General features: G+C 60.8%; 52 protein-coding genes and 1 pseudogene (1 of these 53 running past the window's edge). 26 read left to right on the top strand and 27 right to left on the bottom strand.

Annotation, left to right across the window (positions count from 1 at the left end):
• Positions 1–841 carry the 3' portion of a 4Fe-4S binding protein gene (locus JFN91_RS16515; RefSeq protein ID WP_199390287.1) on the top strand. Its footprint begins 731 nt before the window's first position, so 841 of the gene's 1572 nt are visible here — the last part of the coding sequence; its start codon lies beyond the left edge, outside the window; the stop codon is at positions 839–841.
• A gap of 17 nt (positions 842–858) precedes the next feature.
• Here JFN91_RS16515 and JFN91_RS16520 read toward each other — a convergent pair whose 3' ends face one another.
• Genes JFN91_RS16520 through JFN91_RS16530 form a run of 3 tightly spaced genes read right to left on the bottom strand, consistent with a single transcriptional unit; the run spans position 859 to position 5115 of the window.
• Positions 859–3495, bottom strand: coding sequence for a hybrid sensor histidine kinase/response regulator (locus JFN91_RS16520; protein WP_199390288.1), 2637 nt, complete (start codon positions 3493–3495; stop codon positions 859–861).
• A gap of 13 nt (positions 3496–3508) precedes the next feature.
• Positions 3509–4294 (bottom strand): substrate-binding periplasmic protein, encoded by a 786-nt coding sequence (locus JFN91_RS16525; protein ID WP_199390289.1) that lies wholly within the window; start codon positions 4292–4294, stop codon positions 3509–3511.
• 23 nt (positions 4295–4317) lie between these two features.
• Positions 4318–5115: a substrate-binding periplasmic protein gene (locus tag JFN91_RS16530; protein ID WP_199390290.1), complete on the bottom strand. Its 798-nt coding sequence runs from the start codon at positions 5113–5115 to the stop codon at positions 4318–4320.
• Positions 5116–5385: 270 nt separating this feature from the next.
• Between JFN91_RS16530 and JFN91_RS16535 the strand changes: the two genes are divergently transcribed.
• Both JFN91_RS16535 and cowN read left to right on the top strand, forming a co-directional pair.
• Positions 5386–5814 carry an FKBP-type peptidyl-prolyl cis-trans isomerase gene (locus tag JFN91_RS16535; protein ID WP_199390291.1) on the top strand — a complete coding sequence of 143 codons (429 nt, stop codon included), beginning with the start codon at positions 5386–5388 and terminating at the stop codon, positions 5812–5814.
• Positions 5815–5834: 20 nt separating this feature from the next.
• Positions 5835–6140 carry a N(2)-fixation sustaining protein CowN gene (cowN, locus tag JFN91_RS16540; RefSeq protein WP_199390292.1) on the top strand — a complete coding sequence of 102 codons (306 nt, stop codon included), beginning with the start codon at positions 5835–5837 and terminating at the stop codon, positions 6138–6140.
• A 55-nt stretch (positions 6141–6195) separates the two neighbouring features.
• On the opposite strand, the gene JFN91_RS16545 is transcribed toward cowN, so the two are convergent.
• Positions 6196–7803, bottom strand: a complete 1608-nt coding sequence (locus JFN91_RS16545; RefSeq protein ID WP_199390293.1) for a methyl-accepting chemotaxis protein — start codon at positions 7801–7803, stop codon at positions 6196–6198.
• A 345-nt stretch (positions 7804–8148) separates the two neighbouring features.
• Here JFN91_RS16545 and ercA point away from each other — a divergent pair, with 345 nt between their 5' ends.
• Together ercA and JFN91_RS16555 are read left to right on the top strand one after the other, a co-directional pair.
• Entirely contained in the window at positions 8149–9309 is a 1161-nt protein-coding gene (gene ercA / locus JFN91_RS16550; RefSeq protein ID WP_199390294.1) for an alcohol dehydrogenase-like regulatory protein ErcA, read from the top strand.
• The gene (locus tag JFN91_RS16555) at positions 9293–11362 is read left to right on the top strand and encodes a hybrid sensor histidine kinase/response regulator (RefSeq protein WP_199390295.1); all 2070 of its coding nucleotides are present in this window, start codon (positions 9293–9295) and stop codon (positions 11360–11362) included. The genes ercA and JFN91_RS16555 overlap by 17 nt, the downstream gene beginning before the upstream one ends.
• Positions 11363–11365: 3 nt before the next feature.
• Here the strand turns inward: JFN91_RS16555 and JFN91_RS16560 are convergent, their stop codons facing one another.
• The 3 genes from JFN91_RS16560 to JFN91_RS16570 form a co-directional block, all read right to left on the bottom strand.
• Complete coding sequence (locus tag JFN91_RS16560; protein WP_199390296.1) at positions 11366–12445, bottom strand: class I SAM-dependent methyltransferase; 1080 nt, start codon at positions 12443–12445, stop codon at positions 11366–11368.
• A 284-nt stretch (positions 12446–12729) separates the two neighbouring features.
• Positions 12730–13500, bottom strand: coding sequence for an outer membrane protein OmpK (locus tag JFN91_RS16565; protein ID WP_199390297.1), 771 nt, complete (start codon positions 13498–13500; stop codon positions 12730–12732).
• Positions 13501–13837: 337 nt separating this feature from the next.
• A complete protein-coding gene (locus tag JFN91_RS16570) occupies positions 13838–14197 on the bottom strand; it encodes a CZB domain-containing protein (RefSeq protein WP_199390298.1) in 360 nt (119 codons plus the stop codon).
• A gap of 360 nt (positions 14198–14557) precedes the next feature.
• Here JFN91_RS16570 and JFN91_RS16575 point away from each other — a divergent pair, with 360 nt between their 5' ends.
• Together JFN91_RS16575 and JFN91_RS16580 are read left to right on the top strand one after the other, a co-directional pair.
• Entirely contained in the window at positions 14558–16105 is a 1548-nt protein-coding gene (locus JFN91_RS16575) for a SulP family inorganic anion transporter (protein ID WP_199390299.1), read from the top strand.
• Positions 16106–16425: 320 nt separating this feature from the next.
• Entirely contained in the window at positions 16426–17328 is a 903-nt protein-coding gene (locus JFN91_RS16580; RefSeq protein WP_199390300.1) for a protoglobin domain-containing protein, read from the top strand.
• Positions 17329–17471: 143 nt separating this feature from the next.
• On the opposite strand, the gene JFN91_RS16585 is transcribed toward JFN91_RS16580, so the two are convergent.
• A complete protein-coding gene (locus JFN91_RS16585; protein ID WP_199390301.1) occupies positions 17472–18695 on the bottom strand; it encodes an ISL3 family transposase in 1224 nt (407 codons plus the stop codon).
• Positions 18696–18908: 213 nt separating this feature from the next.
• Between JFN91_RS16585 and JFN91_RS16590 the strand changes: the two genes are divergently transcribed.
• Positions 18909–19151 (top strand): hypothetical protein, encoded by a 243-nt coding sequence (locus JFN91_RS16590; RefSeq protein WP_199390302.1) that lies wholly within the window; start codon positions 18909–18911, stop codon positions 19149–19151.
• Positions 19152–19232: 81 nt separating this feature from the next.
• Positions 19233–20639, top strand: a complete 1407-nt coding sequence (locus JFN91_RS16595; protein ID WP_199390303.1) for a hypothetical protein — start codon at positions 19233–19235, stop codon at positions 20637–20639.
• A 61-nt stretch (positions 20640–20700) separates the two neighbouring features.
• On the opposite strand, the gene JFN91_RS16600 is transcribed toward JFN91_RS16595, so the two are convergent.
• The 5 genes and pseudogenes from JFN91_RS16600 to JFN91_RS16620 form a co-directional block, all read right to left on the bottom strand.
• Positions 20701–21933 carry a multidrug effflux MFS transporter gene (locus tag JFN91_RS16600; RefSeq protein WP_199390304.1) on the bottom strand — a complete coding sequence of 411 codons (1233 nt, stop codon included), beginning with the start codon at positions 21931–21933 and terminating at the stop codon, positions 20701–20703.
• Positions 21934–21985: 52 nt separating this feature from the next.
• Positions 21986–22429 carry a MarR family winged helix-turn-helix transcriptional regulator gene (locus JFN91_RS16605; protein WP_199390305.1) on the bottom strand — a complete coding sequence of 148 codons (444 nt, stop codon included), beginning with the start codon at positions 22427–22429 and terminating at the stop codon, positions 21986–21988.
• A 232-nt stretch (positions 22430–22661) separates the two neighbouring features.
• Positions 22662–22856 (bottom strand): annotated as a pseudogene (locus tag JFN91_RS16610) (S8 family serine peptidase); the annotation flags it as partial.
• Positions 22857–22891: 35 nt separating this feature from the next.
• Positions 22892–26941, bottom strand: coding sequence for a PAS domain S-box protein (locus JFN91_RS16615; RefSeq protein WP_199390307.1), 4050 nt, complete (start codon positions 26939–26941; stop codon positions 22892–22894).
• Positions 26942–27185: 244 nt separating this feature from the next.
• On the bottom strand, positions 27186–28010 hold the full coding sequence (locus JFN91_RS16620) for an HhH-GPD family protein (protein ID WP_199390308.1): 825 nt from the start codon (positions 28008–28010) through the stop codon (positions 27186–27188).
• Positions 28011–28217: 207 nt separating this feature from the next.
• Between JFN91_RS16620 and JFN91_RS16625 the strand changes: the two genes are divergently transcribed.
• The 6 genes from JFN91_RS16625 to mazF all read left to right on the top strand — a co-directional run bounded on the left by JFN91_RS16625 (position 28218) and on the right by mazF (position 31927).
• Positions 28218–28574 carry a TRL domain-containing protein gene (locus JFN91_RS16625; RefSeq protein WP_199390309.1) on the top strand — a complete coding sequence of 119 codons (357 nt, stop codon included), beginning with the start codon at positions 28218–28220 and terminating at the stop codon, positions 28572–28574.
• 415 nt (positions 28575–28989) lie between these two features.
• Complete coding sequence (locus JFN91_RS16630; protein ID WP_199390310.1) at positions 28990–29850, top strand: DMT family transporter; 861 nt, start codon at positions 28990–28992, stop codon at positions 29848–29850.
• A 139-nt stretch (positions 29851–29989) separates the two neighbouring features.
• Positions 29990–30208, top strand: a complete 219-nt coding sequence (locus tag JFN91_RS16635; protein ID WP_199390311.1) for a hypothetical protein — start codon at positions 29990–29992, stop codon at positions 30206–30208.
• Positions 30209–30333: 125 nt separating this feature from the next.
• Complete coding sequence (locus JFN91_RS16640) at positions 30334–31263, top strand: cation diffusion facilitator family transporter (RefSeq protein WP_199390312.1); 930 nt, start codon at positions 30334–30336, stop codon at positions 31261–31263.
• Positions 31264–31343: 80 nt separating this feature from the next.
• Positions 31344–31586: an AbrB/MazE/SpoVT family DNA-binding domain-containing protein gene (locus tag JFN91_RS16645; RefSeq protein WP_199390313.1), complete on the top strand. Its 243-nt coding sequence runs from the start codon at positions 31344–31346 to the stop codon at positions 31584–31586.
• Positions 31583–31927, top strand: a complete 345-nt coding sequence (gene mazF / locus JFN91_RS16650; RefSeq protein ID WP_199390314.1) for an endoribonuclease MazF — start codon at positions 31583–31585, stop codon at positions 31925–31927. The genes JFN91_RS16645 and mazF overlap by 4 nt, the downstream gene beginning before the upstream one ends.
• A gap of 12 nt (positions 31928–31939) precedes the next feature.
• On the opposite strand, the gene JFN91_RS16655 is transcribed toward mazF, so the two are convergent.
• Positions 31940–32533 (bottom strand): TetR/AcrR family transcriptional regulator, encoded by a 594-nt coding sequence (locus tag JFN91_RS16655; protein WP_199390315.1) that lies wholly within the window; start codon positions 32531–32533, stop codon positions 31940–31942.
• Positions 32534–32741: 208 nt separating this feature from the next.
• Between JFN91_RS16655 and JFN91_RS16660 the strand changes: the two genes are divergently transcribed.
• The 9 genes from JFN91_RS16660 (at position 32742) to JFN91_RS16700 (ending at position 39963) form a co-directional block, all read left to right on the top strand.
• Positions 32742–34304, top strand: a complete 1563-nt coding sequence (locus tag JFN91_RS16660; protein WP_199390316.1) for an acetyl-CoA hydrolase/transferase C-terminal domain-containing protein — start codon at positions 32742–32744, stop codon at positions 34302–34304.
• A 276-nt stretch (positions 34305–34580) separates the two neighbouring features.
• Complete coding sequence (locus JFN91_RS16665) at positions 34581–34763, top strand: hypothetical protein (RefSeq protein WP_199390317.1); 183 nt, start codon at positions 34581–34583, stop codon at positions 34761–34763.
• 44 nt (positions 34764–34807) lie between these two features.
• Positions 34808–35518, top strand: coding sequence for a DUF3108 domain-containing protein (locus JFN91_RS16670; protein ID WP_199390318.1), 711 nt, complete (start codon positions 34808–34810; stop codon positions 35516–35518).
• Between the two features lie 245 nt (positions 35519–35763).
• Positions 35764–36366 carry a nitroreductase family protein gene (locus JFN91_RS16675; RefSeq protein WP_199390319.1) on the top strand — a complete coding sequence of 201 codons (603 nt, stop codon included), beginning with the start codon at positions 35764–35766 and terminating at the stop codon, positions 36364–36366.
• Positions 36367–36414: 48 nt separating this feature from the next.
• Positions 36415–37191, top strand: coding sequence for a DODA-type extradiol aromatic ring-opening family dioxygenase (locus tag JFN91_RS16680; RefSeq protein WP_199390320.1), 777 nt, complete (start codon positions 36415–36417; stop codon positions 37189–37191).
• A gap of 129 nt (positions 37192–37320) precedes the next feature.
• Positions 37321–37908: a hypothetical protein gene (locus JFN91_RS16685; RefSeq protein WP_199390321.1), complete on the top strand. Its 588-nt coding sequence runs from the start codon at positions 37321–37323 to the stop codon at positions 37906–37908.
• A 139-nt stretch (positions 37909–38047) separates the two neighbouring features.
• Positions 38048–38944 (top strand): YMGG-like glycine zipper-containing protein, encoded by an 897-nt coding sequence (locus JFN91_RS16690; RefSeq protein ID WP_199390322.1) that lies wholly within the window; start codon positions 38048–38050, stop codon positions 38942–38944.
• 256 nt (positions 38945–39200) lie between these two features.
• Entirely contained in the window at positions 39201–39557 is a 357-nt protein-coding gene (locus JFN91_RS16695; RefSeq protein WP_199390323.1) for a hypothetical protein, read from the top strand.
• A gap of 28 nt (positions 39558–39585) precedes the next feature.
• Positions 39586–39963 (top strand): hypothetical protein, encoded by a 378-nt coding sequence (locus tag JFN91_RS16700; RefSeq protein WP_199390324.1) that lies wholly within the window; start codon positions 39586–39588, stop codon positions 39961–39963.
• A 49-nt stretch (positions 39964–40012) separates the two neighbouring features.
• Here JFN91_RS16700 and JFN91_RS16705 read toward each other — a convergent pair whose 3' ends face one another.
• The 9 genes from JFN91_RS16705 to JFN91_RS16745 form a co-directional block, all read right to left on the bottom strand.
• Positions 40013–41056, bottom strand: coding sequence for a rhodanese-like domain-containing protein (locus JFN91_RS16705; RefSeq protein WP_199390325.1), 1044 nt, complete (start codon positions 41054–41056; stop codon positions 40013–40015).
• 148 nt (positions 41057–41204) lie between these two features.
• Positions 41205–41936, bottom strand: a complete 732-nt coding sequence (locus JFN91_RS16710) for a LytTR family DNA-binding domain-containing protein (protein ID WP_199390326.1) — start codon at positions 41934–41936, stop codon at positions 41205–41207.
• Between the two features lie 3 nt (positions 41937–41939).
• The gene (locus JFN91_RS22515) at positions 41940–42140 is read right to left on the bottom strand and encodes a PIN domain-containing protein (RefSeq protein ID WP_199390327.1); all 201 of its coding nucleotides are present in this window, start codon (positions 42138–42140) and stop codon (positions 41940–41942) included.
• Entirely contained in the window at positions 42098–42316 is a 219-nt protein-coding gene (locus JFN91_RS22520; protein ID WP_199390328.1) for a type II toxin-antitoxin system Phd/YefM family antitoxin, read from the bottom strand. Before JFN91_RS22520 ends, JFN91_RS22515 begins: the two co-directional genes overlap by 43 nt.
• A gap of 126 nt (positions 42317–42442) precedes the next feature.
• Positions 42443–42928: a VOC family protein gene (locus JFN91_RS16725; RefSeq protein WP_199390329.1), complete on the bottom strand. Its 486-nt coding sequence runs from the start codon at positions 42926–42928 to the stop codon at positions 42443–42445.
• A 37-nt stretch (positions 42929–42965) separates the two neighbouring features.
• Positions 42966–43280, bottom strand: a complete 315-nt coding sequence (locus tag JFN91_RS16730; RefSeq protein WP_199390330.1) for a HigA family addiction module antitoxin — start codon at positions 43278–43280, stop codon at positions 42966–42968.
• 8 nt (positions 43281–43288) lie between these two features.
• Complete coding sequence (locus JFN91_RS16735) at positions 43289–43570, bottom strand: type II toxin-antitoxin system RelE/ParE family toxin (protein WP_199390331.1); 282 nt, start codon at positions 43568–43570, stop codon at positions 43289–43291.
• A gap of 145 nt (positions 43571–43715) precedes the next feature.
• Positions 43716–44978 (bottom strand): hypothetical protein, encoded by a 1263-nt coding sequence (locus JFN91_RS16740; protein ID WP_199390332.1) that lies wholly within the window; start codon positions 44976–44978, stop codon positions 43716–43718.
• Between the two features lie 508 nt (positions 44979–45486).
• Positions 45487–47475 carry a TIGR03118 family protein gene (locus JFN91_RS16745; protein ID WP_199390333.1) on the bottom strand — a complete coding sequence of 663 codons (1989 nt, stop codon included), beginning with the start codon at positions 47473–47475 and terminating at the stop codon, positions 45487–45489.
• Positions 47476–48122: 647 nt separating this feature from the next.
• Here JFN91_RS16745 and JFN91_RS16750 point away from each other — a divergent pair.
• On the top strand, positions 48123–49826 hold the full coding sequence (locus JFN91_RS16750; RefSeq protein ID WP_268898717.1) for a PAS domain-containing sensor histidine kinase: 1704 nt from the start codon (positions 48123–48125) through the stop codon (positions 49824–49826).
• 87 nt (positions 49827–49913) lie between these two features.
• On the opposite strand, the gene JFN91_RS16755 is transcribed toward JFN91_RS16750, so the two are convergent.
• The 3 genes from JFN91_RS16755 to JFN91_RS16765 form a co-directional block, all read right to left on the bottom strand.
• Positions 49914–50630, bottom strand: coding sequence for an MBL fold metallo-hydrolase (locus JFN91_RS16755; RefSeq protein WP_199390335.1), 717 nt, complete (start codon positions 50628–50630; stop codon positions 49914–49916).
• 21 nt (positions 50631–50651) lie between these two features.
• Entirely contained in the window at positions 50652–54836 is a 4185-nt protein-coding gene (locus tag JFN91_RS16760; RefSeq protein WP_199390336.1) for a beta strand repeat-containing protein, read from the bottom strand.
• A gap of 186 nt (positions 54837–55022) precedes the next feature.
• A complete protein-coding gene (locus JFN91_RS16765; RefSeq protein ID WP_199390337.1) occupies positions 55023–55574 on the bottom strand; it encodes a chalcone isomerase family protein in 552 nt (183 codons plus the stop codon).
• 441 nt (positions 55575–56015) lie between these two features.
• Here JFN91_RS16765 and JFN91_RS16770 point away from each other — a divergent pair, with 441 nt between their 5' ends.
• Positions 56016–56414, top strand: coding sequence for a hypothetical protein (locus JFN91_RS16770; RefSeq protein ID WP_199390338.1), 399 nt, complete (start codon positions 56016–56018; stop codon positions 56412–56414).
• A gap of 219 nt (positions 56415–56633) precedes the next feature.
• On the opposite strand, the gene JFN91_RS16775 is transcribed toward JFN91_RS16770, so the two are convergent.
• Positions 56634–56978 (bottom strand): hypothetical protein, encoded by a 345-nt coding sequence (locus JFN91_RS16775; RefSeq protein ID WP_199390339.1) that lies wholly within the window; start codon positions 56976–56978, stop codon positions 56634–56636.
• Between the last annotated feature and the right edge of the window lie 287 nt (positions 56979–57265).

The raw sequence follows: 57265 nt of genomic DNA on the forward strand, positions 1-57265 counted from the left end.
CGACTGCCAGGCCTGCCGCGAGCACTGCCCCACCTCGTTCGATCAGGATCTCCTGCAGACGGAGGAATGCATCCTCTGCATGGAGTGTGCCCTGCGCTGCCCGTCGCGGCGGGTCCGCTTCCGGTTTACCGGAGCTCGCCCTCAGGTCGGCACGGTCATGGAACGGCGCGTGTTTCTCGGGGGACTGTTGGGCGGGGTGGTCCTGGCCAGGGGATTCCGGTTCCGCGAACCGACCGCCGAGGCGAAGCTGCTACGCCCGCCGGGGGTGCGCGACGAGGACGAATTCCTGAAGAAATGCGTGCGCTGCGGCGAGTGCATGAAGGTCTGCCTGAGAAGCGCGCTCTACCCCGCCTTCTTCCAGGCCGGCGCCGAAGGGATCTACACCCCGTTGGTGGTGCCGCGCCTGGGCTACTGCGAGTACAACTGCACCCTGTGCGGCCAGGTCTGTCCCACCGGCGCCATTCCCGATCTGCCCAAGGAGGAGAAGCAGCGCCAGGTGATCGGCAAGGCCGTCTTCGACAAGAACCACTGCCTCCCCTTCGCCAAGCGGATCGACTGCATCGTCTGTGAGGAGCACTGCCCCATCCCGGGGAAGGCGATCCGCTCCGAGCGGGTAGAGGTCACCGGCTTCGACGGGATAAAGAGAATTGTGCAGCAGCCCTATGTGGTGGATGAGCTATGCAACGGCTGCGGCATCTGCGAAAACGTCTGTCCGCTGGAAGGAAAGGCCGCTATCGAGGTGTTTCGGGTGAAGGACCGGACGCCGCTCAAGGCTCCCGCCGGGGGGGCGCCCCCGCCCAGCGATCCCTATGCCGACCCGTACGCCGGTGGAGGCTCCTAGCCCGTTAATGCGGCCGATCAGCTGCCGGGGCCGTCGAGCACCTCGCGCACCTTGCCGGCCAGGTCCGCAAGGGAGAACGGCTTCTGCAGGAAGTTGATGCCGGGGTCCAGGACGCCCCGCTCCGCGATCACCTCGGCGGTGTACCCGGAGACGAAGATCACCTTCAGGGCCGGGCAGCGGGACTTCATCTTCTCGGCCAGGTCGCGCCCGTTCATCTCCGGCATGACCAGGTCGGTAATCAGCAGTTGCAGGCGGCCGCAATGCTCTTCGGCCAGGGCAAGGGCAACCGGAGCGCTGCCGGCGTCCAGTACCTGGTATCCCAGCCCCTTCAGCATGGAAGTGCCTAAGGCTAGAATTGCCGGTTCGTCCTCCACCAGCAGGATCGTCTCGTCCCCGCCCCGCACCTCCTGCCGCACCGCCTCCTGGCAGGGTTCATCCAACTCCAGGTGGCGCGGCAGCCAGATCGAGAAGGTACTCCCCTTACCCGGCTCGCTGTAGACGTTGATGAACCCGTTGTTCTGCCGGACGATACCGTAGACCGTGGAAAGGCCGAGCCCCGTCCCCTCGCCCACCGCCTTGGTGGTGAAGAAGGGCTCGAAGATGTGGCTGACGGTCTCCTTGTCCATGCCGCTGCCGTCGTCGCTCACCGAGAGCACCACGTACTCGCCGGGGACGGCATCGACGTGGGTGCCCGCGTATCCGGCGGCGACGGTCCGGTTCGCGGTTTCAATGGTGATGGTCCCGACCCCGCCAATGGCATCGCGGGCATTAACGCAGAGGTTGGCCAGCACCTGGTCCAACTGGCTCGGGTCCATCTTTATGTGCCAAAGCTGGGGCGCCGGATGCCAGGCCAGGTGCACCTCTTCGCTGATCAGGCGTTGCAGCATCTTCAGGGTCCCGGCAATGGCGTCGTTGAGGTCGATAGCCTTCGGAGCAATGGTCTGCCTCCTGGCGAAGCCGAGCAGTTGCTTGGTGAGGTTGGCGGAGCGGTTGCCGGCGTTGCGGATCTGCTCCAGGTTGCCGTACACCTCGTCGCCCGGCGCAAGCTTCATCAGGGCCATCTCCGCATGCCCCAGGATCACGGTCAGCATGTTGTTGAAGTCGTGCGCCACGCCCCCGGCCAGCCTTCCGACCGATTCCATCTTCTGCGCCTGGTGCAGCTGTTCCTCCAGCCGGTCCTTCTCCTCCTCGGCCCGTCTTTGCTCGGTAATGTCCTCACCCGCGCTCAACATGCCGACGATCTCCCCTCGCTCGTCCCTGAGCAGGGCGTTGTGCCAGGCGATCAGCGCCACCGCGCCCGCCTTGGTCAGCACGGGATCGACCTGGTACTCGATGTTTTCGACCTCTCCTGCCATGACGCGGCCATAGGTCTCCCGGGTATTGAGCCCCTCCTCCTGCGGCTTGCAGGTCTCGAACCAGGGAACTCCGATCAGCTCATCCTCCCGGTATCCCAAAAGCTGACAGGCCTTGCGGTTCACGGTGGTGACCCGTCCCTCCCGGTCCAGCGCCACGATCAGGGCCTCTACCGTGTCCAGGTACCTCTGCGCCCGGTCGCGCTCGTGGCGCAGCTCGTCTTCCATCCTCCTGCGCTCGGTGACGTCGTGCCCGACGCCGAGCACCCCGACCAGCCGCCCCTCCACGTCGTACATGGGGGTCTTGATGACGTCCACCAGGATCCTCTCCCCATCCGCCATGTCCAGCCACTCGTCGTTCCTGCTGGGCCCTCCTGCCTCGATGGCCTTACGGTCATAGGAGCGGAAGAAGTCGGCTGTTGCCCGGTCGACGAAGTCGTAGTCGGTCTTCCCCACGATGTCGCGCTCCGCCGCCCCGAAGAACCGCTCGAACATCTTGTTGCAGGAAAGGTAGACACCGTCGGCGTCCTTGAGCCAAAGCAGGTCGGGAAGGGTATCGATCACGGTGCGGAACCGTTTCTCGCTCTCGCTGTAGCGGCGCGCCTCCTGCTGCAATTCCCGGTAGCGCCCATCCAGCATGGACACCATCCTGGCCATGGAAGTCCGCAGCACGTCCATTTCCCCCTCGAAGGTGACACCGGAGAGGGTGGTGGACGATGCCGATCCGGCGCCGCTTACCTCTACCGCATACGACTGCAGCAGCCGTAGCGGGTTCAGCACGATCCTCTTGAGGATCCAGTAAAGCCCGAGCACCAGTACCAGGTCCAGCAGGGCTATGCTGGCGGCGAAGTACAGGGTCGCGGTCTGCAGCTCCTTCTCCAGGAACCTGGTGGTGGCGGAGATGGTCATGATGCCGACGGGAGCGTCTCTGTAATGGATCTGCTCCCGCAGCACGATGTCATTGTCCTTTTGCACCGGCGGCCGATTCACCACCTCCCACTGCTCTCCGCGGCTGCGTGCGGCGAAAACGGGGCCCGCCTCCACGACGAGGCCGGAGAGGTTGCCGTTTTTCATCCCGCCGTCCAGCACCTTGTCGAGCTGGGCGTTGTCGAAGTTCCACAGTGCCGAGGCAATGGCCGGCGCCAGTTGTTCGGCGTCCGTCTTCACCCCCTGCCGCAGTTTCCCCATCTCCCGGTCGCGGAATACCACTATGGCGGAGGCCGCGAAAACGGTCAGGATGACCGTGGCCACGGTCACCAGGGTGGCCGTGATCCGGAAAGAAAGGGACGTGCTGCGTGGCATCGGGGTCCTCCATCTAGGGTGCGGGGTGGGACTTCATGTACTTCTCCAGGAGCTTTTGGGCGGTGCCGTCCTGCTCCAGCTCTTCCAGGCGCCTGCTCACCTCGTCCACCAACAAGGCGCAGGGGGATTTCCTGCTGAACGCGAAATAGACGCTCCTGCCGGTCACCGGGGTATCGAGACCGACGATCCTGCCGTTTCCGATCCGGTCCAGGTAGTAGGTGCCGGGGTACTTGCCGGTAATGAAGTAATCCACGTCTCCCGCGTCGAGACGCCTCAGGTTCTCCACCACGGTGTTGGCTTCCTTGATGTCCAGTTCCCTGCGCCAGTAGCGGTCAAACTCTTCCCCGAAACTGTCTCCCAGGCTGATGGCCCCCTTGTGCCCCTTGAGGTCCTGCCAGGAGCGGACCGGTAAGGTCCTGTCCTTGCGCACGAAGACCACTGCCGGGTTGGGGAAGGAACGGTGCCCGGTGAAGAGCAGGTACTGCTCCCGCTCGGGCGTCTTGCGCAGGCTTACCACCAGGTCGATGCGTCCCTGCTCGGCCAGGTACAGCACCCGCTTCCAGGGGTACACCACCGGGCGCGCCGTCACCCCCTTGGGGAGCGCCAGGGCCAGCAGTTCAATGCTCGCCCCCTCGAATCCCTTTTCACCCACGGCCCAGTGGAAGGGGGGATACTGGGGGTTGGCGGAATAGACCAGGCTGGTGCAGGCGGGACCGGTTCCGGCGAGCGCAGGGTGGAGCAGTACGGACTGGAGCAGCACGGCCAGGACCAGGCAGGCCGTCATCGTTGACACTTTCATGGCTCCCCCCTTCGTGACCTAGGTCAGCTCCCCTCCATGTAGCGCTTCAGGTGCTTCTTCAAAAGCTTCTGCGGCACCCCCTTGGCATCGAGCTCGCGCAGCCTGTTGCTCACGTACTCCGCCAGCGGCGCACAGGGAGATTTCCTGCTGAAACCGAAATGGATGTCCAGGGTGGAGATGGCAGGGAGGACCGGAACGATCTCGTGGCTGGTGGGGTGTTTGGCGAGAAACGCCTGTCCTGCGTACAGGCTGGTGACGAAGTAGTCGATCCTGCCGCTGTCCAGCTTCTGGTAGTTTTCCTGCATGCTCGGGGCCTCCTCCATGTGCAGGTTGCTGCGCCAGTACTGGTCGAAACCGCCCCCGAAGGTGTCCCCCGCGCTCATCCCCCCCTTGAGGCCGGCCAGATCCTTCCACTGGCGGTAGGGAAAATTGCGGTCCTTGCGCTTGAAGAGCACGATCGGGTTGGGAAAGGCGCGGTGCGAGGTGAAGACGAGGTACCGCTCCCGCTCCGGCGTGATGCGCAGGCTGACCAGGAGGTCGATCTGCCCGCTTTCGGCCAGGAACATGGAGCGCTTCCACGGAAAGAGCGCCGGCTTGGCCGACACCCCCGGCGGCAGCACCATGTTGAGCAGTTCGATGCTGGCGCCGTCGAAGCTCCTGCCGTCTTTACTCCAGTCGTAGGGGGGATACTGCGGATTGGTGGAATAGACCACGGTCCGGCAGGCATCCTGGACCGCGGGCTTTTCTGCAGCACCGGAGCCGACGGCATTCACCAGGAGAAGAGCAAGAGCTGTCAGTAGTTCTATGGTCCTTACTCTCATGCCGGCCCTTTCAATGGCAGTGTGACACTGCTACAAGAATCTGTACCCGATTTCTCTATATGTTACGCGATATAACATATCACATTTTATAAAACAGGTGATTCTCGGCACAGCCGTTTGCATCAGAATTATCGAATCCTTCCCCGACAAACATCCTATGTCCATATAAGAGACACGTAGTCGTGGTGTGAGAGTTGCAGTTACTTTCCTGGTCCCGCTGCCATGCGCCAAACGGGACGCCCTTAAACCATTGAGGAAGGAGAAGCAATCATGGCCACAGCCAGGATGGGAGACACCATCACGATAAGTTACATCGGGACCCTGGACGACGGCACCATCTTCCACAGTACAGAAGCGGAAGGCCCACTCACGGCCACTTTGGGAGCGGGAGAGATCTTCCCGGCACTCGAGGCTGCCATCGTCGGGATGAGGCCGACGGAGACACGGAACATCTTTCTCTGCGCCGGGGAAGCCTATGGGGAGCGGCTGAAGGAGAACGTCATCCGCGTCGCCCGCGGCAGCTTCCCTGCCGAAAAAGAGATCAAGCCGGGCCAAAAACTGGGCATCGAGTTCTCCGGCGGGGCAGCCCGGGTGATGCTGGTGACCGAGGTAAGCGAAGAGGCGGTGACCCTGGACGGCAATCACCCGCTGGCCGGCTGCAACCTGACCTTCGCCCTGCGCCTGGACCTGATCCGGTAGCCACCCGAGGAGACCTTCACATGCACCAACAGGAGAAGCCGGACCGCTACGTCTCTTTCGTGGGCATAGACGGCGACAAGAACTCGCAGGAGTTGATGGTGCAGTTGCGTCGGCACATCGACGACCCGCAGAAGAGCAACGCATTTTGGGAGGAGTTCAAGAAGAAGCTGGCGCGGGTCGGGCACCCGGACCAAAACGGCGGGCGCTGTCTGGACGAGCTGTTCCTGGTCCACTCCTACATCAACAACATCCGGGAGCTCTTCGAAGAATACGACGACGAGGCGGCCCTGGGGCTGCTGGAACGGATAGAGCGGGAGAGTTGCTAAAGGTGGCGCGGCAGGCGCCCCTGGCATAGCCGCCCGGGGCGCCCGAGGAGGTGGGCTACAGTTTGAAGTGACCGACCAGGCGCTGCAACTTTTCGGCGCTGCCGTAGAGTTCGTGCGCGGCCGCCGCCGATTCATGGGCGCCGGAGGCGGTCTGGCGCACGGTCTCGGTGATCTGCTGCATACTGCGTGAGATATCGCTGGTGGTGGCGGTCTGTTCCTCTGCCGCCGTCGCCACCTGGTTGACCTGCATGGCCACACCCTGCACCTGCTCCAGGATCTCCCGCAGCGCCTCTCCGGAACGGGCGGCCTCCGCCGTCCCGGCCGTCACCTGCCCTACCCCCTGTTCCATGACCGCCACCGCGGCCCTGGTCTCCTTCTGGATCGCCTTGATCATTTCGTCGATCTCGTGGGTGGCACGGGTAGTACGCTCCGCCAGCGCACGCACCTCGTCGGCAACGACCGCGAATCCCCTCCCCTGTTCGCCCGCGCGGGCCGCCTCTATGGCGGCGTTCAGGGCAAGGAGGTTGGTCTGGTCGGCAATGTCCTCAATGGTAACGATGATGGCACCGATCTGGTCCGAGCGTTCCCCGAGTTTTTCCACCGTTCTCGACGACTCCTGCACTTTCGCTGCGATCTGCCCCATCACAGAAACGGTGGCATCCACCACCTGCGCACCATCCCGGGCTGAGCTGGTGGCCACGGTGGCACCTTCCGAGGCCCGCTGGCAACTCAGGGCGATGTCGCCGGAGGTGGCGGACATCTCCTCCCCGGCGGTCGCTACCGTGGCGGATTGTTGCGCCACCTCCTCAGCTGCAGCGGCAATCTTTTCCGCGCCGGAACTCAGTCGCTCCGACGAAGCCACTACCACATCCGCCGTTGCCGCGATCTGCCGCACCATGTCCTGCAGATGCAGCACGAAGCCGTTGAAATCCCTGGCCGTCTCGGCAAGCTCGTCCCTGGTCGCAATCTCCGCCTGCCGGGTAAGGTCCCCCGCGCTCACGGCGGTCAGCAGCGCACGCATGGCGTTCACCGATGCCATGATCCCCTTCAGCAGCATGATCCCCAGTCCGGCCTGCAGCAGGACCCCGACCAGACCGATGACACCACCTTCGACCAGGGCCTTGCGTCGCTCGGTGTCGAAGTCCTGGTCCGACTGCCGCATCTCCTTGACCAGTGAGTCGCTCATCTTGTCCATCTGGGACTCTATCTTTTCCACCTGCACTTCGATCTGCCGGTCCAACACACGCACCTCCTGGACCGTGCTGTCGCCTCTCAGCAGCAGCGGCACCATCTTTTGCTCGAACGTTGCGATCACCGCGACCATGGCATCCTTCACCCCCGCCACCAGGCTCTTTTCCTCGGCAGTGTCGGCGGCGGCAGCAGTGGTCTCCAGGTTCTTGAGCACCTCTCCCTTTTTGGCCTGCCATGTCTTCAGGGTAGCCTCCAGGTCCCGGTTGATTTCCGCATCGGCTATGACACGGTACAGCGCAAGCCCCCCCATGGAAGCTTCCTTGGCCAGCACCGCTGCGTCCGAACGCTGGGCCCCCTCATCCTGCATCCTGCCGAGGGTAGCGATGGTGCGGAATTCAAGGGTAGCGATGACGGCGATGGTAATCACCATGACCGCCATGTTCACGATGATCTTGGCCCGGATGGTCGCCATTTTTGCCTCCTGTCACCTGCCGTAATCAAGCGTCAGCTTTTACTTATCGGCCGGCGAGGCTTGTCGATGTATGAGGGGAATGGTAACGGCAGCTGCGCTTTTTCCCGCGACGCCGGCTGCTGTCACAGTCACCTTGGCGTCTGCACTCGGATATGCCGCCACTCCTTCAGCGTCCCCTATTTTATCTAAAGTTTTCCGCGCAATGACCGATTAGGCACCCCTAAGACAAAACCAGCTTCCCGTGGTAAAAAACAAGAAATACTGCTAGACTACACAAGCTGCCCACGCATTGGTTGTCCCTTAACATCTGTTATGACAGAGCGATCTGTAATCAGGAGATGGGAGATGGCGGAAGGTTTGCAACTGAGAAAGTTTCTTGCCCCGGAGTTCATCTTCGGTGCGGGAGCCCGGGAATTGGCCGGGCGCTACGCGAAGAATCTGGGCGGGCGCAAGGTGCTGGTGGTCTCGGACCCCGGGGTGGTCCAGGCGGGATGGACCAAGGACGTCACCGACAGCCTCGATGCCGCCGGCGTTTCCTGGGTCCTCTTTACCGCGCTCACCCCCAACCCCAAGGCCGACGAGGTGATGGCCGGCGTCGCCCTGTACCAGGCGGAACACTGCGACGCCCTGGTGGCGGTGGGGGGCGGCAGCCCCATCGACTGCGCCAAGGGGATCGGCATCGTCACCTCCAACCACAAGCACATCCTCGAGTTCGAGGGGGTCGACATGGTCAAGGCCCCCATGCCCCCGCTGATCTGCATCCCGACCACCGGCGGCACCTCCGCCGACGTGTCGCAGTTCACCATCATCAGCAACCCGCGCGAGAGGGTGAAGATCGCCATCATCAGCAAGTCCGTGGTGCCCGACATAGCACTGATCGACCCGGTCACGCTGATCACCATGGATGCCTACCTGACCGCCTGCACCGGGCTCGATGCCATGACCCATGCCATCGAGGCCTTCGTCTCCACCGCAAGCTCCTCCATGACCGACCTGCACGCGCTGGAGGCGCTCAAGCTCCTGTCCGTGAACCTCATCCCCAGCATCCGCAACCTCGACAACGAAGAGTTCAGAAGCCAGGTGATGATGGGGAGCCTCCAGGCCGGCCTTGCCTTTTCCAACGCCATCCTGGGCGCCAACCACGCCATGGCGCACAGCCTTGGCGGCGCCCTCGACCTTGCCCACGGCGAATGCAACGCCATCCTTTTGGACCACGTCATCGAGTTCAACTTCGATGCGGCGCCCGAGCGTTTCGAGAAGATCGCGGAGGCCTTCGGGCTGGACCTGCGAGGGCTCACCCTCCCCCAGAAGAAGAAGCGCCTGCTGGAGTACGTCCGCAAGCTCAAGGCCGAGGCGGGGGTGGGACGCACCCTGGCGGAAGTCGGGGTCGGGCGCGACGACCTGAAGCTCTACAGCGAGCATGCGCTGAAGGATCCCTGCATGGCCACCAACCCGCGTCGCGCCTCCAAGAAGGATATCGAGGTCGTCTATGAAGAATCCCTCTGACCCTCGTCCCCCCGACGACTCCGACACCTCCCGGGATCCCGCCGACACCGACGACACCGCCGATCCCCCCCCGCAGGACGCGCTTGAGGCGCTGCAGCGCAAGCTGGCCGGGCTCGGGGAAAACTCCATGCGCAAGACCTACTACCCCGAGCTGCAACAGCGCCTGGAGGAACTGGAGCGCCTCAAGGCTTTCCTGGACCACAGCAACGATGCCATCTTCCTGGTCGAGGTGCTGACCGGCAGGATCGTCGACCTCAACGAATCCGCCTGCCGGCAGCTGGGCTGGAGCCGGGATCAACTGCTGCAAAAATCCCTCTTCGACCTTTCCGACCTGCAGGACAACCCCGCCGCCGTCGCGCTGATCAGTAGCGACGAGGATGCAGAGGTGCGCGACCTGATCGTCACCGAGCTGTACCGCAACGACGGCGGCAGCTTCTGGGCCGAGTTGATGCTGAACCGGATGCACTTCAGGGATCGCGCCTACGTGCTGGCGGTCGCCCGCGACATCACCCAGAGGCGCGCCGTCGAGGAGGCGCTGCGCCAGAGCGAGGAGTTCCTCAAGAACATCGTGGACCACATCCCGGCCATGATCTTCGCCAAGGACGCGCAGCACCTGCGCTTCATCACCATCAACAAGTACGGCGAGGAGCTGCTCGGCTACTCCCGCAGAGAGATCCTGGGCAAGGGCAACGACGAGCTCTTCCCGCCGGAGCAGGCGCAGTTCTTCAGCCAGAAGGACCAGGAAACCCTGGAGCGGCGCCAGCTGGTCGAGGTCCCGGAGGAGGTGGTCTCCACCCCGTTCGGCGACCGGGTGCTGCGCACCAAGAAGATCCCGCTGCTGGACGAGCAGGGCAAGGCCCGCTACCTGCTGGGCATCGCCGAGGACATCACCGAGCGCAAGCAGCTCGAGGAGAAGCTGGTGCAGTCCCAGAAGATGGAGGCGATCGGGCAGCTGGCGGGCGGGGTCGCCCACGACTTCAACAACATCCTCATGGTCATCCTGGGCTACGGCAGCATGCTCAGAAACGACGCCACGCTGGCGGCAGCGCACCGCGAACAGGTGGACCGGATCATGGATGCGGCGGACAAGGCCGCGCAGCTCACCTCGGGGCTATTGACCTTCAGCCGCAAGCAGGTGATCAAGACACAGACCGCGGACCTCAACGAGGTGATCCGGCGCGTGGAGAAGTTCCTGTCCCGCATCATCGGCGAGGACGTGCAGCTGCGTGCCGCGTTTGCCGGGCACCCACTGCCGGTGGACATCGACGCCAACCAGATCGAGCAGGTCCTGGTGAACCTGTCCACCAACGCACGCGATGCCATGCCGCAGGGGGGGCTGCTCACCGTGGAGACCTCGCTGCAGCGCATCGACGCCGGCTTCGTCCAGGCCAACGGCATCGGCGAACCCGGCCCCTACGCGGTGATCTCCATCTCGGACACCGGCGTCGGCATGGACGACGCCACCAGGAAGAGGATCTTCGAACCCTTCTTCACTACCAAGGACGTGGGCAAGGGGACCGGCCTGGGCATGTCCATCGTGTACGGGATCATCAAGCAGCACTCCGGCTTCGTCAACGTCTACAGCGAGCCCGGCATCGGCACCACCTTCCGCATCTACCTGCCGCTCAGCGTCACCAGTCCCCTGGCCGAGGCGGCGCTGCGGGATGTGGAACAGCCCAAGGGGGGGAGCGAGACCATCATGGTGGTCGAGGACGAGGCCGACCTGCGCGTCCTTTTGGAGCAGATCCTTTCCGGCGCGGGATACCGGGTCATCATGGCGGAAAACGGCGCCGTGGCGATCCAGCAGTACCGGCAGTTCGGCAGGGAGATCTCGCTCGTGCTCATGGACATGATCATGCCCGGGATGAGCGGCAAGGACGCCTGCAAGGGGATCAGGGAGATCGACCCGAACGCGCGCGTACTCTACACCAGCGGCTACACCATGGACATCATCAAGAGCCGGGACCTGCTCGAGGAGGGAACGGAGCTGCTCATGAAGCCGGTGCGCCCACGGGAACTGCTGAAAAAGGTCCGGGAGATGCTGGACGCCTGAGGATCAGGCGCGGCTGTGCATGAGGAAAAGGCGGTCGGCGTAGGCGCCGGCCCGGGCGAGTTCGGTGGGGGAGAGATCAGCCGCCGGGACGGGGTTGCGGAAGCGGCGCAGGAAGCGGCGCTCGGCACCGTCCAGGGCGGCATTTTTGTGCCCGAGCCGCCCCGGGAGGTGCAGCGTACCCGGGCGCCAGCCCGAGAACGCCGCAGCAAGGCACGGGTTCAGCCGAAACACACCGTCCCCCTCCGGGCACCCCCCCGCGCAGTTGCGTCCCAGGTAGAGCACGAAATTCCCCGGCGCCTCCTGCTTAGTTTCCAGGGCCCGAATCCTGGCGATCTCCAGCTCAGGCTCCGGCAGCGCCCCGCGGTGCGCGAAGCGTAAGAGCGTCAGCCCGCTGCCGGCGATCAGTTCCAGCAGGGCATCGATCCGGTAGCTGGTCACCTGCGGATGGAGCAGCGCATCGGCGAGCCCCGAGCGGCTGCCGACCTCCTCTGAGCTCTCGAAGAAGGCCCGCAAGCGGGAGTCCTGTCCGCTGCGCCGCACCATCCTCCTCACCTGTTCCGGGTCCCGCACCTTCAAGAGCCTGAGCGCCCGCCGGATCGAGTCCTCCTCGCGGCGCGCGTAGTGGCTGTAGACCATGACCCTCAGGATGCCCCCTTCCCCCAACCGAGCCGCCAGCGCACGCAGCCCCGCCTGAGGCTCCTCCAGGTGGTGCAGCACGCCGTAGGCGTCGATGAAGCCGTAAGGGCCGGTCGCGAGGGCAGGGTCACAGAGGTCCCCGGGGACGAAATCGACGCCGGAGATACCGTGCAGCAGGCAGTGCAGCCGTGCCCGCTTCAGGCTCTTGCGGGAGAGGTCCAGTGCGGTGATCGGGACGCCGGGATTGGCCAGCGCGAAGGGATACGGTGCGAAGCTGCCGCAGCCGGCGATGAGGATGCGGGATCCAGGGAGGGGGAGTTCGCCGTTGAAAAGGGAGCAGAGGGCGTCCAGGTTGTTGGCGTAGGTATCGCGGCGGCGCACCGAGGCGAAGAGGGGGTAGTCCGGGTAGGGGTAGAGCTCGTAGTGTTGGCGGACGCTTTCGGGCATGAGGGACACTCTAGCGTGCGTCAGCCCCGTTGGCAAGGCTTCCAATGAGAAAAGGGACTGGCTCCGTTAGGTGCCTGTCCCTCTTGCGGAACGCTCCATTCCGCCTAGCTTGACAAAACCCTAGGGGGACAGGCACCTGGCGGAGCCAGTCCCCTCCCCCTTTGTTAAAGGGGGACTTTTGACCGCTCGTCGTCAAAAGCCCCGAAAAAAAGGGGGCCGTCGACATCCCGGCCCCCTTCCTGTTTCTATTGTATTCGCGGCTGCGCAGCAGGTGCCGCACCGACCTACATCACGAACTTCAGCATCGCCTGCGGCGCGAACTCGTTCACGCCCGATACGCCGTACTTGTTGTGCCAGTAGATCACCTCGGTGCCGAAGTAGACGCTGTTCGGGGCATCCCAGAACTTGCCCAGGTCGAGCAGCAGGCGGGGCTGCGCGTCGATGTTGAAGGCCAGGTTCCCCTCGCTGCCGGCGATATCGGTGAAGCCTTCGAAGATCATGTTGGCTTTACCCACGGTGAACGGAAGCTGCCAGCACGGGGTCACCTGGTAGGTGCTGCCCGGCTGCTTGGGGTCGTTGCGCACGTAGACGTTAAGGTCGGCGAAGTTGAACTTGGGCAGGTTGAGGCTCAGGCCGACGCCGTAGAGGTAATTGCGAAAGCCCTGCCCCATCTCCAGGGTACCTGCCAGCAGCACGTCCTTGACGAAGGGTGCGGAGAGGTCGTGACCGGTGATCTTGCCCAGGGAAAGCCTCGGGGAAAGTTCGCCGTAGATGCCGGTTTTGTCCTTCTCCGCGTTGGTCACGTCGAAGAAGAGGAAGTTGTCGCCGTACTTCCAGGCATTGGCATGCTCGATGGTGATGGTGGACTGGGTCCCCTTGGTGCCGCTGTAGGGGTTCTTGAACTGCCCGCCCCACAGGGTCTGGATGTTGGTCTCGTTCCAGAGGGTCATGCCGGCCTGCGCCTCCTGGGCGGCGAAAGGCGCCAGCAGCAGGGCGGCGAGGGCCAGGGCTTTGAAGCCGGTGGACAGGGCGCTACGGATCGATCTCTTCTTCAAGGTGCTCTCCTTTTGTGGTACATGCTGACTACCTGGCGGTAGCTGAAAAACGCACTTCAGGGATTGTCGACGGCGCAAGGCACAGACGCAGCGCAGCGTCACGGGCAGCGGTGGGCCGTACCGGTATGGGTCGACAGGGGCACTCTCTTCGGGGAAAGTCGCAGGCTGGGGTGGTTGCTCTGCTAAAGGGGGATACAGCGCAGGAGACGAACCGCTGCGCCCTTGCGGGCGCGACTCACCTTGTCAAACGTTTCCGCTTCAAAAGCGGCGTAAAGCTAGCACGTTTTTCGGCGCAGTTCACCTTTTTTTGATCTAATTAAACAGTTTGAAAAATTGGTCAGACCAGGTCGCGCCATCTCATCAGCGTTTCCATGAGTTTGTTGGAGACTTGGCTGAACTCGCCCTCGTGGTCCATGAGTCTTTGGGCTTGCTCGGTGTCACCCTCGGCGGCCAGGCCGGCGATGCGGCAGGCAACTTCGTGGAACTCGCCGTGCAGCTGTTTGACCTGCTTGTAGAAGTAGGAGGAACGATGGCGGGAGGAAACGGCGGTGCCGTAAAACCATTTGCCGAACTGGCAATCGGTCTCGGTGCAGGGGCCATGGTGATTTTCCAGTTCCCCCTTGCGAATCATCTCGTTCAGCTTCACTTTGTATATCGCATGCTCAGTGATGGCGTTGCTGATCTCTTGCTTTTCCATTTTGCTCACCTTCCGTGGATTTTTATGTGACAAGGTGAAACTTCAGCCGTCAGAGCCGGTTTTTGGTCCAAGTGGGAATCAGCAACAAGTATTCCAAATCACAATTATGAAATTCACATCTTGTGGGGCCGCCGCCTCAGAACACTTTTCCTACTGAAATCATTAGAATAAACGTGAAACGGTTGATGAGCACCCGGGCAGGCATTTACCAGTTTTTTAGCAATCCCTCTCCAGTCACCACAAAAACTGCGCCAATTGCCCCACATCCACTCAAGTGCCCGGCGCCGGTTCACGCGACATTGGTCTTGCAAACAGCCAGATGCTATGGCAATTTTGACCCTCCTTGAGGAGGCCGACCACATGAATACCAACAAACCGATACTTTTTGCCGCAGGCGACGTCAACGCCTTTTTCGGGCTGATGCTGGACAACATGTCGGGCCTGGTGATCATGGCCGGCATCCTCACCGGCGTGTTCGGCATGCCGCGCGACCTGGTCCTGTCCCGGATGCTCCCGGGCAGCGCGGTGGGCGTGCTGCTGGGCGACCTGCTCTACTCCTGGCTGGCCTGGCGCCTGGCGCGCCGGACCGGGCGCAGCGACGTCACCGCCATGCCCTTGGGGCTCGACACCCCCTCCACCTTCGGCATGGCCTTCGGGGTCATCGGCCCCTGCTTCCTGGCCACGAAGGACGCCCACCTCACCTGGCAGGTCGGCATGGCTACCATCGTCCTCATGGGGGTGTTCAAGGTGGCGGCCTCCTTCTTCGGCCCCGCCCTGAGACGAAGCATCCCGCGCGCGGGGCTATTGGGGAGCATCGCCGCGGTCGCGCTGCTCCTGATCGCCTACCTTCCCTTTTTGAAGCTGTTCGCCTCGCCGGTGGTGGGCTTCCTCTCGCTGGGCATCGTCTTCATTTCGCTTTTGGCGCGCTACCGGCTCCCGCTCGGCCTTCCCGGAGCCCTGGCCGGCATCGCGGTCGGCACCGTGGCCTACTACCTCCTCGGGGCAGCCGGCCTGCTCCCGGGCGGTGCTCCCGCCCCCCTTGCCGCGCCGCAGCTCGCCCTGTACCTGCCGCTCCCCTCCCTCGAGTTCCTGGGGGGCGTCCCACGGGCGCTCGGCTACCTGCCGCTGGCCATCCCCTTCGCCCTGGCCACCGTTGTCGGCGGGGTCGACGTCACCGAGAGCGCCGCGGTCGCCGGGGACGACTACAACACCCGCGACATCCTCCTGGTCGAAGGGGTCGCCACCCTCGTCGCCGGTATGTGCGGCGGCGTCATGCAGTCCTGCCCCTACATCGGCCATCCCGCCTACAAGGACATGGGGGGACGCGCCGGCTACACCATCGCCACCGCCCTTTTCATCGGCGCCGCCGCCGTCACCGGATATCTCTCCTTCCTGGTGGGCCTGCTCCCGGAGGCCGCGGTCGCGCCGATCCTGATCTTCATCGGCATCGAGATCACCGCCCAGGCCTTCGAGGCCACGAAGAAGACCCATTACCGCGCCGTCGCCGTTTCCTTCATCCCGGTAATCGCCTGCCTCACCACCATCGAATTCGGGCAGATGCTGGGCGGCCTGGGCAAGAGTGCCGCCGACCTTACCGGAGACCTCCTGGCCACCTGGCAGGCCACCACCATCCTCGGCAACGGCTTCATCGTCACCTCGCTCCTGTGGGGCGCCGCCTTCGCCAACGTGCTGGACCACCGCCCCGGCAAGGCCGCGGTCTACCTGCTGCTCTGTTCGGCCCTGTCGCTGTGCGGCATCATCCACTCGCCGCTCGCCTCTGGCGCCATGTTTTCCCCCCTGGCCCCGCCCCAGCCCATCGTGTGGCACCTGGCCGCCGGCTACGCCGCCATGGCGTTCAGCTTCTGGCTCCTCTCCCTGGTCGGCTCCGCCTCTGCCGCGGGGGAATGACCCTCCGAGAGTGATTCCGCCAAGATGCCCATCCCCCTCTCCCTCCGGGAGAGGGCTGGGGTGAGGGCGCTGCAATAGGCAATGGCGCCGCTTCGTGGCACCTCCCTCACCCGCCCTTCGGGCACCCTCTCCCAGCGGGAGAGGGCATTAGCGCGGAAGATTGTCACTAATCAGGTTTCTCTTTGCCTTTTTTCATCGCCACAACACGCGTATACGCCCCTGGCAAAAGGATCACCGTGTGTTAGCATTGGTTGTCCCCCGTTTTTCCGGATTGGCTACTGTCATAAACTACAGTTATGAGCTGTCGCAGGAGAGAATTGATGCTTACCATGCAGGAAATAAAGAACCACTATTACTTCACCGACACGGACGCGGAACTGCTCAAAGAGCTCTTTCCCCTGGCCCAAAGCAAAAGCGACGCGATGGTGGAAGATTTCTACACCTACCTTCTGAAAATTCCCGAGACGGCGGTCTTTCTGCGTGAACCCAAGGACCTGGCCCGGCTCAAGAAGACCCACGCCGAGTGGTTTCTCTCCCTGTTCTGCGGACGCTACGACAACGAGTACATGCTCACCCTGCAGTCCATCGGCCAGGCGCACGTGCGCATCAAGGTGAGCGCCCACTACGTCAACGCCGCCATGAACGTGGTGCGCCGCTTCCTGATCGAGATGCTGCAGGCCAATTTCCCGGACATCTCGGTGCGCCGCAAGTACCGGATCGCGGTGGAGAAGATCCTCGACATCAACCTGGACATCATGAGCACCTCGTACCAGGAGGAGGAACTGCGCCGGGTCTTCGTATCGCATCGACTGGAGTCCCAGTTGATCCACGCCGCCGAGCGCTTCACCTACGGCCTCAACCTCATCCTGGTGATCGCCCTGGCCGGCGTGTCGCTCTCCGTGGTGAGCCTCTTTTTCTGGGACCTGGTCCACATCTTCCGGGGTGACTTCGAGAAGGGGATCCTGTCCGCGCTCGGCTCGCTTTTGATCCTCTGGATGATGATCGAGCTCATGGACAACGAGATCAAGACGCTCAAGGGGGGCAAGTTCAACATCCTCATCTTCATCGGCGTGATCATCGTGGCCCTGATCCGCGAGATCCTCATCTCGACCCTGCGCCACGACGCCCTGGAGACCCAGGCCTTTCTGGCCGGCACGCTCCTCATCCTGGGCATCGTCTATTACCTGGTGGCCAAGAGCCAGCACAACGGCGCCCACTCCTGATCGTGACGTAACCCGTCTTAGCCGTCCCGGCAGCATCGATAACGAAGAAGGGCGCCACCGACACGGGGGCGCCCTTTTCTTTTGCCGATAAACCAGCCCACCAGGCGCGGCAGGTGACCTCACGTCCCCCCCTTTTGCGAGGTTCATCGGGGAATTCCGGGGAAAGCTGCTCTGATCTTGAGAAAGAAGTAGTCATGGTCCCGGAAACCATAGGCCATTCTCTTTATCACTTTGATCTTGTTGTTGATGCCTTCGAGGATGCCGGTGTGCAGGTGCCAAAGGCAGTGATTTAGGATGCCCTGGAGGTACACCTGCAGCCGGTTGGCAAACAGCTCAAGCTGTGGAATCTTGCTTTCAATTGCTCGTCGGTACCACTGCTCCCAGAACAACTCGGCTTCCTCGGTCCGCTTGAAGCGCCATAGCTGCTTGAGATCGTCTTTTAGCAGGTAAACCGTCAGGAGGTTCTGGTTAGCGTCCAGTAACTCCTGCAACCGGAGCATGGCATCACCCTTTAAATTTAGCCTGTTACGGAGCAACAACCAGCGGGATGTTCTGATGACCTTGCGGGCTTTCTTGTCATCTTTGAGCCGGTCAGCTTCAGCATTGCGGACCCGATCCAAGACCTCTCTGCTGTACTTTGCAACAACGTGGAAGAGGTCATAAACGATCGCTGCCTGAGGACAATTAGCTTTCACTTCCTCCTCATAAGCACCGTTCATATCCATCACAGCTGCTTTGAGGCGGCTGCAGCCGTCATGACCAAGTTTCTCGAAGAAAGGTCTGATGCTCTCGCGGCCCCTACCTTTAGCAACAAAAAGGACTTCTTTGCGGTAAGGCTCAACAATAACTGTGGCATAGCGATGCCCCTTGTGAAGGGCAAATTCATCCATGCCTATGACTTCGACCCCCGAGAGATCGACGGTGCCAAAACGCTGCTCTAGGTACCGCTTGTCGATGTCTTTAACTTGGCCCCAGGACAGGCCAAAAAGCTCTGCTACGTGCTTGACCGCCAGCACCCCACAGAGTCTGGCAACGCTATCAGCGAGCCTCTTGGTGACCCGGGAGTACTTGCCCAGCCACGGCAGGCCTTCGAGAATCGGCCCACATTGCGGGCACAGAAATCTTCGCCGATGCACGATCAGGTAGGTTTGGGCATCAAGTATCGGTAAGTCTCGAACTGTGCGTTTGATAGTCTCGTGGACCCCTTTGCACTGCCCGCCGCATGCCGGGCAAAGCATCTCCTTCCTCTGAAGGGGGACGAGTTCGACTTCAATTCGCTTTTGATTGCCGATGTTCAGAGAAGTGGTTTTTGCTACACGATAACCTTCCCACCCTCCGGTAATTGATATAAGATCGGGTTGCGACAACGGTGGCCTCCTGAGTTTTTGATGGTTGGGGAACCTCAAAATAACCCAGTGCTGCCGTTGTCGCATTAATTTTTATATATTCTCCCCGAAATTCCCTGAAGAACCTTTTGCGAAGGGGGGACAGGGGGGATTTGCTTCTCCAACAATGCTGTAAATAAAACCGGCGGGATGCCGATACGGGAACCAGCGCAGCAGGAACAACCGGAGTCCTAGATGCACATCTACCATCTCATCGAGTTACGTGAAATTTCGCCGCCGGCGCTCACCCCCCTGTTCTATGGCCGTTACCTGGCCGAGGTGCGCCCGGACGGGACCGTTCTCTGCGACAACCACCAGTTCGCCATCGACAGCGACACCCCACCCGGCCCCGGCACCAAGGTCATGATCTGGTGCAGCAGGGACTACTACTGCTGCCGCACCGACGAGTTCCAGGCCAAGGAGCCGCGACCAGCTTGACGCCTCGCCGTTAATTTGTATCCTCTAAGCGTTTCGCGCCGTCCATTCCAACCGGTTGCCCAACAGCTGACGAGGATACCCATGAACGAGTTAAAGCTGGCGCTCTCCGCCATTTTTGGCTTCATCGGTTCTGTCGCGCTCTACGTCTCCACCCTCATCTGTGGCCATAATATCTTCAAGGAACTCCCCTTCCACCTCTCCGCCATGATCGCCGGCTTCATCGGCTTCTGGCTTTTCATGTTTTCCCCGGTGAGTTTCGTCATCATGTTTCCCGAACTCTTCGACATCGCGCCCCAGGCGGTCCCCACCAAGCTGCAGGTCGAGACCATCTACCGTTTGCTCAAGGAGGCAATAAGCCCCTTCCTCCTCGCGGCAGTGGGTCTCGGCATCGTGATAGGCGCCATATCCGAGATAAAGCCCCGCAGGACCATCCTGCGCTCGGTGAACGGCCGATTCGGCCTTTATTTACGCGAGTTCAGCTACGATTTCGCCTGGGATGCATTTCTGCGCGGCGTGAAGAAACTGGGGCTGATCAAGCTGGTACTCAAGGACCAGACCATTACCGGGCACCTGCAGAACTACTCCGTTGCCTCGGAACCGAAACAGCTGATCATGAAAAACTGCCTCGTCGAAACAACCCCCACGGGTACCCCTGGCGGCTGCACCATGAAGATGGACAACATGCTCATCACGGAGTTGAGCGAGATCAGGGAAATCGCCGTCGACAACCACTCTCTCAAGAAGCACTACCACGAGTTGAACCACTGTTCGCAGACCACCTACCTGCTGGCTGCGGCGTTTGGCTCCATCATCCTGGCGGGGAGCTCCGAGTTGACCTGCCGCTTTCTCGACCACCACCGGCTCTCCATGGTCTCGGGGATGTATGCCGGGATCGGCTTCTTTTTCTCCGCGGCATCGCTGGTCCTGATGGTGATCGGGTTCACCAACCTCAAACACGATTTCCGCACCTTTTCTGCCACCGCGGCGTTCTACCCTTCACTCGCCTTTCTTCCCACCCTGATGCTCCCGGCATCCTGCTGGCTCATCGTTCGATCCGGCTGCAACTTTTTTGGCTATACGTACCATAACATGCTGCTCCTTGCCGCCACCGGTGTGGTCTTTTCATGCGCCACGGCATGGTGGCTGCGAGCCCTGCTGATGTACCGCCATATCCTCAGGAGCATCCAGGCCTTCATGTGCCGCAACAGCATGGATTACGACCGGATAAAGGAAATCGTAGGCCAGCTCTATATCGCTTGCGACTTCAACCAGACGACCCCGCTCGATTATGCCTCCCTGCAGCAAAGCGTGGTGCAGAACGTCTGCCGGTGGAGCGATATCTCGCGCGAGGAGGCTAGGCGACTGACCGGCCTGATCTTTGAGACCGTCAAGGAGCTTAAGTGCACGGTAGACTACTTGTGCTGCGAGGAGAGTAACGTCCTGGTGCTGTGGCACGAGGCGTTGAAGAGGGAGCGGCTGCACAGATGAATGACATGGCGGTGTAGCGACTAAGACAACAGGGGATCACAACAAGGCGCAACAGGAACCGCTACTGTTGCGCCTTGTTGCGTCCGGCCCCGAGCACGGCCGCAAAACCGAGCGCGCCGCACAGCGCCATGGTGCCGGTCATGGGGAGGGCGGTGCCGTTGTGGAAGGCGCCGACCAGCGCACCCCCGGAGGCGCCTAGCAGGTACTGGATGGTCCCCAAAAGGGCCGAGGCGCTCCCGGCCGCCTTCTCGAACGGGGCCAGTGCCAGCGCGGTGATGTTGGGGTAGAGCAGACCGGTCATGCACAGGCTTGCGAAGATAAGGACCATCTGCAGCGGGAACCCGCCGAAACCGGTGGCCGTCGCCGCGATGAGCGCGATACCGGCACCGCCTGCCACCATGAAGGCGCTGCGGGCAATGGCCGCGGGGGAGTAGCGGCGCAAAAGGCGCCGGTTCACCTGGGAGGCGCCGATCAGCCCGCAGGCGTTGACGCCGAAGAAGACGCCGAAAAACTGGGGCGAGAGCCCGTGCAGCTCGATGAAGACGAAGGGAGCCCCCGAGATGTAGGAGAAGTTGACCCCGGCCACGCAGCCGAGGGCGACGGCGTAGCGCAGGTAGTGGCGGTTCTTGAGCAGGTGCCAGTACACCGCGGCCATGTCCGAGGCGCTGCGCCGGATGCGTCGCTCCGCGGGGAGCGATTCCGGCAGCGCCAGCGCCGCCGCAACCAGCGAAGCCAGCCCGAACACACCCAGGAAAAGGAAGATCCCCCGCCACCCCGTGAGGAGCAGCATCTGCCCACCCGCCACCGGCGCCAGGATCGGCGCGAGCCCCATGACCAGCATGAGCAGAGAGAACATGCGGGCCGCCTCCGCGGTGTCGTAGAGGTCGCGCACCACCGCGCGGGAGATGACCATGCCCGCCCCGCCCCCCAGCGCCATCACCACCCGCCAGACCAATAGGCCGCTGCCGCTGTGCACCGTGGCGCAGCCGATGGTCGAGGCGACGTACAGGGACAGCCCGAGGAGCAGCGGCCGGCGCCTCCCCCAGCGGTCCGCCAGCGGCCCGTAGAAAAGCTGCCCCGCTGCCGAGCCGAACAGGAAGGCCGACACCGAGAGCTGCACCGTGCTGAGCGGCACCTTGAGATCACGGGCCATCTGCGGGAAGGCCGGGAGGTACATGTCGATGGACATGGCGCTGAAGGCAGTCAGGGCGCCCAGGATGAGGACGAACACGGTCATCTGGCGCCGGTTCATTTCGGCGGGGTGAGTCATTGTTGCTGCCTTGGTGAAACCCATGCGTGAAACCTCGCTGCAAGAAGTTGCAACATGCAACTAATCCGGCAAAAAACTACTTCAGGTTGCTGCAGGCGCGGCGCAGGACATCGCGGCAGATTTCCAGTTCCTGTGCGTCGATGCCCTGCTGCGCTTCATCCAGAATGCCGCGGGCGAGCGCGGTGGCGCGGTCCATCAGTTCCTTTCCCTTGTCCGTAAGGTAAAGGAGCCGCTCCCGCGCGTCGTTCGGGGAGGGGAGCCGTGCGATCAGCCCGCGCTCCTCGAGACCTGCGGCCAGCCGCGCCATGGTGGTCTTGTCCTTGGCCGTCTTCTCCGCCAGCATCCCCTGCGGCAAACCGTTGCTGTCCCAAAGCTGCACCAGCAGCGAGTACTGCTCCGAGGTGACCGGCATCTCGTTTTGCTGCAGCACGGCGTTAAAGCGCCGGAGTAAGATTCGGGAGAAACGGGAGGCGAGGTGGCCCAGCGACTTGTCCAGTTTATATTCGGTCAGGGCGTCCATATAGTTGCACCGTACAACTTTTGTCGGTCCAAGTCAACAGCTGCGAAGAGCATTGCTCCCCCTCCCTTGACGGCAGGGGGCAGGGGGGGGGGGGGGAAGCCGCAAGCAGTGGAAACAATGCCATTAAAGGAGATGGGGTACAAGGGGTACGCATTCCACCGGTCACAAAAAAGCCGGCTGCGAGTCCTTTCGCAGCCGGCTTCCGTGCCATCTGACCTGTGAGGGGCGTGGATCAATAGTCGGTGAACAAGAGGAGGTTCGCGGACTTCTTGCCGGCGTTGCCCACCGCACCCGTGGTCGCGTTCCCCGTCAGGGCGGCGGCGACGCCGGCCGGTGTGGCGGCCGGGTTTAACTGCAGGTACTGCGCGGCGACGCCGGTCGCGTTGGGGGTAGCCATAGACGTGCCGCTCAGGGTGTTGGTCGCCGTGTCGCTGCTGTACCAGGAGCCGGCGCAGTTCCCCCTTAGCCGTCCAGCATCTCGCGCACCTTGCGTAACAGCTGCACCGGCTGTACCGGCTTCATGATCAACTGGATCCCCTGGTCGAAGATGCCGCGCCGCTCCATGAAGTCGGCGGTGTAGCCGCTGGAGTAGAGGATCTTGGTCCCCGGCTTCATCTGCACGATCTCCAACCCCGCGTCCATGCCGTTTTTCCTGGGCATGATGAGATCCATCACCACTAGAGCGATGCTGTCCTGGTGCGCCGCGAAGAGCTCCACCGCCTGCTGCCCGTCGGCGGCCTCGACGACGGTGTAGCCAAACCTGGTCAGGATGGTAACCATCAGCTTGCGCACCTCCGTGTCGTCTTCGGCCAGGAGCAGGGTCTCGGTACCGCCACGCGGCGGCGGGAGTTCCACCGGCCCCGCCGCTTGCGTGCCGTCGTCCTTTGCCAGCGGCAGGTACACCCTGAAGGTCGTCCCCACCCCGGGCTCGCTGTAGACATTGATGAAACCGGCGTGCTGCTTGACGATACCGTACACGATGGCCATGCCCAGACCGGTCCCCTTGCCCACTTCCTTGGTGGTGAAGAAGGGTTCGAAGATCCTGCCCCGGGTCTCCTCGTCCATGCCGCAGCCGGTATCGGACATGATGACGCAGGCGTAGCTCCCCGGCTCGGCGTGCCCGAACTCGGTCTCAGTCGCCCCCTCGACCTGTACCACCTCCATCCCCACGGTGAGCGTCCCACCCTTGGCCATGGCGTCGCGCGCGTTGGTGGCGAGGTTGATCAGCACCTGCTCGATGTGCCCGCTGTCGGCGATCACCGGCAGTTCCGGCTTCGGGCACTGCACCACCTTCAGCGTGATGTCCTCCCCGATGATGCGCACCAGGAACTTCTGCACGTGCTGCACGATGTCACACAGGTTGACCCGCCTGGGCTCCATGACCTGCTTGCGGCTGAAGGCCAACAGGCCCTTGGTGAGTTGGGCCGCCCGCTCGGCCGAAACCAGGATCTGCTCCACCTCCCCCTTTTGCTCGTCGTCGAGCTTCGGGTCGGCGGCAAGCAGCGAACAGTACCCCATAATGACCTGCAGCACGTTGTTGAAATCGTGCGCCACGCCGCCTGCCAGAAGCCCCACAGCCTCCATCTTCTGCGCCTGCCGGAGCTGCTCTTCCAGGCGGCGCTCCGCCGTGATGTCACGCACCGTGGTGATGACGCCGATGATGTTCCCCTGCACGTCCTTGAGCGGGGCGCGGGTGTCGGTCACCCAGCCGGAGCGCCCGGTCTGCTCCACGGAAAACCGGAAGTCCACCGGCGAGGACTCCTCCCCTTCCAGCGACCTGGCGAGCAGCGCCACGACCCCGCTCTCCTTGAGGGCCGGGATGACCTCCTGCGGCCGCCGGCCCAGCATCTCCCCGGCGCCCAGCCCGGTGAACTGCTCCATATACGGGTTCCACACCTGGCAGCGCAGTTGCCGGTCGTAGACGATGATTCCCTCCTGCGCCCCGGCGATGATCTGCTGGTTGTACTGGCTTGCCTCGAGCAGGGCCTGGTCCGCCCTCAGTTTCGAGAACGAGATGGCGATGTAATCCACCAGGTCCTCGTACAGGGCCACCTTCTCCGCGGACATCAGCCCCGGGGCCGGGTCGCTGAACTGGAACAGGCCGATCATCTCGCCGTGGGAGCGCAGCGGGATCAGGGCCAGGGACTGGAACGATTCGGCGTGACAGGCGGTTGCGGCACCCCGCTGCTGCTCACCGGCGCCACCGGCTACCACGTCCGCGCCGCGCGCGGCACCGACACCGGTCGAAGTCCAATAGCTCCCTTGCCCCCTCCCCTCTCCGGCCACACGCCCGGCAAGAACCTCGGCGCACAGACAGCGCAGCGCAGCCCCGTCCGCTGCCTCGGGCGGTGCGATCCCCCGCGCGACGCGGTCGCACAGGCTGTCCCCCGCACCGGACTCCTCATCGGGAAGACCGATACTCTCGTAGTAGGGATACCCCTCTCCTGAACGCAGGCGGATACCGATGCCGCGGCATCCGGTGAGGTCACGGAAAAACCGCGCCGTGCGCGACATCAACTCCTTCAGGTCGGTGGACTCGTTGCAGATGCGCAGCAATTCCACGGTGGCGTTGCGACGCATCTCTTCGCGTTTGCGCACCGTGATGTTGTCGCACAAAGCCACGAAATAACCGGGCTCCACACTGTACAGAGACACCGCCCACCATTGGTCCAGCGGGACGATGAAGGTCTCCAGGTGCTCCGAAAGTCCCGTCTGCGCCACCCGTCCGCAGGCGGCCAGCAGCCCCGCGTTGCTCTCGCTCAACCGCGCGATCACCTGCGACGCCCGCCTGCCCACCAGGTCGTCCCGCCCGGTCAGCTGCAGCAGGGCGCGGTTGACGTTGAGGAAGACGAAATCCACGACCGCGCCGGCAGCGTCCCGGACCACGCGGCAGGACGCGACCCCCTCCAGCATGTTCTGGAACAGCTGCTGGTAGTCCTGCTTGCTTTTTTGCAGCGCCCGCTCCGCCTGTTTCTGGACCGTCACGTCGTTCAGCATGACCAGCAGGCAGGGAGTGCCGTCCAGCACCACCACGTCGGCAGCAAACAGGACGTCGATCACCTCACCCGACTTGCGCTTCAACTGCAGTTCCTGGGAGAATCCTTTACCCTGCCGGATCGCAGCGACGATCTCGTCACGAGTCCCGTCGTCCAGGTAGAGCCCCAGTTCCAGCGCAGTGCGGCCGATCACCTCCTCCCGCTGGAAGCCCATGAGCCGCAGCCAGGCCGGGTTCACGTTCAAAAGCCGTCCGTCGTCGACGGCGCCGATGCCGATGGCCACCGGCGCATGGTCGAAGATGGTCCTGAACCGGTTTTCGCTGTCCCTGAGCGCCGCCTCCGCCAGCTTGAGCTGGGTGATGTCCACCAGCGTCGACAGGATGACCTGCTCCCCGCCCACCGACAGCAGTTGCGAGGAAAGCTGGGCCACGAAGCGCTCGCCGTTCTTGCGATTGAACTCCTGCTCCCACCCGCGCAGGGTGCCGGTATCGCGCAGTTGCGCCAGGAAGCGCTCAACCGCCGAGGGATCGGGCCAGATGTGGCGCCCCGACCTGCCGATCGCCTCTTCCCTGCTGTAGCCGGTCAGCGCCTCCCAGGTTTCATTCACCTCCAGGAAGGCCCCGTCCTCGAAGCGGGTCAGGGCGATGGCGGCCGGGTTCCCGGAAAAGGCGAGGGAGAACTTCTCCTCGGATTTCAGCAGGGCCTCTTCGGCCTGGCGCCGCGCGGAAACGTCCTGGAGCACCGCCAGCACCGACGTGCCCCCCGCCCCGCCGCGCAGTAGGTTGAAGGTGGCCTGGCAATAGACCGAGGCGCCGTCGCGCCGCAGCAGGGCGAACTCCGCCTGTACCCCGCTGCGCCCGCTCTCGCCCAGGCTCGCCAGGCTCTCCCGGCAGGGCTGGCGATCTTCCGGATGGCACACGGCGACCAGGTCCATGTCCAGCAGTTCGCCTTCCTTATACCCGGTCATGCGGCAAAAGGCCGGATTCACCTTGAGTAACCTGCCGCTCGCCGGATCGAGCCGCGCCTCCCCTACGCTCGACTCCATGAACATGATGCGGAATTGCTCTTCCGTTTCGGCAAGTCGTTCCTGGACCAGCTTCCGCTCCAGTTCCAACAGGTCGATGCGCGCCTCGGCCAGTTTCGCCTCCGAGCTGTTCGCCTCGGCGCGGGCGTCCGTCTCACCGTTTAGGGCGGTCTGCAGGCGCTCATGCAAATGGGCGAACAGGGTCCCCATCACTATGAAGACGAAGACCGAGGCGAGGTGGCTCAAGCGGTACGACAGAAGCGAGAACGGGGGTGGAATGAAGACATAGACGATGAGCAGCGCGGAGATCGCGGTGGCGGCGATGCCGGCCCGTTTCCCGGCCAGGCGGGAGCTGAGAAAGACTGCGGGATAGAACAGGATGTAGGCGAAAGGCTGCAGGTAATCCCATAGGAGCAGCTGTAGCGCGCAGGCCAGGAATGGGAGCAGAAGTGCCGGCACGACCTTCAGGTTCTTTGTCGGCGCTGGGCCCACCCTTCCTCCTTCAGGACACACTCAATAACGATGAGGGGACTGGCTCCGCAAGGTGCCTGTCCCCTTTCTCTTAACACGGGTGAGACTGGCACTAGGTAAGGTTTCAACTGTATCAGCAGGTCCGACGAGGGACTTTTCGAACGGTTTAAGGAATTCAGGAGCATCCGCAGCAGAGACCAGTCTACCTTGGCGGGTTGCTTTTGCAACCGGCAGGCTCTGCACAATGGATAAACGTCTCGCTATGTCAGCGGATCCAGAACCTGTCGCTTTCCTGCCTGATGAAACCCTCCCGCTCGAGCTGCTCCAGGTTGCGCGCCAGCAGTGCTCCCTCCAGGGCGAGCTTTTCCTCCAACCGTTCCAGGGGCACCCCCGGTTCCGCCAGGATTGTCCTCAGGATCAGGCTCCGCTGCTCGCGGTTGGAGCCCCGAAACGGCGACTGGCGCACGTGGTGGGCGCTCTTGCGGCCGGGGTTGGTCTGTCCGCGCTTGAGGGATGCGCCGTAGTCCATGAGCGCGTAGTACCACTGGCGCGGGTTGCCCCGGTCCAGGGTGAGCTCGACCAGGGGCAGGATGTCGGCATCGCGCACCGACTCGCAGTGCGGGAAAAAGTGCCGGATGAATACCGACCGGATGTTGGTTTCGATGAAGGGAGTGGCGATGTCGAAGGCGAACGCGGCCACGGCCCGGGCGGTGTAGGGGCCGATGCCCGGCAGCGACTCCAGTTCTGCCACCTCATGTGGCAGCGTCCCGCCGAATCGCTCCCTTACGGCCCGGGCGCACTGCTGCAGCGCAACCGCGCGCCTGTTGTAGCCAAGCCCCTGCCACAGCGACAGCACGCGGGAGAGTTCCGCCTCGGCCAGGTCCTGCCACGTGGGGAAGATCGCCAGGAACTCGAGGTATTTCTCGCGCACCCGGTCCACCTGGGTCTGCTGCAGCATGATCTCCGACACCAGGATGGCGTACGGGTCACGGGTCTCGCGCCAGGGAAGGTGCCGCCCGTGCGAGCGGTAATGGTCGAGGACCGTGTTCCGGAACAGGTTTACTTCGCCTGTCGTGACGTCTGTTTGCATCTGCCGCCTCCACAGCGGCCGTCGACATGGTTGCGACTGGCCCGGCAGCGATTGTAGCCGCTTTGCTCTTCGCGACCAATATAAATCACGTCTCTGTCTCTGCGCCCCGCGCCATACATTGAACCATTATAATCATTGTCACAGGGTCACCGAGAAGTAGTATGTAAGATGCGTTGTCACTCATAACAAGTTGGAAAAGGAGGCGCTATGAAAAGGCTGGGTGCGGTAGTACTGGTACTGGCTGGTCTGTGCGGCTGTCTTCCTACCCACGACCTCGCGAAGACTCTGCGTTACGCAGACAACACACCGGTTGGAGTGGAAAACATCAAGTTCCTCGATCTGAACCAGATGAAAAGAGGAGAGGCCTGTACCTTCAACATCTTCTATGTCATTCCGCTATTCGGGGACGGTTCCATCCTGACCGCGGCCCGCAAGGGTGGTATCAACAACGTCGAGCTTATCGGCCAAACCGGCACCTGGTATTTCCCCTTCAGCACCGACTGTACCGTGGTCTACGGCGACAAGAGTGCCATCATTCAAAGACAGAAGGAACCCGCCAAGTAACGTACGAGGCAGTTCCACAGAGGGGGAGTCCCCGCTCCCCCCCGAGCCCCGCAGCCCCCTCCTACCACTCGGACCATCTACCACTCGGACCATCTATCACTCCAGCATCCACTCCAGCATCCACTCCAGCATCCACTCCAGCATCCACTCCAGCATCCACTCCAGCATCCACTCCCATCACTCCCATCACTCCCATCACTCCCAGTATTCCCAGTATTCCCAGCCCCCCCATCAGTTCTCTCCCCGCAGTAACGTCCCCACCGCAGCGTCGTCCGAGCCCCCGCGTTCCCCCCTTTGCGAAGGGGGGTCAGGGGGGATTTGCTTTTGCCTGGGCGCCTCAGCGACCGCCTCGCCTCAGCCACCAACCCCATTTACCCTTTGACATCCCCCGAGCCGTACCTTACCCTGTCGCGTCATGGAAACCAGATTTTCACCTGCCCTCTCCGGCGCCCTCGCCATGGTCGTCTGCGGCTTCTTGTGGAGCCTCGCCGGGCTGTTCATCAAAGTCCTGAACTGGAACCCCTTCCTCATCGCCGGCCTAAGGAGCCTGATCGCCTTTTTGTTCCTGCTGGCGCTGGTCGGCACCGTCCGGCTGCAGTGGTCCAAGGCGCTTTTCGGCGCCGCCCTCGCCAACGCCGCCACCATGCTCCTCTTCGTCGCCGCCAATAAGAGCACAACGGCTGCCAATGCCATCCTGCTGCAGTACCTGGCCCCCGTCTTCACCGCCGCCTTCAGCGTCTTGTTCCTCAAGGAGCGCCTCTACCGCGAACAGGTGCTGGCGCTCCTGATGACCATCGTCGGCATGGTGGTGCTGTTTTTGGACCGCCTCTCCCCCGGGCAACTCGCCGGCAACCTCATGGCCCTCACCTCGGCCTTCACCTTCTCCCTCATGTTCATCTTCACCCGCATGCAAAAGGACGGGGACCCGCTGCACTCGTTCATGGCCTCGCACGCCGTGGCCGCTGTGGTCGCCCTCGGTGCCGCCGCCTTCCTGCCCCTCCCGGTCTTCACCGGGACCGCGCTCGCCAGCATCCTCGCCCTGGGCGTGGTCCAGATCGGCCTCGCCTCCCTCTTCTTTTCCTACGGCATCAAGCGCGTCTCCGCCGTCACCGCCAACCTGATCGCCGTCATCGAACCGGTGTTCAACCCGGTCTGGGTCTTCCTGGTCCTCGGCGAAACCCCTTCGGCCAACACCATCGCCGGCGGCGCGCTCATCCTCGGCTCGGTCACCGCAGCGAGCCTGATCAGCGCCCGCAGGATTCCCAAATACGCTTAGGCCCCTCTTAAAATCCTATTGCGGCAAAAAGCGCAAACGTCTATATTGTCACACGACTAATGTGGGTTTGACGACATCAGTCATAGTACAAAGGCATATGCCAGTTGCGCCTTTGTCAGACCACCTAGGAGGAAAAGTAATGCCAGATTGCGAACTTTTGTCCGGATGTATCTTCTTCAACGACAAGATGGCCAACATGCCGTCCACCAGCACCGTGTTCAAGATGATGTACTGCAACGACAATTTCGAGGGATGTGCGCGCTACACCGTGCGCAAGGAACTCGGAAAGGACGCCGTGCCGGAGGATCTCTTCCCCAACCAGACCGATCGGGCCAGGGAGATCCTCGGCAAGGGTTGACATCGCGGCGGGAGTTGTATAGAACCGTGAGGTGAGGCAGCGCTAAGCGCAGATGAAAGGCCGCGGGAATCCGGGGCCTTTTTTAGTGCCGAGCGGAAACCGCAGGTGCCAGAGGGAAAGAAAAAATGGTTTCAGCAGAACACGATCTATTGAAAAGGCGAGCTGCCCGTCTGTCGGTGGCCTCAAACGCGACGCTGGTGGTCGCCAAGCTGGTGGTCGGCATGATCACCGGTTCGGTTTCGGTGCTTTCCGAGGCGGTCCACTCCGGCGTGGACCTGGTGGCAGCGGGAATCGCCTGGTATTCGGTGCGCGAGTCGGGCAAGCCCGCCGACGAGGATCACCACTATGGGCACGGCAAGATCGAGAACGTTGCCGGCACCATCGAGGCCGTCCTTATCTTCGGCGCCGCCTTCTATATCATATGGGAAGCCGTGCAAAAGCTTCGCACCGGTGTGGTGGAAATCGAGGGGCTCGGGCTGGGCGCGGCGGTCATGGCCGTCTCGGCGCTCGCCAACTACCTCGTCTCCCGGCACCTGTTGAACGTCGCCGCCGCTACCGACTCGGTCGCGCTGGAAGCCGACGCCATGCACCTGCGCACCGACGTCTACACCTCCGCCGGTGTCCTGGGCGGCCTGGCTGCCATAAAGCTCACCGGCATTCCCATGCTCGACCCGATCGTCGCCATCGTGGTCGCACTCATGATCATCAAGGCGGCCTGGGACCTCACCAGGAGCGCCTTCTTCCACATTCTGGATGTGAAACTGCCGGAAGAGGAAGAGGCGGTGATCCACGAAGTGCTGGAAAACTACCGTCAGCACCTGATCGAGTACCACAAACTGCGCACAAGAAAGTCCGGGCACCTGCGTTACGTCGACATGCACCTCGTGGTCCCCAGGCAGATGACCGTGGAGGCCGCGCACACCCTGAGCCACGAGATCACCGCCGAGATCGAGCGCCGTCTTCCCTACAGCCACATCCTGGTGCACCTCGAACCCTGCCCCGGCGGCTGCGAGCACTGCACCGTCGACTGCCACAAGCTTCCTGCAAAACGGTAATCTTTCCTGAACTATTGATACATTGTAGATACCTTGCTACACTCGCTCTTGGTGGGATTCAGAAGACAAAGGAGAGCTACATGGTAGCGAAAGCGCAAAAGTGGGGCAACAGCCTGGCAGTGCGTTTGCCGAAGTCAATAGCGGCAGAGTGTGGTATCGAAGCGGATTCCCCTGTAGAGATCACCAGGCAGGAGGGGTACATAATCATCAAGCCCATCGTCAACAAGGTTTTTTCGCTGGACGCCCTCCTTGATGGAATCAACGAGGAAAACCTGCATGCAGAGGTTACCAGCGGAAAACCTGTGGGCAGGGAATTGCTATGACAGCGATGGGTTACGTTCCCGACAGAGGAGAGGTGGTATGGCTTGATTTCGATCCTCAGGCGGGGCACGAGCATGCAGGCCGGCGCCCAGCTTTCGTGCTGTCGCCGCGCATCTACAATAAAAAAACCAGCCTCATGCTCTGCTGTCCAATCACATCACAGGTAAAGGGCTACCCGTTCGAGGTGGCAGTTGCCGGGGTTACCACGGTCCGGGGCGTCATATTGGCCGACCAGGTGAAAGCGTTGGACTGGCAAGTACGGCGAGCAGAGAAAGGCGGCAGGGCAAGTAGGGAAGTCCTCGAAGAAGTCATCCTGAAGGTTCGTGCCATTCTCGAAGGATAAGCAGCCCCTCCCTCAGCCAGCCCCCACCCCGCAGGTGAAGATCTTCAGGTACTGCTGCACCAGTTCCTCGTCGCGCTCCGGGGAGTGGCTGATCAGGTTCTCGGTGGCCAGGCTGCTCAAGAAGAAGTAATTCACCATCCCCGCCAGCGCCAGCGCCGCGTTGGTCGGGTCCACATCCTCGCGGAACTTCTGCTGCCGTTTCCCCTCCTCGATGGCCTGCGCCATGATCACGATCACCTCGTCGATGACCGGCATGACCAGCGTGCTGAAAAAAGCCGTGGGGTTGGTCAGCTCGCTGGTGTAGAACCGGAGCAGGTACGGGTTGTCCCGGTGCCTGCGGAAGGTCCAGCGCAGGTAACTCTCCACCATCTCGACCGGGTCGGTCACCCGCTGCCTGATCTCGTGGATCTCCGCGAAGCAGGCAAACTGCCGCTGCAGCACCGCAGAATAGAGTCCTTCCTTGCTCCCGAAGTGGTACGAGATCATCGAGATGCTGGTCCCCGCCGCCTGAGAGAGTTCCCTGATGCTGACACCGTGCAGCCCCCGCTCCGAGAAGAGCTGCGTCGCCACATCCAATAGCTTCCTGTTACATTCCGTCTTTTCCATTGCCTACCCCGGCCAAGTGATACGCGCGCGCCAACATTAGCAAAAATGACGTGGAATTACCAATTCTATATTGCAAATAAAACATCGTACTGTTATGTTGTATTCGCCGAACGATCGTTCGATTTGAACGAAGACCTCACCCCCCCCGACAAACTTTCCATGTTCCGCTGCAGAGCGGGATGACATCATCAAAGGAGGATCCAGATTAATGTCTGAATTGCACAACAGGATCAGGAAGTCCAGCCTTCACTCCCGGATCACCACCGTCGACCAGGTAATTCCGCTCTTTAAAAACGGCATGAACCTCGGCTGGTCCGGCTTCACCCCCGCCGGCTACCCGAAAGCGGTGCCCATCGCCCTTGCCGACCACGTCGAGAAGAACCAGCTGCAGGGGAAACTGAGGTTCAACCTGTTCATCGGCGCCTCCGTCGGCGTCGAGACCGAGGACCGCTGGGCCTCCTTGGACATGATCGACCGCCGCTGGCCCTACCAGACCGGCAAGAACATCCAGGCCGGCATCAACGAGGGGCGCATCCGCATGGGTGACAAGCACCTCTCCATGTTCGCCCAGGACCTCGGCTACGGCTTCTACACCAAGGACAACGGCGGCCGGCTCGACCTGGCCATCATCGAGTGCTCCGCCATCACCGAAAACGGCGACCTGGTGCTCACCGCCTCCTGCGGCGCCGTCCCCGAGATCGTCCAGATCGCCGACAAGATCATCATCGAGATCAACACCTCGATTCCGAACTTCGAAGGCCTGCACGATATCGTCGAGCCGATCACCCCGCCCAACCGCCTCCCGTACCTCATCTGCCGCGTCGACGACCGCGCCGGGTCCCCCTACGTCCGCGTCGACAACGACAAGATCGTCGCCATCGTCGAATCCGACAAGCCGGACAACGGCCGCGCATTCAGCGAGCAGGACGACACCTCCGAGGCCATCGCGGCAAACATCATCGACTTCTTCTCCGCCGAGGTGAAGGCCGGCCGCCTGCCCAAGAGCCTCCTGCCGCTGCAGTCCGGCGTCGGCTCCATCGCCAATGCCGTCATCGGCGGCCTCGCCAACGGCCCCTTCACCGGCCTGAAGGTCTGGACCGAGGTGCTGCAGGACACCATGCTCGACTTCTTCGACTCCGGCAAGCTCGACTTCGCCTCCACCGTCTCGCTCTCCTTCTCCGTGGACGGCTTCAAGCGCTTCTACGGTAACTGGGACAAGTACAGCAACAAGGTGATGATGCGCCCGCTCTCCATCGCCAACCACCCCGAGCCGATCCGGCGCCTGGGCTGCATCGCCATGAACACCCCGGTTGAGTTCGACATCTACGCCCACGCCAACTCCACCCTGGTCGGCGGCACCAGGATGATCAACGGCATCGGCGGCTCCGGCGACTTCCTGAGAAACGCCTACCTCTCCATCATGCACACGCCGTCGGCGCGCCCGACCAAGACCGACCCGACCGGCATCACCTGCGTCGTGCCGCACGTGCCGCACGTCGACCACACCGAGCATGACCTCGACGTCCTGGTCACCGAGCAGGGGCTTGCCGACCTGCGCGGCCTCGATCCCAAGAGCCGCGCCAAGCTCATCATCCAGAAGTGCGCGCACCCCGACTACAAGCCGCTCCTGGCGGACTACTTCGAGCGTGCCGCGCACGACTGCCTGGGCAGGAAAGCCGGCCACGAGCCCCAGCTTCTGGACCGCGTCTTCAAGATGCAGGTGAACCTGGCCAAGAAGGGCACCATGAAGATCGACAACTGGGACATCTAGATCCACCACTGTACAGGATGGCAGTAAAGCGGCAGGAAGCCTTGAGGCTCCTGCCGCTTTATTTTTTGCCCTTCCGCCCGAGTCCCCTCTCCCCCTGGGAGAGGGTGCCCGAAGGGCGGGTGAGGGGGCTTTCGCCACGGAACGTGAACGTATGCGGCGAAAGCCCCGATGGGCACTGACTGTGAAGAACCTCCCACTGACATAGAAGATTTTTTTATCTCTTTGATGAAACTACTGCACAATCCTGTACTCTTGTTGTCATCAAGGAGGTGATCCATGAGAATAACCATGAGCGACTATGTCGGCAGTAGTTGCGAAGCAGTAAGTAATTCCCACCGTTTCGTCTACCTCTGGTTTCGAACCGGCGGTAACCCCTGTCTTCAGTGCGGCGTCAAAACGGAGACCTGCGATTGGTATCACCGGTTAGCCCGCACCACGGTCCGGGTCGCCGAAGCCTGAAAATCTTCTGTTAAAAATTTTCAATATTGCTGTACCCTCTTGGGATGGAAAATCTCCGTCCGCTGATACTCTCCATCCTTATCCTCGTCCTCGCCGCACCGGCAGCGGCCTTTCCGGTTCCCGAGCGCCTGGAGTACGAGGTCACCTGGTCCGGCGTCAAGGCAGGTTCGGCAGTACTGGAAGTGACGCCGCAGGGGGACGAACTGCGCCTCACCAACACCATCCGGTCCACCGGCGTCGTCTCCGCCTTCTTCAAGATCGACGACCGCACCGAATCGGTCACCACCCGCGCCGGCAAACCCAAATTCTTCCGGGAGAACAAGCGCGAGGGGAGTTACCGCGCCGCGCGGGAAGCGACCTTCAACTTCTCCACCCTCAAGGCCAACAGCATCGACCTTCTGAAAAAGGTCGAGCAGAGCGATGCCATCACCCCCAAGACCTACGACAACCTCTCCAGCATCTACTTCATACGCGGCAGCGACCTCTCCCCGGGCCGCTCCATCTCCTTCGAGATCTACGACACCAAGCGGCTGTGGAACACCGAAGTCCGGGCGGTGCAGCGCCAGGAATTGACGACGCCGCTGGGAAAATTCAAGACCGTGATGGTCACCTCCCGCCTCAGGCACAACGGTGAGGAAGCCAAGGTCGGCAACGCCACCTTCTGGTTCACCGACGACAACCGCAGGATTCCAGTAAAGATAACCACCACCATCAAGGTGGGCGAGGTGACCCTCACCTTGGTTGGCGGCATCTAGCAGCACCGCCCCACTCCACCGGAACCTCACCTGCAGCCGCCCGTTCACAGCGCCTGTCACTCCGCGATTACCCTCTCCGGCTCGCCACACGCCCTTCCTTCTCCCTCTTTTGATGTCCCTCGCAGGCGCCTAAGTGATACGACGTCGTCGACAAAAACACCTTGACTTTTACAGTGTGCAGAATTAATTTGATATTAAAGCATCAAACATCAAACAATTTCCATTTCGGCAGAGGAGACACCGCCATGAAAAAGAACTATTGGGACGCCATCAAGGAGAGGAGAACCTTTTATGCACTCGGCAAAGAGCCCGTGGCAAGCGATGAACGCATCCATGAAATCGTCGGGCAGGCCGTGCAGTACGTACCGTCTTCTTTCAACTCGCAGAGCAGCAGGGTTCTCATCCTCCTCGGACCCCAGCACGACCGGCTCTGGGACCTGACCAAGCAGGAACTGAAAAAGATCGTTCCTCCGGAGAGCTTTGCCGCCACCGAACAGAAGCTGGATTCCGCCTTTCGTAGTGGCTACGGTTCCATCCTATACTTCGAAGACACCGCCGTGGTGCAAGGGCTCCAGGAACAGTACCCCGCTTACAGCGATAACTTTCCCGTCTGGGCCGAGCAATCCTCCGGGATGCTGCAGTTCGCGGTCTGGACCGCCCTGGAAGCCGAAGGGTGGGGCGCATCGCTGCAGCACTACAACCCCGTCATAGACAGTGCGGTGCAAGAGGAATGGAGTGTCCCGGCGAGTTGGAAGCTGGTCGCCCAGATGCCCTTCGGCAGCCCCGAAGCAGAGCCGGCCCCCAAAGAGTACCAGCCCATCGCGGCACGCGTGAAAATGTACCGGTAGCCGGATGACGCGCACCGGCGCCATCACGCCACCGGCAGGAGAAAAGCCATGTCCAACAGATTCCCTGCAGTATTCGTGTCCCACGGCTCGCCGAGCATGGTCTTGGAGAAGTGCCCGACGCGGGATTTTTTGAGGTGCCTCGGCCCCAAGCTGGGCAAGCCCAAAGGTATCGTCGCAATCACGGCACATTGGACCACGGCCACGCTGCGGGTGTCCGGCCACCCGCAGCCGCCCACCATCCACGACTTCGGCGGATTTGCCGAGGAACTGTACCGGCTGAATTACCCGGCGCCCGGGGACCCGGTGCTCGCAAAGCGCGTCCTGTCTCTCTTGCAGGCTTCAGGAGTGGCCGGAGAACGGGATCTCTCCCGCGGTTTTGACCATGGCACCTGGGCGCCTCTCATGCTCATGTATCCGGAAGCCGACATCCCGGTGGTCCAGCTCTCGACCCAACCGCAGCTCGGCGCGCAGCATCACCTGGCGCTGGGCGAAGCCCTGCGCCCGCTCAGGGACGAGGGGGTGCTGATTTTAGCCAGCGGCTCCGCAACCCACAACCTGAGGGACTTCTTCGGCCGCCCTTTGGATCACGAGCCGCTCCCTTATGCCCTCGAATTTGCCGCCTGGCTCAAGGACGCCGTGCTGCAGGGTCGCACCGAAGACCTGGTTGCCTGGGAAACCCGCGCACCGCATGCCCTGCGCAATCATCCTACTCCCGAGCATTTCCTCCCCTTGCTGGTTGCCCTGGGCACCGGCGGCGCCGGGTCCCTACTCCACGACGGGTACAGCTACGGTGCGCTTTCCATGGCTGCCTTCAGGTGGGATTGATCCCGAAAAATCCATGGGTCGCCGAAACCTGTTGCGGGTCAAGCGGCTCTTCATATACCATGCTGGAGTCCCCGCCTCGTGCGGGGCCTTCCGGCTGGCCGGGAATCACATCGGTAGTATCTGCGAGCCATGACAGAACCTTCGTTGTTCCTTCCTCCGACACCTGCGCTGCTTTCGGTGCTGAAGCTGTTCCTCATCCCGGTTGGCGGCGGCATCCCGGCCGGGGTGCTCCTCGCCAAGGCCAAGGGGCTGGCCTGGCCGGTCACCACGCTGCTCTACCTCGTCTCCGATGTCATCCTTGCCGTCGCTTTCGAACCGCTATTGCGCGTCATCGCCTTCATCTGCGGCAAGATCCCGTTCCTGCGCCGCGTCAGTGCCGCCATACGGGCCGCCAACGCCCGTAGCGCCGCCCAGTTCCAGGTCAATGCCACCGGCCCGGTATCCCTGGTGATGATCTCCTTCGGCGTCGATCCCATGACCGGACGGGCCTCCGCCCTTGCCGCCGGCCACGGCTTCGTGGCAGGGTGGGCCTTCGCCATCGCAGGCGACATGCTCTACTTCGCGGTGATCGCCTTCTCCACCCTGCGCCTGAACAAGTACATCAAGGATCCGGACACGACCATGTGGATCATCCTGGCACTCATGCTCGTGGTGCCGATGGTGGTGCGCCGGATCAGGTCGGGACGGGCATCGTACCAGGCACAGGAGCCCGCCTGAAACAACGACTCCGGCCAAACTTCCTCATTTCTGCCACATTGCTTCCCTATTTCATTAGTAAGGTGATGCCGTGTAATGAGGGATCTCACTGGTCGACCCGTCAGGGGCGACAGGTAGAGCGACACAGAAGGGGGTAACAATGAAAAGACGCATCTCGTCACTTTTTGTGCTGCTGGCCTTGGGAGGGTGCGTGACGGTGCCCACCGGCCCTAGCGTGAAGGTCCTGCCCACCCAGGGCAAGTCCTTCGAAACCTTCATGAAGGAAGACGCCACCTGCCGTCAGTGGGCGAACTCGCAGCTGGGCGCGCCGGTGCAGGAAACCTACGACAAGAACATGGCCACCAGTGCCGTTGTCGGTACCGCGGTCGGGACCGGCGTGGGTGCCGTGCTTGGTTCCGCCTCGGGCAATACCGGAGCCGGTGCCGCCATCGGCGCCGCGACCGGGCTGCTGTTCGGGACCGCCGCGGGCTCCGGGTCGTCCCAGGTTTACGGGGCGCAGGCGCAGCGCATGTACGACAACGCCTACGTCCAGTGCATGTACACCTACAACAACCAGATCCCCGGAACCAGGACCGTGGTCGCGGCCCGTCCGGCCCCGCCTCCTCCTGCCCGGGTGGCACCTCCTCCGCCGCCGGTAGCCGAGCCGCCGGTCATGGCACCTCCTCCGCCTCCGCCGCCTGAAGAAGTCATAGTGCCCGCCCCCGAAGAGTACGAGGCCCCGCCTCCTGAGTTCGTGTACTCGCCGCAGTTGAACGCGTACGTGGCCGTGGGCGTCCCCTACGACCTCATCTACAGCGGCAACCAGTATTACTACTTCTACGGCGGCAACTGGTACCGCGGCGCCTACTACAACGGCCCCTGGAGCTACGTCCCGCGCCGGGCATACCCGCAGCTGTTCGTGCGCTACGAGGTGGTCAACATACGCCACTACCGCGATGTGGAGTACCGGCGCTACGTGAGCGACCGGCGCCACTACGACGGCCGGGTCTACCGCCCTGAGTATCGCCGCATCGCGCGGCACCGCCCCGGCTACTGACATTCTTCCTCGCTCCACCAAGGCACCCGCTCACCCCGGGTGCCTTTTTTATTCCCCCCACTCTCCCCACCTGGTCCGACGCAGTTGCTCCCTTTGCTCTTTGTTGACGCATTGACAAACCGCCGCATTAGGATACTTTCATTTGGTTCGCTGACGGCACGGATCTCTTCAGCACCAGAGCCACGATGGTAGCCTCTTGCCGGTAAAACGACGACGCTATCCATTGCGGGAATGCCGCGACCAAGGGGGGGACTGCATGAGAGGCAAAGCGATAGGAGTCGCTCTGGGCGTCGTGGGAATAGTGCTCTGGTTCATGCCGCTAGTAAAGGTGGGCTTCAACGTCTATTTCGCGGGGAGGCAGATCGGGAACGTGAGCTACCTACTGGTAGTCTGCTCCCTCGCCTACGCGCTCTTCTCATTTTTCGACCTGCATAAGCTGCGCGTCATTGCGGCCACCATATCGACCGCCATCGGCCTGCTTCTGCTTTCCGAGGCATGGAGCTACGCAGCCTGGGGGCTGTACGGCCTCAACATCGTCTCCGTGGCCAGCTGGCTCGCGGCGGTTTCCGATTGGGACGCGACCAAGCGCTCGGCAGAGGACAGCCAGACCTGAAGAAAGCTGAGCATAAGAAGGAGGGGAAATGGACCACAAGACGAAAGGTGTGGTACTCGGTCTCGCCGGCGTGATCCTGTGGTTCATGCCGCTGGTCAACTTCGGCTTCATGGGCATCGACATCTACCAGGCCGGATCCCACGTCGGCGGCATCAGTTACCTGCTGTTGGCAGCCTCAGCCGGGTACGCCGTGCTTTCCTGGTTCGAGCAGCATCAACTGAGGATCGTCGCCGCCGGTATCGCCACCGCCATCGGACTGCTGTTCCTGGTGCAGTTCGGGGGGCGCGCCGCCTGGGGGCTGTACTCACTCATCGTCGTTTCCGGCATCAGCTGCATCTGCGGCTACACCGACGAGCAGAAGCGCAAGACGTTGCTGCAACAGGCGGAAGACGGCGACGCCCTCTGACCCAGGCCTGCAAAAACGAAGGCACCCCGCTGGGCGGAGTGCCTTCCCTTTACTTCTCCTTTATGCTTTCCACCGGGTAATTCCTGTTCTCGGTCATACTCTGCATAAACGCCTTCATCTTTCCCATCCCTTCCGTCTCGTCATTCCACCCCAGCGTCCCGAAGCGCAGGTCGTAGGCCTCGTACCCCAGTTGGTTCAGCATCAGAGTGGCGGCAGCACCTATGTGGCCGATGTAGCAGACCACGACGATCTTGCGGTCCTTGGGGAGCCTGGCGAGGCTCTCCTTGCTGGCGATCTGCTTGAAGGGGATGTTGATCGCCCCCGGCACGTGCCCCGCGGCATAGTCCTCGGGACGCTGGATGCTCACCACGAGCACCCCCTTGCCCCCGTCCTTGCCCACCTCACGGTATAACTCGCTTCTGTCCATGAACAGGTTTCTGCCGGAAGTGAGCACCGCCCTGGTCCGTTCCGTGATCAGGTCGTCTCCCTGTGCCGCCTTGGCGGTAACCTTGGCAATTCCCTGCCCCGCTACAGTTTCTTTGTTTTCCGTAGTCACCGGGTACTTCGGAGAAGCAGTATAAGGCGCTGCGGAACTGTCCCGGTTCCAATGACTGAGCCCCAGGGGCATGGCCGTGGCGCTGTAGCCGAGCTGGTTGAAGTACAGCGAAGCCACCATGGAACGGTGTCCGTCGTCGCAGGTCAGCACGATCTTCTTGTCGCGCGGCAGCAGCCCGAGGGATTTCGGTTCGGTGATCTGGTCGAACGGTATGTTGACGGCGCCCGGCACGTGCCCCTTGGCGAAGTCGGCGCGGGACTGCAGGCTCACGATGAAGTAGCCCGCCTCGCCCCCTTTCACTACATCGTCATACACATTTTCAGCCGTCATGAACGGGGGGGCCGCGAAGAACGCCGTACTCTTCTTCAGGATCTCCTCGGACAGCTGGGCCGATGCCGTGGACTGAACCGATTGGTCCGGGTGCTGCGCCGTGCCGTCGCCCGGGCCGCCGGCAAGCGACCATGCCGGGACGGCCAGGGACAGCAGCAGGATTGCCATGCTGGTAACGGATTTGCAGTTAGTGCGCCTGACTCTCATCAAACTTCTCCTTCACACGAAAAGTAAAAGTCGCCCTTTGCGAAGGGGGATTTAGGGGGATCTGCTTTTGGTCCCGCTTGGGGCAACGCCATTGCTGCGCACTATCCCACCCAGCGGCCAAAGGCTCAAGGAGAACTTGATGAACGGGTCAAAGCGATGGATGAACGGTGCCGGCGAGCGCCTTCTTCACCTCGGGAATCAGGCGACGGGACACCGGAACGGCGGGGATGGCAGGCTCGGTGAAGGAGACCATCATGCGACTGTCCCCGGCCGGCCCGATCGCCTGCACGTGGCGGAGGTTCACCACGAAGCTCTTGTGCACCTTGAGGAAGTTGGAGGTCGGGAACCGTTGCAGCACCGCCTTCAGGCTCATCAGGAGGTAGAACTTCTTGTCAGGGGTGTGGATGCGGCAGTAGTTGCCATCGGCCTCGATCAGGCACACCTGTTCGGCCGACAGGAAATGGAAGGCGCCGTTCTCGTAGATCGGCATTTTCTTGAGTTCCAGGTGGCCGCTGTTCGGGTTGGTGCTGGCGCCGGTCTGTTCCGACAGGTCCATGAAGGAAACTGCCCAGGCCATGGGGCTTCCCGGCACCACCAGTCGCGACAGGCTGATCATGAGCACCTTGCCCAGGAAGTCGATCACCATCGAGCGCTGCGTCGACTCCTGCAGGCTCGACAGTTCGTTCAGGATGCCGCGCACCTTCTCCCGGCTCCGTGCCGGGTGCATCTGGAACAGGTTTTGGCCAATGGGCCCCATGTCCGGAGCCGCAATGCGCAGGGCGTGCTCGTTCATCCCCAGCACCTGCCACTCCTCCGACAGGAGGACCAGCCCGATCTCGACTCTACTTCCCTGCTCGCTCAGGTACTGTTCCAGTGACATCCTTCACCACACCGTTTTAAGTGCCTTCATCTCCAGCAGCTTCGTGTCACAGGTAATCAGGCTTGCTTTGTGATGCAAAGCTGTAGCAGCAATTATTCTATCGGCAGGATCGCCATGAGCAAAACCAGGGTGATGGCTTGAATGGTAGGCGATGTCCAGGGTTATGGGAAGGACGTGACAGGTGACACGACGTCCCCTACCCAACTCTCTTTCCTGGCAGCTTCCAGCCTTAGCCGCGCCTCACTCGCCTCATCGGCTTCCGGCACGAGACGTGCGATCACCTTACCGCGTGAGGTTACCGCCACCTCTTCCCCGGATTGAACGTTCCGAAGGTAAGCAGGCAAGTTATTTCTAAGTCGCGTCACATTTACCTTGATCATCTTAGCCTCCGATGCACCGATGAACAGTACCTATACCCGAAGGAATTTGTCAAGGCAGCGAGAGCAAAGCGCTACAGGAGCCCCAGACTCCCAACCTTTGCGAAGGGGGGACAGGGGGGATTTGCCCTACCCCCGCCGCGCGGCCTCGATGGCGGCGACGTCGATCTTCACCATCTGCATCATCGCATCGAAGGCGCGCTTGGCCGCAGCGGGATCCGGATCCGTAATGGCTTGCGTCAGCACCACCGGCGTAATCTGCCACGAGATGCCCCACTTGTCCCGGCACCAGCCGCACACGATCTCCTGTCCGCCGTTGCCGACGATCGCGTTCCAGTAGCGATCGGTCTCCTCCTGGTCCTCGGTCGCCACCTGGAACGAAAACGCCTCGTTGTGCTTCACCTCCGGTCCTCCGTTCAACCCCAGGCACGGGATGCCCATCACGGTGAACTCCACCGTCAGCACATCACCTTTCTTCCCGGACGGGTAGTCACCCGGCGCCAGGTGCACCGCGTCGAGCGATGAATCGGGAAAGATCTCCGCATAAAAGCGCGCCGCCTCTTCGGCGTCACCATTGAACCAAAGGCATATCGTGTTCTTTGCCGGCTTTTTCATAGCACTTCTCCAGTATAAGCACGTTGCGGGATCACAACTACGCGGCTTGAAGCGACCGGATCCTGGCGAGTTCTTTTGCCAAATCCTTTTCCGCCTGCCATAGATCCACGGCGCGCTGTGCGTTCAGCCAGAACTCGGGTGTGTTTCCGAAAAGGCGGGAAAGTCTCAGGGCCATCCCCGGACTCAGCGCCCTGCGTTCGCGGAGCAGTTCGTTAATAGTTTGCCGCGATACTCCCAGCGTTCCCGCCAGCGTTGCTGCTGTCAACCCGTAATCCGGCATGAAGTCTTCGCGCAGCATTGCTCCCGGATGGGTTGGCGGGATTTCTCTTTTGTCTCGGTCACTTTTAAACATGGTGCACCTCAATGATAATCCGTTATCTCCACCTCATACGCATCGCCGTTGTGCCAAACAAAACAAATCCGCCACTGGTCATTGATCGAGATGGCATGCTGGCCGTATCGGCTGCCATGCAAAGGATGCAACCTGTTACTCGGAGGCACTTTGAGGTCTTCAAGGACTGAGGCAAGGTCTATGTATTCCAGGCGCCGTCTTGCCCTTCCGAACAAATCGGGAGGTAGCCGCTTAGCCTTACCTGTCAGGAAGAGCTGCTTCGTGTCTTTGTCGGCGAACGTTTTTATCACACCTGCAACTGTAGAGTGTCACGCGTAGCGTGTCAACCTCTTCCCAGCGTCCCTTCCTCTCATAAGATTCTCCTTCAACGAATACGGGCGCACCCCGAATGGGATGCGCCCGTGATGAAGCATAGTTGTTCCCGCCCCAGCTGAACTACCAGTAAATGAAGGTGCCGATGGCGCCGATGTTGGCGTCCTGGGTGGCGCCGTTGAACCAGCGGTCCTGCGCCCAGGTGTACTCGCCGATCACCTGGACGAACTTGTTCACGTTGTAGGTCAGCGCGACCGTCGCCGCCTGCTGCTTCTGGATGTTCAGGTCGGTATCGTTGCCTGCCAGCTCGGCCCTGCTCTGCCCGTAGTTGAGGCCCAGCTTCACCACCGGGGTGAGCTGGTAGGTCGCCTGGTTCAGGAAGCCCCAGTTGGTCCTTTCCTTGCCGTCCGCGGACAAGGCATCCGCTCCCTGCATGCCGAGCATGCCCAGGGCCCTGCCGCCGTAGCAGGAGGTGAGCAACTGGAGGCCGTGAATGTCGAGCTGCACCCCGCCCGCGCCGCCGAGCGAAGTAACGTGCCCGCCGGGACGTACTGCCGGAATTGTATGCTCAGGCGTTATGCTGCCGTCAGGATTCAGGGTGACCGGGACGGTCACGAACTTGGCGTCCGAGAAACTGGCCTGCTGGTACAGGCCGGAGACCCAGGCCTGCAACTTGCCGCCGGTGATGGCAGTGCTGTAGGATATCTCGGTCTCCAGGCGCGGGACGTTGCGGACGGTCGCCGCACCGATGTTGTTGGTGTCGTTGACGCTGAAGGCGACCTTGAGGCCGTTGAGGTCAGGGGTGGTGTACCTGATCTGGGCGCCGAAGTTGGGATAGAGGTAGCCGTAGCCGATGTGCCCCATGGTCGGCCCGCTGTCCACCGGACCGATCACGCCCGCCCCGAAGAGCGTCATGTCGGTGAGGATGTTCTTGGCCTGGTAGAGGTTGATGGCGCGGCCGGCGAGGATCTGGCCGAAGCTCCCCGTCGCGGTCATGTTGATCTCGCGGAAGTCGATGTTGGGTGAGAGGTCGGTGCGGCTGCCGCCGTTGTTCTGCACCTGCGGGTACAGCCCCAGGCGCACCGCGTAGTCTACGCCGTTGGTGGTGGGGGCCTGGATGTTGAGCCCGAAGCCCACCGGCAGCAGGCCCGTCCTCACCCGGAACTGCTGCTGGCTTTCGCCGGTGCCGGTCTGGTCGCCGCCGATCTCGCCGCCGATGACGCCCGTCGGGCGGGTGCCGACCGACTCATAAGTGGCGAAGACGTTGAGGAAACCGTCCGTGGAAAACTTCCAGCCGTTGGCGCCCCCGATGTCGAAGGCCTGCGCCGAAGGCGCGATCGCTGCGACAGCAAGGGCCGCCAGCATGGTGATCATCTTTTTCTGCATTTTTCCCTCCTCCTGATTTCATTTCATTGCCGGAAAACTGTTCTAACTTAAACATTATCTCTTTCAGAGGCCGGCTCCTCACTTGCCACCGCTCCATCTTTTGTATGACAAAGCCGTAGCATATGAATCTACAAGATGAGCACGTAGTATCTGCTGCTTATGCCTGGCGCCCTGCAACATGGATAATGCATACAGTTGAATAGAATGCCTTTATAGCAACAGCCATACCCATATGTTGATATAGTTCATCTATAAAAGGAGTCACGCTCATTACTGCTTGTAAACAAAGTGGGTTTTAGCTTTAAGAGTTACGCCGGCGGCTGGAAGCCGTCGAGGACGTGCTATAAAACGTAACGGCCACCGCGATCAAAGGTGGAACATGTGCCGCTTTTGGAACAGCCGCTTGCGTTCCATAGCGGCACACGCAAAAAAAGAGGGCACCCGTTACCGGGTGCCCTCGCTGTTGCCTGTACCGCCACACTTCGTTGTCGTGTTTCCGGTTCCTCCCCTACCGGACCTGTCCGACCAGTGCTGCCGTGGGGGTTAACGTGCCGAAGAGGCCGTCTGACTCATCGTTTAGACCTGCCGTGAAGAATATGGTGTTGGTGGCCCCTGCGTTACCACCGTTGCCGACGCCGAGCCCCCACAGGCCGTTGATCCTGATCGGGTCATCGTAGGCATCCCGCAACAGCCCCTTGAACAGGCCGGTAGCCGGATCGAACACGGCAATCTGACCGCTGCCGAAGTTGCCGACCAGCAGCATGTTGCCCTGTTTTCCGAACGATTCCGGCGCCTTTACGATGCCCCATGGCGAGTTGAACCACAAACCGCCTTGCAGGCTCATGACATAGCTGCCGTCGGGATTGAACACCTCCACGAAACCGTGCCCTTCGCCCGGCACGTCGTCCAGCTTGGTATCGGGGTTTCTGAGGGCAAAGGTAACGTAGAGTTTGCCCCCTATGTTGACCACGTTGAACGGCGCGTAGCCGGTCGGAGGAACCGCATGCGAACTCGGCACGGTAAAGGGCGCGCCGGTCGAAGTATTGGGCAGTGTCACCGGTGCGAAGTTGGAATCGAACACGTCGATTTTCCCGCCCCGGAAGTCCGCCGCGTACAGCCGGCCCGCGCCTGAGGCATCGGAGGCCATGGCGACCCCCTTGTAAACCGCTCCGGCGTTGCTGACGAAGTTGTTCACCTTCTGGGTGGCGGTAGCCCCGGTGTTCCAGGCCGAGATGGTTCCATCTTCGGTCACGAAGATGAACCGGGCCGAGGTGGTCGAATCGCCCGACGTCACGTTGAAGCCGGTGAAGTTGTTGAAGACGATGCCGGTAACCGGTGCCGGCGTCGTTCCGCCTGCGGCAGGCGGTACGGCAACCGTCAACGGCGCAGCCGTGGGGAAGGGCTGCCCGGATCCGTTGTACACCGACACGGTGCCGGTGCCGTTGTTGGCGATCCACCAGGCTCCGGTCGGCGACCGCGCCAGCCCCCAGGAATTGACGAAGTTCGGGTCGGTTACCGGCGCGACGCCCGGGATGTTGCTGACCAGGATGGTTTCCTGGTAGGCGGGGTTGTTGAGGTTGACGCTGGTGGCCAACAGGACGCCGTTACTGAGGTTGCCGTGCACCACCACCTTTGAGCCGTTCGCAATCCCGGTCAGCGGCAGGGTTCCGGCATTGACCGGTGTCCCGTCCACCGTGAAGGTGTTGCCCGAGAGTTGCGTCACGTATCCTTCGGTCTCGGCTTCGCCGGACGGCGCCAGGTGTTGGATACCGGCCTGGAGCAACTGCACCGAGGTTGCCGTCAAGGTGGTGCTGCTCAACGTGGGGATCGTGCCGGTGACCCGGACCAGGGAGCCCGTGGCCGTGCCGGTGGGCAACGTGGTGCCCGAGAAATTCACCGTAAGGGCGCCTATATTGAAGGTGGTGCTCCCCGGCGCGCCGGTTACGGTTCCGGTTATGGTTACCGGGGTGGTTGGGGTCCAGTTGGGCAGGGTGCGCCGAACGAACGAGGCGTGCACCGTTCCACCCGGATCGACCAGGCCGCTCACCCTGACCATCTGGCCGGTTGCGAGCCTGCTGGTGGCGCTGGTGGTGCCACCCGAGAAATTGGAAAAGGTGGTAGTCGTCGGGTCGATGCGAACCTTCTGTCCGAGGACGGTGATGGAACTCGAGATGTTGTTGAAGGCGGAGACCGGGCCCTTCAGGTCGTTTGCCGTCCTGACCACAACCGCCCTGCCGCGGATGGGGTCGTCGATCTCCCCGATGATGGTCACCACCATGCCAGGCTCGAGGACCGCGGGATCCGAGGGATCAGCCATGGTGATGGTGGCACTGGAGGTGTCGTACTCCACGCCGTTCACGGTGATGGAAGTTGGGCTGGCCTTGGTGATGGTGCCGCGAATCACCGGGTCTGAACCTGATTTGCCGTCCCCTCCGCATCCCCAAAGGGACAGCGCCACAACACAAGCTGCGAACCACGTAAACCATCTTATGCGCATAGTTCCTCCCATTGCTATCGGTTTAAGATGACGTTGCTCCCACAAGTGACCTGATCTCACCCCCTTTCCGCTCCAGGCATAAGTCCGTCCCCTCACCTGATCCAGGTGGTTTGTCGGTGCTGCTTTCCAAATGACTAAAATTAGATCTTTTTAAAACAGGCATCAAGGTAGCACAGTGTGGGGCCATGTCCAGCATAGGCCGCGACGGGGCGAAGACGTTGAGACGGGAAAGGGGGTTGTGTCAATGGGTTAGGCGGGATGCCGGTAGAGTTTTTCTGGCGGGACTCGGTATTTCCCTGAGGGAGCCCGCAGCGGCCGTGTTCCGCCTGGCCTTGATGGTGTGCCCCTCTCTGATGATTTCGACGCCTCCCGAGCTGTTCTTCACGCACAGACGCCCATCGGCCGTCAGAAAGGACGGCGCGGCCCTACAGCTAGGCGGATGCGGATTTTTCCTGGATGGCTGTGGTGATTGGAGGAAGTCCTTTGTGCCGCGACGGCACCCGCCTGCCCCGGTCACCATGCACGTCCGTCCCGCCATGCCGGATGCAGGTGGCAAGACGTTGAAATTACCATACCTTGCAGCGGCATGCTGTTGTCGCGCCGCCCGGTTGACCCTCGCCGTCCCCCCAATATAATGGGTTGATCTTATGAGGGCGAGGTACGTCACCTGCTCGCAGGCACGATCCCGCCCGCCCCTGGATCAGGGGGCGGAACAGGGAAACTGGACAGCGGAGGACCGAAGATTGGAACAGGGATGCGAGCATATATCTCTGCAACTGGAGTCGGTGATGGAAAGCATCGCCGAGGCTGTGGTCGTTGCCAACCTACAGGGAGAGGTCCTCATGATCAACAGGGCGGCCCTGGCCTTGCTAGGACGGGAGAGCCCTGAGCAGCTCGATGTTCCTTTGTCCGAGTTCGAGAAGGAATTCGCGCTGTTCGATCTGAACGGACAAGAAGTCCCCCCGCAAGCGCGTCCGCTGGCACGAGCCCTTCGCGAACAGTACGTAGATTACGAGCTCAAGGTTGTCAACCGGCGCACGAGCAGGTGTTGGGTGGGAACGTTCAACGGTGTCACCGTCTACGACAAAACGGGGGAGGCCATTCTGGTCGTCGTCACAGTGCGTGACATCACGGAGCGCAAGCACCTCGATCAAGAGCTCAGATCCGTGAAGGAGCAGCTGCAGACCATTACCGAAAACATGTCCATCGGGGTGGTCCAATGCAACAGGGAGCGCCGGCTCATTTGGAGCAGTGTCGCCTACGCCCACTGGATCGGCCGGGACCCTGCGGAACTTGTCGGGCAACCGTTGGTGGAGGTCCTCGGAGAAGAGGCGTACCGGCTTATCGAGCCCTACATCGACCACGTTCTTACCGGGGAGCGAACCGAGTACGAGTTGCGCTTGAACATGAAAGACATAGGAGAACGGTGGGTGACCGGCAAGTATATTCCGACCTTTGATGCTGCAGGGCAGCCTGACGGGTGGGTCGCAGTGGTGTACGACATTACCGATCAAAAGAGGATTGCTGAGGAGCTAAAACAATCAAGGGACCACCTGGAGCAAAGAGTTGCAGAGCGGACGGCTGAGTTGTCGTGGGCATTGAGTACCCTGCGCGTAGAGGCGCAGCAGCGGTCGCGGGCCGAGGAGGAACTACGGGACAAGGAGCAGATGCTGATCCAGCAGAGCAGGATGGCGGTCATGGGCGAGATGATTGCCAACATTGCACACCAGTGGCGCCAACCACTCAACGTTTTGGGACTGCTGGCGCAGGATCTCGAGTTCAGCTATAAAGCGAACAGCTTGACTGCGGAATACATCGAAATGAGCGTCGCCAAAATCCTCGACTCGATCCGTCACATGTCCAAAACCATTGACGACTTCCGGAACTTCTTCAAGCCGGGAAAAGAGAGGGTGCAATTCAAGATTCAGGAGCCGGTCCGTCGTGCGCTGTCGATTCTTGAAGGGACCCTCACCGCCCAACGCATCGAGGTTTCGGTCGTCGCCGGGAGCGACCCGGTGCTTTCAGGTTACCCGAGTGAAATGGCCCAGGCCATCATCAACATCATCGCCAATGCCAGAGATGCCCTGGTGGAAAGACAAGTTCCCGATCCGAGGATTACCATCGAATTACCCGAGGAGGAAGGCAAGGGTCTGGTGGTGATTACCGATAACGCCGGCGGCATACCAGAAGACATTATCGACGAAGTGTTTGCCCCCTACTTCACGACCAAGCCTGAGGGAACCGGACTCGGCCTTTACATCTCGAAAGTAATCATTGAGAGCATGGATGGTTCTTTGACGGTACGCAATGTGGATGGAGGCACCGAGTTTCGCATCACCTTATCCAGATAATCCCCGCTGCAGCACCACTCCTCGCGCGACAGCCCGATCACGTACTGCATCCCCCCCTGCCCAATGAACCCGCAGGCCCGACGTCTCTCAATACCCTCCGAAAACCGGCCCCGCATCGAACCTGCGTTTCCAGTCGTCGTAGCCGATGGTGTAGTTGTAGCCGCACACCGTCGACAGCTGCCGCCCCTCCAGGTAGTCCCGGATGCGATCGCCGCCCGCCATGGTCTGGTCCGCCGGCCCGAAGGGGTTGTACTTCAACCCGTCGCCATGGAGGAACACGTAGTCGCAGATGAAAAGGACGTCCTCGAAGATGTAGAAGGTGAAGCCGGGGGTGTGGCCACCGATGTGAAAGGCTTCAATGCCGTTGTAACTGAAATCTTTTTCGAAGGTGACATCGAAGGGGAAGGGACGGCAGATATCATGGAGCGAGTCGTTGCGATGAATATGGACGTCGGCCGAGAAGAGTTCGCGATAGAGATTCGAGGCGCCCAGGAAATGGTGATGAGTGAACAGAATATCATCGATCCAGCCCAGGGATCGATCGAAGGACGAAGGGCAGTCGATCCAGCATGGACCGTAACCGGTTTCGATACGATAGGCGGCATGTTCAAGCCCGAGTGGCGGGTCCGAGTTCAGTCTCATCACCTTGTCGTTCACCGGGGTACTCACCACCTTGAAGCGCGCGGAGCACTCCTCCGCGGTAATGAAGCGGCTTCTTGCCGCCCCGCAGAAGGGGCATCGGGCTGGGTGGAATCCGATCATGTTGAAGCCGCAGACCAGGCACACGTGCTGTTCGACCTTCATGCAAGCACCTCCAAATTCACACTATCGGACTGTCACGACACTCGTGGAAGAGTTGTTACTTAGATTATTGTCAGTCGTCGAGCTCGTCACCGTGGTGACGTTGGTAATAGTCCCATGCCAGCCCTGTGTGCTTTCAGTGATTTGGAAGGTCCTGCTTTGGCCAGCCCCAACAGTACCCAGATTGCAGGTCAGTTTTTTACTGCTGAGCATGCAACTGCCAGTGTTTGACTGATAGCTCGCATGAGCCGGAAGGTTATCGGTTACTACTACGGAACCGGCAGCAGCTGGACCGTTGTTGGTTACCGTAACATTGTAGGTGATGATCGAGAAAGTCGCGTAGACGGTTTGATCCGATGTTTTAACGATTGCCAGGTCCGCTACAGTAGCTATCGCGAAGGTCGCCGATATCGTGTGGTTGGCAATTACGTTGCTGAAGGTGTAGCTCAATACCGCCCCCACAGAGGCGCCGTCCACGGTCACGTCCGCAATGACGTAGCCGGAATTCGCAGTAATTGTGTAGGTAAGGCTCGCTCCGTAATTCACGGTGCTGGTGCCGGCCGGGGCTATCGAGCCGCCGGTCCCTGCGCTGGCAAAAATGGTACGAGTGGTCACGGTAAAGGTTGCAGAGATGGTATGGTTCGCGGTGACGTTGCTGAAGGTGTAGCTGGACAGTGCACCAACGGAGGCGCCGTCCACAGTTACGTCGGCGATCACGTAACCGGTATTCGCGGAGATGGTGCAGGTCAGGCTCTCTCCGTAACTCACGGTGCTGGTCCCGGCTGGAGCGATCGAGCCACCTGCACCTGCGGTCGCGGTGATCGTGCGGGTGGTCATGGTAAAGGTTGCGGAGATGGTGTGGTTCACCGTTACATTGCCGAAGGTGTAGCTGGACACCGCGCCTACGGAAGTGCCGTCAACGGTCACGCCGGCGATCACGTAGCCGGTATTCGCGGTGATGGTGTAGGTCAGGCCTTCTCCATAATTCACGGTGCTGGTGCCAGCCGGGGCTATCGAACCGCCTGCACCCGCGGTCGCGGTGATGCTGCAGGTGGTTATGGCAAAGGTAGCTGAAATGGTATGATTCGCGGTGACGTTGTTGAACGTGTAGCTGGATACCGCGCCCACAGGGGTACCGTCCACTGTCACATCCGAGATCTGATAGCCGCTGTTCGCGGTAATAGTGTAGCTGAGGCTCCCTCCGTCACTCACAGTGCTGGTGCCGGAAGGGGCTATCGAGCCCCCTGCACCTGCTGTCGCAGTGATCGCGTGGGTGACTGCTGCAAAGGTCGCGGAGATGGTATGGCCCGCGGTGACGTTATTGAACGTGTAGCTTGGAACAGTGCCGACGGATGTCCCGTCCACGGTCACGTCGGCTACCTGATAGCCGCTGTTCGCGGTAATGGTGTAGGTGAGGTTCTCCCCGTAATCCACAGTGCTGGTGCCGGCCGGGGCAATGGAGCCGCCTGCACCAGCGGTCGCGGTGATCGTATGGGTGGTTACCGTGAAAGTCGCGGAGATGGTATGGTTCGTAGTCACGTTGCTGAAGATGTACCTCGACACCGCGCCCACCGAAGCGCCATCGACGGTCACGTCAGCAACTAGGTAGCCGGAATTGGCGGTGATGGTGTAGGTCAGACTCCCTCCGTAATCGACCGTGCTGGTGCCAGCCGGGGCAATGGAGCCGCCTGTCCCTGCGCTGGCTGAAATGGTACAGGTGGTTACCGTAAATGTTGCGGAAATGGTATGGTTCGCTGTGACATTGCTGAAGGTGTAGCTCGACACCGCGCCAACTGACGTGTCATTCACCTTCACGTCGGTTATCTGGTAACCGCTGTTCGGAGTAATGGTGTAGGTGAGGCTATCTCCGTAACTCACGGTGCTGATACCAGGGGGCGCTATCGAGCCGCCTGTCCCTGCGGTCGCGGTTATCGTACGTATGTCTGTGGCAAAGCTGGCAGAAATGGTGTGGTTCCCTGTGACGTTGCTGAAGGTATAGCTCGAAACGGCGCCGACGGGCGTGCCGTCCACGGTCACGTCGGATATCTGGTAGCCGCTGTCCGGGGTGATGGTGTAGGTTAGGCTCGCTCCGTAATCCACCCTGCTGGTGCCGGCGGGGGCTATCGAACCGCCTGTACCCGTGGTCGCAGTGATCGTGTGGGTGTCTGCTACAAAAGTTGCGGAGATGGTGTGGCTCGCAGTGACGTTGTCAAAGGTGTAGCTTGACACAGCACCGACCGACGTGCCATCGGCGGTCACATCGGCTATCTGGTAACCGCTGTCCGGGGAAATGGTGTAGGTGAGGCTCGCTCCGTAATCGAGCGTGCTGGTGCCGGATGGGGTTATCGAGCCACCAGCACCCGAGGTCGCGATGATGGTACGGGTGGTTGCTGCAAAGGAGGCTGAGATGGAATGGCTCGCCGTAATGTTGCTAAAGGTGTAACTGGAGACTCTACCCGCCGAGGTGCCGTCCACGACAACATCGGCTATCAGGTAGCCTGTGTCCGCAGAAATGGTGTAAGTAAGACTTGCTCCGTAATTTAACGTGCTGGTACCGGCCGGGGATATCGAGCCGCCAGCACCGGCGGTACTGATGATGGTGTAATTTTGCTGCTTCTCCTTGGCACCTATGTCCAATGCCGCACCGCTGTATGGCAGGCTCACACCCATCCCCTGGATCCAGGCAATCGGCGCGGAAACGGTAATGGTGTTGGCAGCATAATCGATTGCCGTGATCGTGGTAATAGCTTCGCCGACTTGGATGGTATCACCACTCGTCGCCCCCCATCCGTCGCAGAAATAACCGGCATCTGCCACGGTAAAAGATATTCCCGAACCTTCTTCACTAGTAATGTGGGTAAGGGGCGCGGCTGAATCAATTACCGGGGACAGTATCTGTGGATAGAGATTTTCATCCAGCAACGGGTCCTTATCGATATTTCCAAACCAGTGGCCAGGGTCGGCGCCCTGCACCTTTTCAACACTTGTTTCCCCTTGGGAGCCGTTGAAGATTACGTTTGTTGCTCCGTCATGATAGATGCTGTTGTTTTGGAAGTAGTTGTCATGGATCCATGTGTGGTTTTGAACGAGCACATCATAAGCATCATGGTTGCCGTATATCACATTGTTTTTGTAATAGTTGCCATATACGCTTGTACCAGTATTTCCGTTGGTAGCTAGCACGAGAGGAAAATGGGTGATGTTTGTGATTACGTTGTTGTAGACCCTGTTATTAAATGCAATGTTTGGTGGGTAGGTCTGATAGGTGTAGACTTCGGAACTGATACCGCTGCCTGTTGTTTCCAGATTGTCTTTTATTATGTTACGTCTAACTATGTTGCCTTCTGTAACCAGTTTGAAGGACCTTGGAAGATAACTACATCGCGCTGTTGATTTTCCTCCTGATATGACATTACCGTCGAAGAGGTTGTGCTTCGAATCGGACATGACTTCTACTTGTGCCCCTTCAGTATTGTTTACAAAATTATTTCTGATTATGTTATTTTGCCCGACCCAGTCTCTGTTGATATCAGTTGAGGCAGACATCGAGACAGCATAATGGGTTGCCGTGCCTATGGTATTTTCCTCAATGAGGCAGCCATTGGTTCTGCCTCTAATCTGCAAAGCATCAGCATAAGAATTGAGGTTATTGTGGCTAATAGTCGATTTTCTTATTGTTATGTACGCCGATTCGCTTATAAAGACTGCCGATCCGCTGTTATTTGTAGCGCCACCGATGACATCGCAATTCTCAATTGTGATATGACTGGAATTATTCGAAATACTTAAGGGCTGGTAATAACTGGAATTACTGAGGTACATGTTGCTGATCGCTACAAATGATTTGTTGTTAGCTATCACCCCTCGTATGACCGGTTTGTCGCCTGTACCATATGCCGAATAAACCGTACTATTTCCCGAAGTCCCCGATTTAGGGTAGATATACTCGCTCCACGACTGCCCTCGCTTTAACAATACAGTATCCCCCGCCCCAACCGCGCTGCCGTTCACCTTGGCAAGGGTCTTCCATGGGGCACCCTCCGTGCCTGGGTTAGCATCATTACCGAGGGAGAAATCGACATAGTAAGCGGCCAACGCAACGCTGTCCCCAGTTACGAATACGCCCACCTGTATAAGGAAGAAAAGTAGGAGAGTCGTTAACCGGATTGCGCCCCTGCAGCTCTGGAACTCGAAGATATTCCCTGTCATGTGGCTGTTCCTTCTCCCTTCTCCCTTCCCCTTCCGCGGGCAAGGTCCGGGTGCTAAGACAGCAATAAAAAACGATAGTGGGGAGTGCCGCCGAGCAGGCGGCAAAAGATTAGCAGTGGCCAACATATTGTCAACAACTGGTGAAAGCAGTTGACAGGGATGAAGGGGATAGGGAAAGCCCGGGCCCTACTTGCCGAGCATTCCCTTCTTCAGGTTTGCGTCGGCGGGGTGGTCGCCAAGGTAGATGGCGAGGATGGCGTTGGCAAGGGGACGGGAGATTATCGTGCCGAGGAGTTTGCCGTTGTGCTTGGCCACCACGGTGCCGTCGCCGCCGAGAAAGATATTGACCTGGTCGCCGCGCTTGAAGTCGTCGGTGAAAAACGACAGGACCTTCTTCACCTCAGCGGTTTCTGCCAGCTCAGGCGTGTTGTTATGAATGCCCTGCTGGAACGCCTCGACGATCTTCTCCTTCTCCACCTTCGGGTACACGAAATCCATCCTGATCAACTTGTCGCCCGTGTCGCTGAGGGCCTCGGGGCCGCTGGTCAGGCGTCTCGTCGAATACAGGGATCCCACGTAGATTTTGAAGAGGAATTTCTTCCTGATACCGCTGCCGTTCAGTTTCAGCGTCTCGGAGTTCACCGCCACCTGAGGTTCGACCTTCACCCCTTCGATTTCCTTAGCCGGAGCTGTGCCGGCAAGGAACCCCACCAAAATCAGCACAAGTAGCACTCTCATAAGTCCGACGCCTCCTTTTGACAAATTGAGCGACGAATTGTTTGCGGTGGTCCCAGACAACGGTTTGCGACAAACAGGTCTCCAGGGAGACTGAAGGCTGCGTATCAATACCGACGGCTTAGAGCGTTGTGTTCAGAGTCGAAGATATAGGTTGTTGATGATTAAGACCAAGCAAGGCATGCAGTACGCCAACTGCATTGAGACGGTCAAGAGTCGGGATCTTCAAAATTTAACAGCAGCTAATCAAATGTCAAAAAACTGCAACACATTCCCTATGCCCCTTCAGGCTCATCGATATTCGAGATAAGGAATTCCCTTACGGCGTCGCCACTTTACATTTGATCAAACCAATTTAGATTTGGGGGCTGCTGGATGGCCGTATGTGGTTCGAGGAACAGACATTTGGCATGTCCGTAACCATCAACTTAAAAGGAGAAGACAATGAAAAAGAAAGCTGTCGTACTGGCCGCCGCGATGTTGCTTGGATTCAGCACCTACTCGTTCGGATGGGATGTCGGCTGCACTCCCGGGTACTGGAAGCAGACCCAGCATTTCGACTCCTGGATCGGATACACCCCTGACCAGACCTTTCAATCAGCCTTTGGTTGCGGTGGTTCCACCACTCTGCTAGAAGGGCTGAATGCAAACGGTGGGGGGCTATACGCCTTGGAGCGGCAAGCGGTGGCGGCGCTACTGAATTCTAAAGCCGTATCGCATTACAGCTATACGACACAACAGGTTATAGATAAGTTCTGTGGGGCGCTCAACAACGGAGATATCATAGAAACGGTAAAAAACAGGTTTGAGACCCATAACGATGGGGAATGCCCGTTGAACTGAAGGTAAGGCCGAGATGTTCAAGCTGCACTATGCCTGCACCGGGAAAAATAGTAAGAAAGGCACCTGCGCCCCAAACGCAAGTGCCTTTTTATATTAGCAGACGAGAGTTTTTAGTGAGCCGCAGTGACGAGCGGGCGGACGCCCTGTCCCCCTGTCCCTACAACGCCAGCGGTAAGGATGCGTGGCTCACGCGTTGGGTCATGGGGCGATGAAGCAGGATTACACTGAGACACTCAGAATCATTTTTTTAGGGGCCGACGGGCTCACTGCGTTCTCGTAAGCCAGTCTTGCTTGCAGGTGGTAGGATCTGGGATCTGGGGCGGGAAGGGGCAACGGCGTGGGATCGACGATATTCTCTATTTTTCTTGGTATCGAATAACCGTAGTCCGGTACGATATCTACAGCCACTAATCCGGCGTCAGCATCAGCTTTACTGCTTACGTGTATCACAGCAGATTCATTGTTGCCGCTGTGAAATTGTACTTGTTTCGGTTCAGAATTGATTAACCGAAGCTCACCTGAAAAATTACTGGGACTATGAGGTAAAATGATTATGTCAGACATCGAAATTCCAAATGCTACATTACAAAAAAATTATCAGATCACATAAGCTTTTAAAATAAGCTCAATACGGCAGTAAGAAATCCTGCCTACAAAGCAAAGATTCATATCATACACAAACAAGTATTTCCACTTAATTCAACAGCACCCATCATTTGGCTCCACTCCGTGCCACGCCACGGCTACTGCGAGCAAGCGCAAAAAGGCTGGGGTCACCCATTAAAGGCTGTCGGTCAAGGGCAAAAAAGTTCCCCTATGCAAGAAAAGAGTTTTTCTAGCATTGAACTGCG

The organism is Geomonas anaerohicana, from assembly GCF_016458305.1.
Taxonomy (GTDB): Bacteria; Desulfobacterota; Desulfuromonadia; order Geobacterales; family Geobacteraceae; genus Geomonas; species Geomonas anaerohicana.

Excerpts from the sequence above, each read along its gene's own strand:
- JFN91_RS16520 (WP_199390288.1), bottom strand. The coding sequence starts at position 3,495 with ATGCCACGCAGCACGTCCCTTTCTTTCCGGATCACGGCCACCCTGGTG.
- JFN91_RS16525 (WP_199390289.1), bottom strand. The coding sequence starts at position 4,294 with ATGAAAGTGTCAACGATGACGGCCTGCCTGGTCCTGGCCGTGCTGCTC.
- JFN91_RS16530 (WP_199390290.1), bottom strand. The coding sequence starts at position 5,115 with ATGAGAGTAAGGACCATAGAACTACTGACAGCTCTTGCTCTTCTCCTG.
- JFN91_RS16535 (WP_199390291.1), top strand. The coding sequence starts at position 5,386 with ATGGCCACAGCCAGGATGGGAGACACCATCACGATAAGTTACATCGGG.
- cowN (WP_199390292.1), top strand. The coding sequence starts at position 5,835 with ATGCACCAACAGGAGAAGCCGGACCGCTACGTCTCTTTCGTGGGCATA.
- JFN91_RS16545 (WP_199390293.1), bottom strand. The coding sequence starts at position 7,803 with ATGGCGACCATCCGGGCCAAGATCATCGTGAACATGGCGGTCATGGTG.
- ercA (WP_199390294.1), top strand. The coding sequence starts at position 8,149 with ATGGCGGAAGGTTTGCAACTGAGAAAGTTTCTTGCCCCGGAGTTCATC.
- JFN91_RS16555 (WP_199390295.1), top strand. The coding sequence starts at position 9,293 with ATGAAGAATCCCTCTGACCCTCGTCCCCCCGACGACTCCGACACCTCC.
- JFN91_RS16560 (WP_199390296.1), bottom strand. The coding sequence starts at position 12,445 with ATGCCCGAAAGCGTCCGCCAACACTACGAGCTCTACCCCTACCCGGAC.
- JFN91_RS16570 (WP_199390298.1), bottom strand. The coding sequence starts at position 14,197 with ATGGAAAAGCAAGAGATCAGCAACGCCATCACTGAGCATGCGATATAC.
- JFN91_RS16575 (WP_199390299.1), top strand. The coding sequence starts at position 14,558 with ATGAATACCAACAAACCGATACTTTTTGCCGCAGGCGACGTCAACGCC.
- JFN91_RS16580 (WP_199390300.1), top strand. The coding sequence starts at position 16,426 with ATGCTTACCATGCAGGAAATAAAGAACCACTATTACTTCACCGACACG.
- JFN91_RS16590 (WP_199390302.1), top strand. The coding sequence starts at position 18,909 with ATGCACATCTACCATCTCATCGAGTTACGTGAAATTTCGCCGCCGGCG.
- JFN91_RS16595 (WP_199390303.1), top strand. The coding sequence starts at position 19,233 with ATGAACGAGTTAAAGCTGGCGCTCTCCGCCATTTTTGGCTTCATCGGT.
- JFN91_RS16600 (WP_199390304.1), bottom strand. The coding sequence starts at position 21,933 with ATGGGTTTCACCAAGGCAGCAACAATGACTCACCCCGCCGAAATGAAC.
- JFN91_RS16605 (WP_199390305.1), bottom strand. The coding sequence starts at position 22,429 with ATGGACGCCCTGACCGAATATAAACTGGACAAGTCGCTGGGCCACCTC.
- JFN91_RS16620 (WP_199390308.1), bottom strand. The coding sequence starts at position 28,010 with ATGCAAACAGACGTCACGACAGGCGAAGTAAACCTGTTCCGGAACACG.
- JFN91_RS16625 (WP_199390309.1), top strand. The coding sequence starts at position 28,218 with ATGAAAAGGCTGGGTGCGGTAGTACTGGTACTGGCTGGTCTGTGCGGC.
- JFN91_RS16630 (WP_199390310.1), top strand. The coding sequence starts at position 28,990 with ATGGAAACCAGATTTTCACCTGCCCTCTCCGGCGCCCTCGCCATGGTC.
- JFN91_RS16635 (WP_199390311.1), top strand. The coding sequence starts at position 29,990 with ATGCCAGATTGCGAACTTTTGTCCGGATGTATCTTCTTCAACGACAAG.
- JFN91_RS16640 (WP_199390312.1), top strand. The coding sequence starts at position 30,334 with ATGGTTTCAGCAGAACACGATCTATTGAAAAGGCGAGCTGCCCGTCTG.
- JFN91_RS16645 (WP_199390313.1), top strand. The coding sequence starts at position 31,344 with ATGGTAGCGAAAGCGCAAAAGTGGGGCAACAGCCTGGCAGTGCGTTTG.
- mazF (WP_199390314.1), top strand. The coding sequence starts at position 31,583 with ATGACAGCGATGGGTTACGTTCCCGACAGAGGAGAGGTGGTATGGCTT.
- JFN91_RS16655 (WP_199390315.1), bottom strand. The coding sequence starts at position 32,533 with ATGGAAAAGACGGAATGTAACAGGAAGCTATTGGATGTGGCGACGCAG.
- JFN91_RS16660 (WP_199390316.1), top strand. The coding sequence starts at position 32,742 with ATGTCTGAATTGCACAACAGGATCAGGAAGTCCAGCCTTCACTCCCGG.
- JFN91_RS16665 (WP_199390317.1), top strand. The coding sequence starts at position 34,581 with ATGAGAATAACCATGAGCGACTATGTCGGCAGTAGTTGCGAAGCAGTA.
- JFN91_RS16670 (WP_199390318.1), top strand. The coding sequence starts at position 34,808 with ATGGAAAATCTCCGTCCGCTGATACTCTCCATCCTTATCCTCGTCCTC.
- JFN91_RS16675 (WP_199390319.1), top strand. The coding sequence starts at position 35,764 with ATGAAAAAGAACTATTGGGACGCCATCAAGGAGAGGAGAACCTTTTAT.
- JFN91_RS16680 (WP_199390320.1), top strand. The coding sequence starts at position 36,415 with ATGTCCAACAGATTCCCTGCAGTATTCGTGTCCCACGGCTCGCCGAGC.
- JFN91_RS16685 (WP_199390321.1), top strand. The coding sequence starts at position 37,321 with ATGACAGAACCTTCGTTGTTCCTTCCTCCGACACCTGCGCTGCTTTCG.
- JFN91_RS16690 (WP_199390322.1), top strand. The coding sequence starts at position 38,048 with ATGAAAAGACGCATCTCGTCACTTTTTGTGCTGCTGGCCTTGGGAGGG.
- JFN91_RS16695 (WP_199390323.1), top strand. The coding sequence starts at position 39,201 with ATGAGAGGCAAAGCGATAGGAGTCGCTCTGGGCGTCGTGGGAATAGTG.
- JFN91_RS16700 (WP_199390324.1), top strand. The coding sequence starts at position 39,586 with ATGGACCACAAGACGAAAGGTGTGGTACTCGGTCTCGCCGGCGTGATC.
- JFN91_RS16705 (WP_199390325.1), bottom strand. The coding sequence starts at position 41,056 with ATGAGAGTCAGGCGCACTAACTGCAAATCCGTTACCAGCATGGCAATC.
- JFN91_RS16710 (WP_199390326.1), bottom strand. The coding sequence starts at position 41,936 with ATGTCACTGGAACAGTACCTGAGCGAGCAGGGAAGTAGAGTCGAGATC.
- JFN91_RS22520 (WP_199390328.1), bottom strand. The coding sequence starts at position 42,316 with ATGATCAAGGTAAATGTGACGCGACTTAGAAATAACTTGCCTGCTTAC.
- JFN91_RS16725 (WP_199390329.1), bottom strand. The coding sequence starts at position 42,928 with ATGAAAAAGCCGGCAAAGAACACGATATGCCTTTGGTTCAATGGTGAC.
- JFN91_RS16730 (WP_199390330.1), bottom strand. The coding sequence starts at position 43,280 with ATGTTTAAAAGTGACCGAGACAAAAGAGAAATCCCGCCAACCCATCCG.
- JFN91_RS16740 (WP_199390332.1), bottom strand. The coding sequence starts at position 44,978 with ATGCAGAAAAAGATGATCACCATGCTGGCGGCCCTTGCTGTCGCAGCG.
- JFN91_RS16745 (WP_199390333.1), bottom strand. The coding sequence starts at position 47,475 with ATGCGCATAAGATGGTTTACGTGGTTCGCAGCTTGTGTTGTGGCGCTG.
- JFN91_RS16750 (WP_268898717.1), top strand. The coding sequence starts at position 48,123 with ATGAGGGCGAGGTACGTCACCTGCTCGCAGGCACGATCCCGCCCGCCC.
- JFN91_RS16755 (WP_199390335.1), bottom strand. The coding sequence starts at position 50,630 with ATGAAGGTCGAACAGCACGTGTGCCTGGTCTGCGGCTTCAACATGATC.
- JFN91_RS16760 (WP_199390336.1), bottom strand. The coding sequence starts at position 54,836 with ATGACAGGGAATATCTTCGAGTTCCAGAGCTGCAGGGGCGCAATCCGG.
- JFN91_RS16765 (WP_199390337.1), bottom strand. The coding sequence starts at position 55,574 with ATGAGAGTGCTACTTGTGCTGATTTTGGTGGGGTTCCTTGCCGGCACA.
- JFN91_RS16770 (WP_199390338.1), top strand. The coding sequence starts at position 56,016 with ATGAAAAAGAAAGCTGTCGTACTGGCCGCCGCGATGTTGCTTGGATTC.
- JFN91_RS16775 (WP_199390339.1), bottom strand. The coding sequence starts at position 56,978 with ATGTCTGACATAATCATTTTACCTCATAGTCCCAGTAATTTTTCAGGT.